Below are 54,638 nucleotides of genomic sequence, written 5' to 3'. Positions count from 1 at the left end.
CCATTCCTCGGCAACGTCTTTGACCGCCTGCCGGCCGCTGATGGTTTCACCGCGCTCGTTGGTGGCGTCGAGCTTGCCGTTGCGCGTGATGTAGGCCAGGTGCTCCTTGACGTGATCCTTGCCCTTGGCAGCACCGGTGATGCGAACCATAGCCTCCGGCGTCCGCTTGCTGACGGCGGCAGCGCGTTTGAGGAAATCGGCGATGGCGCCCGCGCCAGCTCCCGTCCCTCCACCGCCGGAGTTCGGCCGCTTGTCGCCGGGCGCCTTCTTCGGCTTCACCGGGCCACGTAACAGCTCTGTCGTGGAATCGAAGCCCTGGAAGGTAAAGGGATTGGCGTTGTTGCTCGAACGGCTCATGTCGTCCACCTGCGCGAGGAAATTTCACGGGCAAGAGCGGTCATCCGGCGTCCTCAATAGGTGATGGCTCCCATCGGTTCTGCACAGCCTCTAGGAGCGCCTGAACATGGGAAACATGGTTGTTGATGTGACTTCGCAGGGCGTCCAGCTTCTCGACAGTCACGCTGTCCTTATACCGATCATCGCGGTGCAAGGCGTGGGCGAGTTGATTGAGGTTCCGGCCGATCGCCAGCAGCTCGCTGTTGGAACGCTTCAACGTTGCCAGCTCGGAGTCCGTGGGGCGTGGCTCGTTAGAGAGCGCATTCCGTAGAACACCGATGGCCCAGGTGGTCTTGCGCCAGCCCAAACGCTGCGCGCTCCTATCGATGGCGTCCAGCTCACGCTGGTAGAGCATGAGCGTCAATTTCCGCTTCGGATCATCGACCTCATCGCCGGGGCCTTCGGGTGGCGGGGGGCGAACTGCTGGGTTAGCTGCGAGCACGGCGGTGACGGCAGCACGGAGCATTTCACTGGCGGTCATGCCGTGCTGCTTGGCTCGCTTTGTCCACGCAACTTTCACCTCCGCAGGTACCAACGCCTTGAGCCTTCCAGTCTTTGCGCCAGGCGCGATTTGAGCAGCCGCGTCGCTTGGCGCGCCTTCTCCCTGGAGCACGCGCAGGACGATCTGGCGAAGCACTTCGCCCGGCGTTTTCAGCAGGCTCGCAGCCAACGCGGCGAATGCCTCTTCGGTCGATTTCGCTACTCGGGCCTGCAACTGAGCTTCCATCTTCCAAACCAAAAACGAGGGGGAACGAATCACACCGTAGCACGTGAAACGGGCGAAGTGTACCATTAACGGGCGTACACGCCCTATCCTGCACTAGCCTCCTTCCCCCTCGTTTTTGTTTCTGGCCGGAAACGCTGTGGCTTTCGCGCGTTTGGGTTTTGCAGTGGCGGCAGGTCGGCGTGCGCGGGCTGTCCTCGTCCGAAAATCGGTCGCGCCGATTGAGGTTGCGAGGGAAAGGCCCGCTCCTTCCAGTCGCTCGTCTCCGCAGGGCGTCGCCCTGCACCCAGGAGCAAAGGCCACACCTTTGCCACCCGTCAACGCGAGCGTTCTCCACTACGTTTCGACCCGATGGGTGACTGGCGGACGGCAGGCGCGGCAGTCCTGGAAGTGTCGGGACGAAGGGCGTCCCCGAGAAGATCGACGGCCTGCGGCGCGTCGAACAAAGGGCGTGAGTTAGGCAGGCTCGAAGGCGCTGCCTTCGCAGCCTGGATCGCCACAGAGGATGGCCAGGTTGGGCTTGCCCCACACCTGAACTGCGCAAGACGGGCACCGGTATTTGACCCGATTCGAGCGGTTCACTTCCCCTGGCCCAGGAAACACCAGCAGGTCGATTTGAACCTCGTCGCCGTCATCGTCCTCCCCTCCCCCGAGGGCGAACTGCTCGACGGAGCATGGTGGGAACCGGTCCAACCAGGACAGGGTGAACTCGGCGGTCAGAAGATCCGCGCAGGCGCGATCGTATGGACCGCCTTCGATGATGTAGTGGGTCATCTGCTGCCCGACGCGCTTGCCGCCGGCTTTGCCGGTGTTGCTTGGCATAAGGCCGACCTGTTCCATTTTCTCCGCCCATTCCAGGTTGTGATAGCCGGCCCGCGAGGGCTTGCCGAAGTGGAACTGCCAAGCGTGGACCATTTCGTGCACCAAGGTCGATAGCGTTACCCGCACCGGCCTCACGCCGAAGTAGCTCGGGTTCATCGCGATTTCGTCGGTCTGCAGTCCATCCCGATTTACGAACCTGGTGCTGGAGAAGTAGCCGAACGTGCGTTTCTCGCGCTGCAGGGTGATAAGGCAGTCAGGCAGCTGGCCACGAAACAACACCGCGTTGAAGTGGTCGTAGGCTTGCTGCAGTTCGGCGTAGGCGGTTGGAGTCGGCTGCATGGATCAGAAAAAATGTATTGTGCAATACAGTCTAACACGGCTGCGGATGCCAGGCATGAAAAAGGCGGCCTCGGCCGCCTAGTGAGTTACGAGCTGCAGCGTAGCGTGCGGCTGGTCAGCCATGCGCTTCGGGCTCCTTGTTGCAGACTGGGCAGGGTGCGCCGCGCTTGGCTTCGGTGTCGTTGGCGAAGTTCCACCAGCTGCCGTCGTGGCCGCACTTCTGGCATTCCATGTGCGCGATGGTCCGGTCGCCGTCGTAGCCGAAGTCGGTCCCGTGCATCATCACGCGCGGCTTTGCGCGGGGTGGCCTCAGCGCCTGGAACATGTCAGCGGTCCGTGCCATTGCCCACCGCCTTGCTGTCGATCAGGGCCAGCAGGCGGACAACTTCTGCCAGATCGGAATCGAGCGCGCCTGTTGCGATAAGCATGTGCTTAGCGTCGGCTATGGAATCTTCAATCGTAGATTTCAGGCACTCGACTGCTGGCCGGAACTGCCCCAGGTCCACAGCCTGCGCGGGCGGGGCTGCGTAGAACGGAACCAAGTCTTCAGGGTCGGCGTGGTCGAACCCATGACGGAAGACGCGAACACCGCGACTAGGGGTCATCGGCACGCGGACGCTGCGCCAATCGGACGAATACAGGTAGAACGCCGGCACCTGCCCCACCGGCTGGCGGGAGGCATCTATTTCACGCTGCGCCTTCCGGCCTGCTGCGAAAGCGTATTGCGCAGTATCGAGAATGGCGGGATTATCGGCCACGCTCGGGTTGATTGCCTTGAACTCGGCGATCCACTCGCGGAATGCGTTGTCTACGATAGCCATCACTTCACCTCCGGCTGGCGGGCGGCGAGGGCGACAGGCTGAATCACCCATGCTTCCTCATCATCGTTGGCGAAAGCTTCTGCGTCGGCGAAAGCTTCTGCGTCGGATCGACGGGCAAAGTGCAGGGCCGCATTGCGGTCAGTAGTCCACTTCGGACCAAAGTCTCCGCACTTGCGCCAGCGTGCACCCACTCCATCACCCACTACCCACGCCAGCGCATCCTGACCGCCCGGGCAGGGCTGGGCGGCGTAGAGCGGGCCGTACCACTCGAAATCATCGCTGTGGTTTTCCAGCAAGTCGAAGTCGTCCATGTCGTCCTCGCTGTTCACGGCATGGAGGTTGCTGCACAGAACGCCATTAATGCTGCGTACTTCTACGAGGGCTCTTTTATGTCGTTGCCCGATTGCATAGCCACGGACCCAATAGGCACCCGGCCCGGTTGGCTTCGTAGCGGTCCACTCCGGCTCCTGCCAACCGAGGCTCACGTCCGCAACGCGCAGGCGGACTACCTCTGCTTCAAGGTCGCTGCGCATGGTCTGACCCACCGGCTGGCTCGGGCTGTGGCCTGCACAGGCTCGGCCCAGGTCGCAATCCGGGCAGCAGATGTTTCGGCCCTCATCGTTCTGGCGGATTCCGGTCCGGCCGCAGGCATCGCAGGCCTGCGGTACTGCTTCCACCGGTTGGCGGGTGGCCAGAGCCAAAGGCCGGACGAACGTCGCACATGGGCCATCCTCAGTGTCGCCGACGGCCGCCAGGCGCCAACCATCGCCTGCGGGCGGCAGGGGCTGCCAGTCGCGCATTTGCTTGCCGTAGACCTCACTGTCATCGAATACATCCTCAGAGAACTCGCCCTCCACGAAACGCACCTCGAAACCCTGGGCGTGCAGAAGAGGCAAGATGGATTGCCGCTCATCATCGGGCCAGGACGGCAGATCCGGATGACAGGTATTGCCATATTCGGGGTGTCGCGGCGGCAGTCGCTCGGGAGCATAGAGACCGCGCCACGGGTCGGCCCCTTGCACGGTGTTTTCGGGAATGGAGATCATGCTTCGGTCCTCGGTCCGTCAATGCGTTCATCTCGAACGGGGTAAGCGCCAGAAGCGGTCAGCGCCTGGTCTTCCGACTCGGGAGCATCAGCCACATTCCGCAGCGCCTTGTGCCGCGCCCGCCACATGAGGTTGCGTACGATTTCACCCGCGCCCTTTAGGGCCAACACACCGAAGGCCAGAGCGCACAAAAGGAGCAAGCAGCTGCCCACGAACATCAGGGCCTGGAAAGCGGCCACGAGGAGATAGATCCATGTCCCCGGTTTGATTTCTTCTGCTTGAATGAAGAAGTGGCTGGGAGCTTCGGGTTGAAACAGCACGTAGATTTTCCCGGCGAGCAACGCCACGCCGGCCATCACTGCGAGGGCTGCTGCGCCAAGCAAAAAGTCCCGGAGGAAGGAGAGAAGAGCGGAGGCTTTGGAGGTCATGATCCTTTCCTGGTTGTCGATAATCGGGGGTCAAAGCCCGGGCTTGGAATCAGAAGGTGCGCCAGCTATGGTGGCCTTGATCCGATTCCAGGTGCGGGAGTCTTCGATGGACGCATCAGCCATGCCCTCACGAGCAGCATCCGCCTGTTCCCAGGAATGGTGTCGGCTCACTTCGATGGCCGATCCGGTAGACCAGTCCACGAGCACCCACGACGGCTCCTTGTCGAGGACCATCAGCGCCAGGCGCCAGCAGGCACGATCACTGCCGTGGCCAGCCTCCCATTTCTTGATCGTTTCGGGGGTCCGGTGGACCAGGTCCGCCAGTTCGCGCTGGGTAAGGCGGTGACGAGCGCGCAGCTCGCGCCAGTCATCGGCGCTGGGCGTGTCCAGGGGCGGCAGCTTGGGAGTCATAAAGGGTAGGGATGCAATCCGGATTGGGTAGGTAAATTATACCTGTAAAAAGGGCCGGTAGGCGCTGCGAATGGCTGAAACGATCATAAATTCAGGAAGCATTCAGATGCGCAAAGTTTCTGGCCAGAAACTTTTTACACCCACAAAAAAAGCGGCCGGAGCCGCCTGAAATGCCCTGGAGGGGATTTGCTCAATCGGGCGGGGCATCGAAAGCGACCGCCGACACAAGTAGGTATGCACCCGCCAGAATGGCCAGCATGTCCGGGTCATCGGCGAGCACCTTGAACGCTTCCAGGGCGTCCAGGGCGTCCTGTGGATCGCGTGCGGCCTTGATCCGCGCACGAGCGTCGATGATCTTCTGAGCGTAGTGGTTGACGTCGATGGTCATAGGAAAAGGGGAGGGGCCGCAACAGGCCCCTCCGGTGCGGTTACTTGGATGCGCCGTCGATCACGGCAACGAGCTTGATCTTGTTCACGTCGAGCTGTTCTTCGTCACCATTCTCGAACTTCACCCATGCCAGGCCATATTGGGCAGTCTTGCCGATCAGCATGACACCCTCGCGCCGTCCTACGCGGACCTGCACGAGCGGCTTGCGGACCTTCATGGGGTCGGGTGCAGCCGGCCCCGGTTTCACGCTCTGGCGGCGCTGTCCGTCGCCATCCGGGTCATCATCCTCATCGTCGCTCGGATCTGACGTGACACCTTCGCCGCCAGCTTGTGAGGAAATGGCAGCGTCGGTGCGGGTCTCGGTGTAGACCTGCGCCAGTGTCGTGGCTTCGCCGTCGCCATCGCTCTGCGAGCCAGCAGCGGCATTTCCGGAGAAGACCTGGGCGAGGGGAGTGCCCGAAGTATCGGAACCGTCTTGACCGGCGCCGTCAGTAGCAGCCGGCGGGGCGGTGGATGCACCGGCGTCCGAAGTCGGGGCGTCACTGGTTGCATTTCCGCCCGTGGTGGCGGCGGGTTCACTTCCACGCTTCATTGCAGCGCGCAGGCCTTCAATGTCAGCCTGGACGACCTGGCGGTCACCAGTGGTGGCCAGGAACGCACGCACAGCGTCGGCGTCCTGCTTGTAGCACTGCAGGGCCTCATAGAGCGTGCTGGCATCGCGGATGCGCTCGCTGTCCAGCAGATCCTGCAGTTCCGGAGCCACGTCGGCGAGCTCGGTCAGGGCAGCGTGTTTGGAGACCCACGCCTTGCTCTTACCCAGCTTCTGCGCGATTTCCGTCTGCTTCAAGCCATCAGCCAGCAGGTCGCGAATACCGCCAACCAGTTCCGCAGTGGTCAGATCCTCGCGCTGCAGGTTGTCCACCAGCTGCGATACGGCTCCCTGCTTATCGGTCACCACGGCTTCGATGATCGTGGCCTCGATCAGCTTGTGGGCGCGATAGCGGCGGTGTCCGTGCACGATCTGATAGCGCTTCGGATCGTCCGGGTGGACCTTGACCACAATCGGCGTGGACAGCCCGCCGGCGCGGATGGAATCGGCCAGTTCCTGCAGTTTGGCGGGATCGTAGTTCTTGCGAGCATTGCGCGGATCTTCGGCAACGCGATCAAGGGGCAGGCTCAGCGGCTTACCCGCGGCCGAAGCCGCATCAGCCCCCGCCTGCATCAGGTGCGAAAATTTGTCCAAACCACTCAAATTAAGTTTGTTATTCATGGCTTGGCCTCCGTCTTGTCGATAACCTGGTTGAACACTTCTTTCATTTCCTTGCCGGCGTCACGCGCGGCGGTCTTGGGGATTTCCCACACCGGGATGCCCTGTCCAAGCGCATCCGATATCGAGCTACGGTTGCCAATCTTGGCGGTAATCATCAGGTGGGCATAACTGGTGAGCAGCTCCATCATGTTCTCTTTTTGCGATGCCGAGTGCGAATTGAAACGGTTGGGCAGCATGCCTAAGAACGTGAGACCAGGGTTGTGTCGTTGTTGCACACCGAAAATGGTCTGCAGCATTTTTTCGATGCCCTGGATTGAGTAGTTTTCCAGTTCGATCGGGCACAGCGCGAAGTTGGCAACGGTCAGTGCTGCAACCATGCGCAGGCCCAATGTCGGCGCCGTGTCGATCACGCAGTAATCGAAGGCGTTGTCCAGGTGGTTCACGGCAGTGACGAAATGCTTGATGGCCTCGGATTTTGCGCGTTCCAGTTCCACCAGGCTGTCGTCAGCAGCCAGAAGGGTGATGCCTTCCTTTGCCACGACGTCGGGCTTGGAGTTGCGGAACAATTCTGCAGCCAACGAACCACTGGCCGAGGCTTTCAGCGTGAACGATGAGTTCCCCTGATTGTCGAGGTCGATGAACAGAACCTTCTTGCCCTGATCGCGCAGATAGAACGCCAGGTGGGTCGATACGGTCGTTTTGCCAACGCCGCCCTTCTGATTTGCCACAACGATCGTTTTCATCGGGTTCTCCGGCTGTCACGTTCCCAGGTGCGTACGATTTCCGCCTTGTCGGCTGGCAGCACGGCGGTGATCTTCTCGTGCCCAGGCGGGATTTCCAGCGATTCCACGTAGGCCCGCCACACGCGGCCGACCTGATGTGAAACTGCACTGATGGTGACGGAGTAAGCGGCCGCCACGGTGGATTGTTGTTCGTTGCTGACCAGCACCCGGCGTGCCATTTCCGCCGCCTGCTCGGATATGTTCAGCCGTTTGACGGTCGCGTCGAAGTCGCGTTTTGTCAGGCTTCTTCGGGTTGCCACTCATAGTCCTCCAGGGATCAGGGTGAATCTTCAAGTTGAGCTTACGTAGAAGTCTACTTGAGTTCAAGTTTAGCAAAGGTAAACGCCGTTTGGAATTAGCGCAGTTGTCCTATTCCACGCAGACCGAAGGGGAGGGGGCGCCAGGCCGAAGGCGTGGGGGAGGGGCATAGCCCCGCCACGTGGGGGTCGAAGTCGCGACCGAAGCAAAGCGAAGGGAGGACAGGGGGCGAGCATCGCCCCGCGGCTGTCTATGCCGAAGGCACTGGATGAGCGAGGCTCGATGTGCTCGTCGACCAGGCTGGGGGGAGGTTCATAGCTGTTGCTGACCGCGTTGCGCGGTTTGGCCGTAGGTTGCGGACCCCGCGTTTTGGGAGCGGTTTCCGTCCGCATGCAGCTGTTTTCCACAGCTCCCAGACGCTTTCAAGATTTTATATATGTTTTAATAGGTTTTAGCCGGGAAAAGTCTAAAAAAGTTTTGCTGAAACAGCAACTTACGAGACTAGCCGGTCCGCATTCTACGGAAAATAGTCCGCAATAGACGGGCGAAGGTCCGCGAAATACGGCGCGAGGTCCGCGAAATACGGCGTTTCCACAGGCTTTTCCACAGGACGCCGAATCACACCGTACTTTGCGGACCTGAATGGGCTGGTCCGCAATATACGGTGCCTCATGGATTGGCTTCCACTTCAATGGTTCGGGACTGCATGACCAGGACGGGGCCATCCGATCCTTTCGTCTCACTGAGGGCATAACCGGGCAGGTCGTTGGCCTCAATCAGCTGGCGCAGATCGAACACGAACTTCTTGAAGTCGCGAGTGCTGCCGCTGCGCTGATGCACGGTGCGGAAGTTGTAGCGGGCGTCGGTTCGGCCAGCCGCCTTGCGGGCGAGACGGTAGATGAAACGGGCGAGGCCGCCGCGGATCAGCAGGTAGTCCGGGTCCACGGTCAGCACTTCGGGTGTGTCGTGTCCACACACGCCGTCATAGATCCATTCGGGGATGACCAGCTCGACCTGGCCAACCTTGCCGGTATCGGTATAGCTCACGACCTCGGCGCCGCCGAGCAGTGGGAAATAGCCGGTGCGCCGCTTTTTCGATTTCGGGTCAGGGTTGCGATGCTCGATCTTGACGAACGTGCCCTGTAGCCGGTCGAGCGTCTTGGATAGGTTCTCGTACTGCTGGCCTCCGTCGGGGAGGCGGCAGAACTTCAAGATTTCGACCGAGTGCGGCCGGAAGCGGCGGGAGGGGACAGGGCCTTTACCTGCGCGGTGACGGCGGATGGCATCCGCCAGGTGGCTAATCATCATCAGCACCACGTCGTAGTCCCAAATCGTGGCCATGCCGTGAGCGCCGCCAGCCACTTCGACAATCGCATCGGCGAGCTCGTAGCGGATGATCTCGCCGCGCCGGGTCTGGCTCTTAGAGAGGCGGAACACGGCCACGTCCATCAGGTCTACGCCGTCCTTGACGGGAATGTCGAACAACGACGGAACGAAGAAATCTGGCTGTTCGTCGCCCTCCGGCGGCACGCGAAGGGATGAAGCATTCCCGGCGGGTATGGCTACATCAGCGGCGCCGAAAAGGTCGCCGGCTGCAGGAGCCTCCGCCTTCTGTCGCTCTTTGGCCTTCTGCATGCTGTCGTGCAGACGCTGCAGGGATTCGCCCAGGGCACCACCGATGGTCTCGAAATCGTGCGGCATAACTACTCCGAGTTCACTGCGCGGCCTTCCGGCCCTGGGTGTTGGGGTCCGGGGGCTGCGGAACGGTCCCAGGCGCGGGATTGGCGTACTCCTGCATGAAATCGCGCAGCAGGATCGAGGCGTTGCGGTTGTTCTCTTTCGCCTTCTTGATGAAGTCGGCTTTCAACGCTTCTTCTACTCGGAAGTTGAAGGTCACTTTTGACATTGGATCTCCGGAATCAGGAATGGCGCCACCCTAACGCACATACAAGAAATTTGCAAAATATTTGCGGGGTATGTGCGCAAGCCCGAAACCTTGTGGTAGAGTGACACAACAGAACGGCCATACGCGACACAACAGCGGGCCGGTTCTTGTAGGAGCAGCCCGCCTGCGCTCCATACACCAATCACCACAAAATGAGGGTCGCAACATGCTGTATCGAGCACTGGAATGCTGCGTCATGGGTCGCCCCGACGAACCCACGGCGACAGCCTGGATCACCGGTCACAGTCACGAGGATGCGCGCCAGCGTCTGCGGGCCGGACTGGCCGCCACCTGGGGCGTCGAGCCTGCGGAAATCGTGTGGGGCCATTTCGCCAGCGAAATCGAGCTTGAACGCGATTCGTGTCAGTTCAGGATTGCGGGCGCACGCCGGTGGCTGGAAACGGGTCAGATCGCCCCGCCGGCCTCCTGCGCTTACATACCGGTCTACGACAGCTTCGATCAGGTGTTGATCTTCCTGCCTGCTCGCGATCGCAAGCGTCTGGCAAATGCCTGGTTCGAGGCACGGCAGCATGCAGGGGAGTGCGCCGGGTTTGTGGCCGCCGAGGCAAAGGAAGCGCGGGAGCGGGGCGACCAGGAAACCGCCAAGACGTTGCGGGACTATGCAGATCGGATGCGCCTGCAGGCCTGTGCGATCACCAATTCAGCAGCCAGTACTGGCAATGAGGTAGCTGGCGCGCTCTACCTGGGGACATGGCTTGCGGAGCAAGGCCGCGACCTGGGCAAGGCCGCGGATCAGTTCGAGCGGGCCAATAGGCTGCGCGAGAACGGCTCCCCTTCGGCGCGGGATTACGAAACCAATGGAAGGGAAATCCTGGCCGACGTGCTGCGTCGTCATCCGTATTACACCAACTGAGGGCCTATCGCCATGAACATTGAATTCGACCACATCGTGCTGACCAAGAAGCAGGCCACCACGCGCCGCGCCCTGGAAATGTTGACGGCCATCGTGCTGATGACCTGCGCGACCCTGGCTGTCTGCGGCTTTGCCGTGAGGGGCCAGGCTGAAGGCTGGCCGATGGATTTGCGGATGGGGTTTGCCTTCCTGAGCGCACTGACGGTCCTGTTCCCGTTCTGGCTGCTGCCGCTGCCCAGCTTCACCAATGAACTTGACGCCAAGGGCCGCGCCCGCCTGCAGACGCTGGCCAGGCGATGGCCGGAGCTGGCACCGGTCATTCATGCGTGGCTGGCGGACGAAACTCTGGAGCTGCGCAAGGAGGATCTGCGCGCCTGCGAGGAATACGTGGCGGAACAGAGGAAGGACCGGGCTGGTACCAGCTGGAGGCTGGCGGGGCGGGTGTCATGAGCGCCGGCCTGGGACAATTGCCGCTGTACGAACTGCAGGGCCGCTTGCGCCGGGCGCGAACCGTCAGGGCTTTCCAGAAGATCGAACGAGCGATCGATGCGCGGTTACGGCTGCTCAACGCGCAGACCCGCAACTGGCCACGTCTGGCCGATACTCTTGTAGCTGACGAATCCGGGCCCGGGCCGAAGAGGTAGTTTCTGGCCCGAAACGATCACACCACCATCCACTGAACACCACCACTATGCACAGTCAAATATTTGTACCGTCCGTTTTCTCCCTTCGCGTGCTTGCTTACGCATGCGCCTTGCTCGCCCTGGTGAGCATCCTCGCGGTGTCCCTCGACCTGCTTTCCCTCATCCTCGATTCCCTGGCGGAAATGGCCTTCCGGAGAAAGCCGCCTATCCATCCGATTGAAGCAGTCTTGAATGAGGTGAAGCGCCAAGCGGTTCCGCTGTCCATCTTCTTCGTGTCCCACCTTGTAGCGGGTCGCTTGCATTCGCTGGCGGACATGACGCTCGACCGCTGGGAGGAACGCCAGTCACCGGCCTGGAAACGCCGGCATGCGAATGCGCGGCGGCGGCGACGGCAAGCGCTTCAAGACCAGGGCATCCCGGGAAGGTGAATGATTGCCTCTTCCGAAGTAGCAAGCTCCTCAACAACGCATCCCGTCTAACGAGGATCGAAGAATGAAAAAGACTGCCTGCGACCACTACGTTTACACCAATGAGGAAGCCTCGAAGTGGTACCGGCGGGTGCTGTACTTCGGGAAGGACTTCGGACTGTTCGCCCTGGTGCTACTTGTGATGGGGCTGACGCTGGGGGTCTTGTTTTGGGGGGCGCCCCAAGCCGGTGCGGCCCTCACTTGCGTGTTCGCTGTATTGATGGCCACAGACGCAATGCTCTGGGAAATGAGCACTTTCAAAACTTCTACCTTCTACCCGGTTCGTCGGAGTCTGTCCCCATTGAGCTTGGACGATTGGAAGGTCTTGAAGGCTCTCGCCGAGCAACACGCCGATGTTCAAGCCCTGATTGCAGCGGCCTTGAATCACGGCAGGACCGTTCGCGGCCGAGATTTCGACGCTGTCTATGGGATCGTTGAACGGCGGCGCAAACACGAGCGGAAGGTGCTCGACGCCGAGAAGGAAGCCACTGACAGGCTGGCCGGACAGCAAGCCGAGGCCGCTGCGGTCGCCGAAATCCAACAGTCGCTGCAGGACGCGCACGAGCGTGCAAGGGAGAAGGCATGAGCGGCCGCGACGACGGAAAGATTTCTTTCGCGGATGTGCTGCCCTTCCTGCTGATTGGCTGCGTAGTTAGCCTGTTCCTGGGCGGGGCGGTCTGGCTGGTCCTGTTGATGAAGGATCTTCCGCCACCACAGTCCTGGAACGTCGGGTCGGTGGTGCGAACCGAGCCTCTGTCGAACCTCGAAGAACAGCTGGATTTCGGGGTGGGCATTGGCACGAACGGTCATGCCGTGGTCATTCCGTCAACGAGCACACGGATGCGAAAACAGACGCTCGTGGTGACCGATCGGTGGCAGTTCCTGGTCGATGGTCAGTGGCTGCTTGCGAAGGGCACGCAGCTGGAAGTGCGCGAGAGGACGGCGGGCCCGCAGCTGTGCGTCGAGGCCGTGCAGGACTGCCACCGGTTCCACCAGTCCGCGCAGTTGCAGGTGAACCCTGCTTCCGATAGTCCCGATGAGGTCAGCCAATGAGCCGGGGGCAGGCGGTGAGGTCGCTTCGGGCCACGGGGTGTAGGGGGGACCCCTACGGAGAACGCTTCACCCGCGCCAGCAGCGGTGAATCACCACCAGCATCTCCACACAGCGCAAACCTCCCAACCGTCGACACCACCCTCCTGTAGACCGGGCGTAGCGAAGCGGAGTCAGGCAAGCCGCGAAAGCGGCGCGCAGGGCGGAAGCCCGGAGAATCTTGGGGGTTATGAGCGGAGCGCGGAAACGGGGCGAATGCCCCGTTTTTCCGTGTTAGGCGAGCTTGCTGACCAGGACCGACACGGCGGTTACCAACGTCGCTACCGAGGTGATGATAGCCGGCAGGTTTTCGAGGACCAGTTTCAGGACTTGGATCGAGTGCTTTTTCATGGTGCGTTCTCCTTTCTGCGCGGGGTTGTCAATCGCGCACCGTTGTCGTCGCACCGGCATTAGGGGAGAGGACGCAAGGGCGAAGCCGAGGCCGCAGCCCGAAGCGCAGCGCAGGGACCGGGGGAGAGCTTCGACGTAGTGAACCCTAGTGGCCGCTCCACGCCGGTGTGACCCTCGGTGCGTGCTTGCGATGACAGCCCGTGCAGATCAAAAGGAAGCGCATCCATGTACTCGATCCGAGGCCATGGGCCTCGATGCCGGCGACTCCTGCAGGCGACGTTGGTGTGTCGGTGCTGGTCAGCTGCCTTGCGCGGAACGTGACATTCGCGCTGCGGAGCGAATGCGGCCGAAGGCCGCTTGCTGTTCGATCTTGGGTTCTTGAATCCGGCGCGGCCGGATTCTGGCCACGTCAGTGGCTGGCCGGTGGGCTGAGCATGAAAAAGCCGCCGAGAATCCCGGCGGCTGGAAGGGCGGCCGGGAAACCCGACCGCCAGCTGGTGGTGCTCAGTCCTGCGCGTCGTCCTGCTTCTTCTCGCGGATGACCAGGCGGCCGGAGACGGAGATGCCTGGAGTGATGTCCACGTTGAAGCCCTCGCCGTCCTTGTGCGGCCATGCGGCGCCGACCCGCGTCCAGAACTTGCGATCCTGGCGCTCATCGACCACAAACACGCCCAGGGGCTGCTGCTTGCTCTGATCGGCGGTGTTGTTCTTCGGGGCGTTGTTGGACTTGGCCATGATTGTGTCTCCGGTTGTGGATGAAAGCGCGGTTGCGCGGCACCAGGAAGGCGGGGGGATCAAGCAGGGCGTGCAAGGGCGCCGTAGGCGAGTGTACGGGTTGGTGCGGCCCGCAGCGTAGCGAGGACACGGCCCGGGAGCGGCCCTTGCAGGTTCTGCGCCCACCGCCAGGGTGCTGCCGATATGCAACCGATCATCCTTCACCGGAGACGTTCACACCGCCAAGGCCATGCCTCGAAGAACAGCCGACAGAGCTGCAGCCCCGGTGTTCAACTGTGTCGATGCCGAAGGTTCGCTGCTGGACTGCAGGCGCGTTCCACAGCTGGGTCAAGGACGGCATTTCAATCGATCGACCGAGGCTTATGGCCCGGTGCTGTTCCGCGAGAGGGACGGGGTGCAGGCTTCCGCCGCGGTTGGCGGGACCCGGTCAGCATTTGCCGGGCCTGCATTTCGAGGTGTGCGTTACGCCGGCGATAGATCACCGGCTGCGCCGCGTAGCGGCGTCACGGAACCGACGTGCTTGTGCAGCGTGGTTCGGCTGATGCCGAAGTGCGTGCACACGTCGGCCACCGTCGTGGCTGGGTCGCTCAACATGGCTCTGGCCAGCTGGATCTGCTTGTCAGTCATGGCGGGCTTTCGCCCGCCCTTGCGGCCTCGGGCGCGGGCGGCCTCCAGGCCGGCGTGGGTGCGCTCGATCAGCTGCCGGCGCTCGTATTCGGCGAATACGGCGGCGATCTGGAAGAACATGTTTCCGGCAGCAGTGCTGGTGTCGATTTTCTCGGTGAGGCTTTCAAAGCCGATACCGCGATCGGCGAGCTCGTGCGTCACGACGCGGATCAGCTCGGATACTGATCCGCCGAGGCGGTCGAGCCGCCAAACGACAAGAGTGTCACCTGGGCGCAGGGCGCGCAGGGCGTTGGCCAGCTCCGTTGCGCCCTTCTTGGCGCGGCGAGGACCGGCCCGGCTGACCTGTTCCTCGTAGATTTGGGCGCAGCCAGCTCGCTGCAGGGCGTCACGCTGCAGCGAGAGGTCCTGGTCCTCCTTCGACTTGCGGGCATAGCCGATGCGTAGACCGGTCGATTGCGTGGTTGGGGCGGTCGGCTTCGGCTTAGGCATGGAGGTCCGTGGGGCGAGAGGGCGCCATATCCTCCCATTCGGCGGCTGCGTTGTGGAGTGCCGTAGCGGTCACGTCGCGCGGCAGGCCGGCGCTGTGTGCCAGGCGCCGGACAACGGCGTGTAGCACGTCCGCCGGATGATCGGACTCGGCGATGGCGCGACCGAGGGCGTCAATCTTGTCGGTGGCGGTGTTCAGATTCGGCATTGGAATAGTCTCGGTTATATTTTGATGTTCGGAAATCAGTAGCGGGTGACCGTTAAACGATCATAGATAACTGTACGGGAAAACGAACAATCTGCAAGGAAAATGCTGGCTTCTACATCGCTGAACCGCTCATGTTCGGCAAACGGTCGTTTTCCGAACATCCATGTTACGATTTTGTGAGGTTACCCCGCCTGCAGGCGTGGCACGGAATTGCCTGCTCTTCTTCGGGCAGTGTTCGGGGGCCTGCCCTTCCAGGAGTCAGTATGAACATCAGTTCCAAGCGCCCGACCAGGGCGAATGCAATTCTGCGAGCGAACCGCAAGCTGATTGGCACGGCGATCGCGCTGGCGCTGGCAGCGGCAGCACCGGCATCAGCTGAGCTGCCGCAGCCGCAGGCTCCGTGTGATGGTGCGGCGAATACTTGTTACCACAACGGGCTTTATTACACGGACAACAGCTGGGTCACGCGCCGAGTTACTGAATTTGCGGATGGCTCCGGTTCTGTGGCCGACGATTTCAACTACTACGACTCGCAGACCAAGACCTGGTCGCTGACCGATGCCGGGTCGCAGATGTTCTATTGGTACGTCGATGGGTATGACGAATACGGCTACCCGATCACTCAGACGCAGTACGCCTATGCGCCTGCGGCGGTTGCGATGGAAGATTTCAAGACGCTGGATCTTGGCGGCGTGATGGCGGCCGGCTCGGGGGGCAGGATCTCGAACCTGGCCGATGGCGTCGCTCCGATGGACGCGGTGAACAAGCGCCAGCTGGATTCGGCGATGCAGAATGCCGGCGGCAATGATCCGCTGGCGGTGAAGTACACCGACAGCAACCGCAATGCCGTGAGCGTCGGCGGGCGAGTGATGAACGTCGCTGATGGTCAGGCCGGCAACGACAGCGCCAACATGAACCAGCTGTGGGGCGTGGCGAACGTCGCCCAGGACGGCGTGAACCGGGCCGTCAATGCACAGGGCCGGGCGGATTCGGCCTTCAACAACGCGGCCACCGCGCAAGCCCGAGCCGACCTCGGGGTAAGCAACGCGGCCACCGCGCAGCGGACGGCCGACCAGGTGGGCACCGATCTTGCCGCCCTCGATGCCCGCGCGGTGCAGTTCGGCACTGATGGCGTAATCCAGGGCAAGGGTGCGCGGCTGGCCAACCTTGGCGATGGCGTGGATGCCACTGATGCGGTGACCAAGCGCCAGCTCGATGCCCTGGCCGGTGAAGTCGGCGGCATTGCAGGCGATTCCCTGCAGTTCGACGGCACCACCTACAACGCCACCCGCACCGGCGTGGCCACCCGCATTTCCGGCGTGGCAGACGGCGAAGCGGCAAGCGACGCCGTGAACAAAGGCCAGCTCGATGCGGTGGCCACCGACGTGGGGCAGGTGAACGACAAGGCCCTACTGTTCGATGGGGTGACCTACAACGCCACGCGCGGCGGCGCCGCCACCCGGATTTCCGGGGTGGCCGATGGCGTAGATGCCGGCGACGCCGTGAACAAGGGCCAGCTGGACACGGTATCTGGCCAGCTGCAGGACCTGGACGGATTGGCCGTGAAGTACACCGACGCCAGTCACACCGCCGTGGTCTTCGGAAATCCCGGGGGCCAGGCGGTTCGCCTGTCGAACGTCGCCGATGGCGTGGATGCCACCGATGCGGTGAACAAGCGCCAGCTCGATGCCCTGGCGGGGGAAGTCGGTGGCATTGCCGGTGACGCTCTGCTGTTCGACGGCGAGGCCTACAACGCCATGCGCGGCGGCCAGAGCACCCGCATCACTGGCGTTGCGGCGGCCATCACCGGTGGCGACGCCGTGAATTTCGACCAGGTAAGCGCGCTGACGGCTGTGTTCGGGGGCGGCGTGAGCTGGTCCAATGGCGTACTGACCAACCCGACCTACAACATCGGCGGTGGCAATTTCAGCAACGTCGGCGATGCCCTGGCGGCGGTGGATAGCAAGCTGGCCAATCTGGAAAACCGGGTGGGTGGCGTGGAAATCAATCCGGCCCTGAACCGCCCGGTGCTGTACGACGACACCAACCAGGACGCAGTGACCCTGGAAGGCGTCAATGGCACGCGCATTTCCAACGTGCAGGCCGGCGTCGATGGCATGGACGCGGCGAACGTGGACCAGGTGCGGCAGGGCGTTGCCGAAAGCCGCTCCTACACCGACAAGCGTTCGCAGGAAACGCTGCGGGATGCGAAGGCGTACACCGACAGCCGGGTTGATGACATGTGGCGTGGCGTCGAGGACATTGCTGCGCAGGTCGATCGCCGGTTCCATCAAACCGACAAGCGGATCAACCGCCAGTCGGCAATGACCGCAGCAATGGTGCAGATGGCCACCAATGCGGCAGGCTCGCGTAGCGAGCGCGGCCGCATTGGCGCTGGCCTTGGCTGGTCGAGCGGAGAGCGCGCATTGTCGGTGGGGTATTCCAGGGCGATTGGCGAGCGCGGCTCGTTCAGCATTGGCGGCGCCCTGAGCGGCGGCGAGTCGTCCGCTGGCATCGGCTTCGGCTTCGACCTGTAGTTTCCTCGCGGTACCTCCCTACAGTTGGGGCCGGCAATGCCGGCCCCTGTCTTTATATATAGGGCGCACCGGAAACGAAAAACCCGGCCCCACGAATGGGGCCGGGCTCCGCATTGGTACAGCTTTTCGCCTAACTCGGTGAAGCATGGTGGCCTCCAAGGGGGGGAGGCCGGGGCCGATTCTACCGGCGCGCCCGGAGCGATTGCAAGCGGCCCGCACCCGCCCACAACTCGCCCACCGCTTCCCCCCATCCCCTCCGATAGTTGAGGTCTCCGGGGCTGGGGGCGGCGCACCGCGCCGGCCGTGGACGACTTATGGACGGCTGCGCCTTCTTCCAGTGACTAGCACATTTGTGCTAGTGGCGTGTGCTTCGCACCCGTGTGACCCCTTCGTTCAAGAGCAATAGATCGAAGCGAAGGGGAAGCGCCGCATGATCTACCTGCAGCAATGGGAGTACAGATTGGCCAGTAGGCTCGTTCAATTCTTTGGACTTCGCAACAACAGCGAGTTCGACACAGAGCGAGCACAGGCCATTGTCCGGGTGGTGGTCGTTTGCGCTCTGGGCCTCTACATCCTGCCGATGGCTGCATCGTCTGCAACGCCCACCGGGGCGAGATGGCTTTTCGCGCTATATGCCTTCTACATCCCGTTCTCGTTCGCCATCGTGGCATGGGTCGTTCGACGGCCGGGCGTGAATCCGTGGCGACGGGCGTTGACCATCAGCCATGACTACGCCTCGATGACCTATGGGATGATTATTGGCGGCGCGCCGTTGGTACCTGTGTTCGCGATCGTGGTGTGGGTCACCGTCGGCAACGGGTTGCGTTACGGCGGGTTCTACCTGCGCATCTGCACGGGGCTGGCGCTCATTTCCATCGCCGTTGTGACCTACTTCAACAGCTACTGGCGGAATAATCCCTACATGGTGATGACGTTGGTGGCCACCGCGCTGCTGGTGCCGATGTACATCTACGTCCTTCTGGCGCGCCTGCACCGCGCCTATGAGGCCGCGCAGGAGGCAAGCCTGGCTAAATCCCGGTTTTTGGCGCAGGCCAGTCACGATCTTCGTCAACCGATTCATGCCATCAGCTTGTTCACCGCGTGCCTGCGCGATGCAGGCCTGCAGCCGAGAGAATTGCAGATGGTGGATAACATCGACCGCTCGCTGCAAAGCGTGTCGCGCCTGTTCAAGTCGCTCCTGGACGTGTCCACGCTCGACAGCGGGAAGGTGGTTCCAAAATTTGAGCAAGTGCGAATCTGCGAGGTGATCGATGATGTCGTGCGGCAGAATTCGGAAGCCGCCCACCGCAAGGGCGTGTTGCTGCAGGCGGTCAAATGCGGGGAAACCGTGGAGGTGGACCCGGCGTTGCTCACTACCATTTTGCAGAACATCGTCAGCAATGCCCTGAAATACGCGCCCGAGGGCAACGTGCTCATTGGCTGCCGCCGGCGGAACGGAAAATTGTCCCTGGAGGTCTATGACCAAGGGCCGGGGATTGCAGAGGAACACCGCTCTCGGATCTTCGAGGAGTTCTATCGAGTGCGGGAGCGGGGCGACAAGGACATTGATGGCGTGGGCCTGGGCCTGCCGATCGTCAAGCGCCTGGCGCAGCTGATGGGCTTGGAGGTGGAACTGCGCTCAGAGGTTGGCCGGGGAACGTGTGTTGCGGTGTCTGGAATGCGGATACGGGCGGGGGCGGTCGCGCCCGCGCCGGCCCCCGCGCCGAAATCTGCCAGCGCCGCCACCGGGCTGCGGGTGCTGCTGGTGGAGGATGATGAGGACGTGTTGCTGGCCACCGCCAGCCTGTTGAGAAATTGGGGCTGTGTGGTCCATGCAGAGACCGCCATTCCCGCCAGGAAGGTGTCGTGTGATCTGCTGATTACCGATTTCGACCTGGGGAACAAAACCACCGGTACCGAGTGCATTGCCAAGGTGAGGGAGGTGAATGGCTGGAAGGTGCCCGCGGTCATCATGAGCGGGCACGATGACGCCCGTATCCGGGAGGAAATAGCAGATCCGGAGATACCCATCCTGTCCAAGCCAGTGCGGCCGGCCGAGCTACGGTCAGTGCTGTTACTGACCACACTGCCGACCAGCTCTTAGTGGGCCGGGGCGATGAGCCCGGCGCTGACGCCCTTGGTGACAGCTGCCGCCCTCGATGAGACACCGAGAGCGCGGAACAGCGCCGAGACGTGAATGCGCACCGTGAAGGGGGAAATGCCCAGGGCAATGGCGATTTCCTTGTTCGTCTGTCCCTGCGCAATGAGCTGCAGGACAGAGTGCTGCCGTTCGCTGAGGCCGGCGGCGGTGTCGTCGGCGTCAGGCGTAGGCACCTTGACGACAATTTCGCCTTGTCGGACGGCTTCGAGAGCTTTGCCAATTTCGTGAGGAGTCACGGACTTGTTGATGAAGGCGTTGACGCCGCAGGCCATCACGCCGTCGATGGTCGCGCGGTCGTCGGCCATGGAGACGACGACGATGGAGGCGCGGCCGAATTCGCGGCGCAGGGCCGCAAGCTGGTCCTTGATGCTCCGGTGGGCGAAGAACAGATCGAGCACGAACATGCTTGGCCGGACGGTCCCGGAGCGGGCGATGGCCAGAGCGCCATCCAGGGTGTCGGCGGTGGCCACCGCCACACCGGGGTGAATGTGCTCGATGAGGGTACGCAACCCGTCTCTGAATACAGGATGGTCATCCGCAATAATGATCGTCTCGTTTCCCAATTCTCCGGTTCCTTCAGGGATTTACTTCGCGGCGTGGGAATAGCAGGCCGCTATTGGCAATGTCACTAGTACGGCCGTACTAGGGTGCGGCGGGCGCAGCAAAAAAAGGGGGCTCGCGCCCCCTCGGTCATATCAGACCAATTTCGGCGAAGGAGACTGTTTCGGTGCGGCCGACGACGAAGTGATCGAGCAGCACCACATCGATGAGCCGCAGCGCCGCCTTGAGATCGACAGTTACGCGCTCGTCGGCATGGCTCGGGGTCGGGACACCCGAAGGGTGGTTGTGAGCAACGATGATGCCGGCAGCATTGAGCAGCAGCGCCTGGCGGGCAATTTCGCGGGGGTAGACAGCCGCCGTGTTGATTGTGCCTTGGAAGAGCTCGCGCGCTTCGATCAGGCGGTTCTGGCTGTTCAGAAATAGGCCCATAAAGACCTCATTCGGCCGCCCGCGCAGCTTCATGGCCAGATAGCCTCGAACAATCTTCGGATCGGTGAAGCTCGGCCCGTTGGCATACTGCAGGTCAGCCACGAAGCTGGCTGCCGACAGAATTTCCTCGTGCGTTGCCTGGGCGTAGCCGCCGGCGGAGTCTGCGACGAACAACGGCCGGAAGGTCGAATGGATCATCTGGAAAAGTCTCGGTAGCGGGCGAAATTGCCCGTCCCGGTCGCTTCACGCCGCAGCGCAGCTGTCAGGGGTCATCGACGGCGCCGAAGGCGTCCGCAAGCCGCGCCTGCAGCGCGGTGCAGCCCTTGACAGCGAGAACGACGTGATAGCGTGAAAGGGACAGCAAAAACGCCCCTCTGTCCGGAAGCCATGAACCCGGCAAGCGCAGCGCGCAGGCCCGTGAGGGCCGGAGGCTTTGGGCCGCTAGGCCCGCCCATTTTGTGCATTCAGGCGGCCATCACATCGGAATAACGACGTGGGGCGTAATCGCCAACGTGCGGACAGGCACGTTCGCAACATCAGGCGTTTCCTGTGATCCGCGACGGTTGTTTTTCATTATGAAAAGGAGACTGTCATGTTGAAGTCAGGATTAATTGTGGTTGCAACGATGGCGCTCAGTATCTCGGCTGCGGTTGCCGGGGTCGGCGAACAGCGACCGGCTGCTTCCGGGACTGCGACGTGGGCGGCCAATGAAGTCCACGCGCTCTACGACCCCGCCAAGCAGCATGTGCTGGTGGACGTCAATGACCAGTTCAGCATCAAGAGCCGGGCGGACGGCGACACCCGCCGTGTGCAGCTGGCGGTGCTCGACGGCGCACGGGCAAAGATCGGCACCTGTGCCGATGCGAGCAAGCTCCAGGACGGAGAGCGCCGCACGACGTGGCTGGACGTTCAGTACGGCAAGCCGGACGCGGCCGGCAACACTGCCTTCACCATCCGGCGCACGCTGGATTTCAACAAGCATGAGCGCGTCTACCGTTTCACGGCAGGGGACGGTGCACGTGCGGCGTTGGAACCGGGCGTGACGGTCAGCCTCAATAACGGCGTGCTGGTCTACGAGCAGACTTCCGGCCCGATTGGTACGTCAGGCAACACGAAGGCAATGCGCATGAGCTACAAGCTCACGGACGGGTTCGGGGATGTTACGGCGGGGGTGGAACTCGATCGCCAGGCGTGGGCGATTTCAACCACCCGCCCGAATGCGGCCGCCACGCCGGTCTACAGCGTCAACAACAGCGCCGTGCTGCCGCACGTGGCTGGCACGGAAGGCACGGTGCGCGATCATGCGGTGATCGCCAATCCGGTGCGTGGGCCGGGTATTGGTGCGGCGGCCGATCCGACGCTATTGAAAGCGTCGGGAGCGGTTTCTAAGTCTGTCCAGGGCCTGCAGGTTCAGGACGAGGCGGCGCAGCTGCTGTGCATTTCGATCTCGTGCTCATTCGACTTCCAATGCACGTCGATGGGCGCAGGCTGCATCTGCCACGATCTCGACGGCCCGGGCCCGCTGATTGGCGTGTGCCAGGTGTAATTGCGATCGGCACTGAGTGAGAACGTTGCTTCGGGCCGGGGGCGGAACAGGGAGGTTTCATGTCTTTGCGTTTGTTACCAGGCGATGCCGCCCCCGGCTTGAAGCTCGCGCGGGTATTCAACAGGGCGGATTTCGGGCCGGTCGTTTTTGACCGGCCCAGCATTTTGGTGCTGTGGAATGCGGGCTGCGCCGGCTGCCTGCCGGCGATCGGCAAGCTCGCGGAATTTGCCGGGCCGCGTGGGGTGCCGGTGTACGGTGTCGCGGTCCTGGTGCGCGATGTGGAAGCGACGGCTGCTGCCGCAGCTCAGGGAAGCGATGCGGCCGTGCTGGCGCTCGAGGAACGGCCCGATGACACGTCGGGCCTGTCGCGCGGCGCGGTTACGCGCGAGTGGCTTGAAGCCAGTGGCCGCGATGGCGTTCCCTCGACCTATGTCATCGACGGTGACGGCGTGCTTGCGTGGATCGGCGATCCCGAGGACGCAAAGGCCGTGGTTGCGTCCGTCCTCGATGGCACCTGGAATGTGCAGGCGGCGCGTGCGGCATGGCTGGACGCCATCGGCGATGACGGTTTGCGCAGGCGGCTGCTGCGCGAAGCCACGGACGCGATGGTGGCCGGAAGGCTCGATGACGCGGCCGGGTACATTGCCGAGCTGGAGGGCATAGCGCCGGAAGTCTCGGGCGACGAACAATTTGCGTGCCTGAAATTGGACGTGCTCAGTCGGATGAATGACCGCCAGGCGGAAGCCGAGGCGCACTATTTGAACGCGGCGCGGCGATTTCGCGGAGACGCGGCGGTACAGACAAAGCTGGCATTGAACGCACTGCATGCGATGCCAGGCAATATGGCCGTCGCAAGGGTCGCGCATGAGGGCCTGGCCGAGGTCGTCAACGCGGAGGATTGGGCCGGTAGACCGCTGGAAATGCGATTCGCGGCTGCTGTGCTGTTGCTGGATGCTGCAACGCGGCTCGGCCGGGAGGCTGAGGCGGGGGCGGCGAGTGAGCAAGCCGAGCGGCTGCTGCTTTCGCCGGAGCTTTCGGAGCGCACTCGCAGATGGGGACGCTCCGAAATCGATAGGTTACGCCAGGACGTGCCCCAAAGCCGCGCGGGCGCGCAGTAGGGGCCGGAAGAGCCGCCACTGCGGCCTAGAACGGCTCCTTCTCGGAGAGAAGCGTATTGAGCTGGTCGCAAGATCCGGCGCCGTATTTCTTGATATATCCATCGCGGACCCATGTTCGGGCCTGCTCTGACATGGGATGAGCCTTGGTCGCGTCGAGGATGGCTTCGGCCTTCTTCACCTGGTCGGCCGGGGGCTTAGAGCCGCAGTTTTCCGACACCCATTTGATGATCGAGGCGTCGGAAACGGTAGCAGGATCAAGACCCTGCCAAAGGAAGCGGCCGGAGTGCGGGGCGGGGGTGTTGTCCGCCGCGAAAGCAGCAGCGGGTAGCAATGCGATTAATGAGGCCGTTAAGTATTGTCGAACGTCCATTGTCATTATTCTCCAGAAATAGCTGACCGCGAGGACATTATTCCTGATGAATTGAGGAAACAATAAGGTTTGATCGTGGGTAGATGATGGCGAAAACGTCTATCCACTACTTGATCTATACTGCGTCCGGCACGGCCATTTCCGGCCGTGCGTTCCCCGACAATGAGGCCTTGGCCATGAAGAAATTGCTTGTAGCGCTTTTCTTGGCGTGCGTGCCGTGGGCAGCCGGCGCCGATCCAGGCATGAGCTGTACCCGCTCTTGCGAAAGCATGTGCATGGGGTGGGCCACCGGCGAGCAATATTGGCAGTGCTACGGATCCTGCGTTCATCAGTGCTTCCAGAACTGCAAGAAATGCCATCCGGACATGGTGACGACCCTGCAGAACCGGGAGCGGGACGGGAATCCGGTGCTGGTGGCCACCCGTATGTTGCCGATCAAGAACAAGGGGGCCGCTGAAAGGCACGTGGATGCGCAGCGGGTGGCCGACGATGTGGGCACCTTCCTGGAGCCGGCCCCCGCGAAGGAGAAAGGCGGATCGTAAGTGAACGGCCTATTGGCGCATCTGCCCAGTGACGGAGCTGCCTCGTAGATACATCATTCAATGACTCTACCCGGGAGACTGCTATGCGCGTTTTCGATTTCGACATGCCCTGTGACATTGAAGAAGGGGCGGTTCTATTCATGAAGGCTGGGATGTGGCCAAGCGGCAATTTCACACCGAGATTGTTGTGCACAGCCATCTTGGGATCGATGCAGGAGACGCAATCAGCAATGCCACCGGACCCTGAGCAATGGGGCGCGGCGGCGGCCGCGGCGCTTGTCGATCGCGAAATGGCTGCCGGGCATCTTCTCTGTCTTGTTGAACGTGGCGATGACTCGGTTTTGACATGGGCCAACGCTGCGGAGCAAGAAACCGCCGGAGAGCGCCTGGACCGACGGTGGGAACGTGAGCGCAACGCAACGCGACATTAGATGCGTTGCGTTGCGATAGGGGGGCGGCCTGTCAGGCCGCCTCCTGCATTTGGGCGGTCGGGAAGGCCAGCAGGTAGTCGCTGGCCTCGGCCGCCTTGCTGGCAGCGGTGATGAACGCCTTGCGGTCATCTTTGAGGATCTTGATCCAGCTGGCCAGGTACTTGGCGTGATCGGCGCGAGGCTCGGCCGAGACGCCCAGGCGGGCGCACAGGAACGCTGCGCCCAGCTCGGCAACCAGTTCTTCGGCTGCGTAGGCGGCATCGCCGAAGCGCTTGCCAAGCTCGCGCTGCAGGCGCGGGGCACTCCAGTGCGTCAGCTCATGGAGTGCGACACCGTAATACGCCTCGGTGGCGCTGCTGGTGGATGTGCCGGTGAAGAGGTGCTGCGGGGGCAGCACGATTTCGTCGGTGCTGGGCCGGTAGAAGGCGCTTGCGCCTTCGTGGCGGATCTTCGCGCCACTGGCGGCGATGAGGGCATCGGCGCGGTCGATCGGGGACACCTGGTTGTCCTGCGGCGTGCGGCCCTTCTCGGGCTGGTAGCCATCCACCTGCGCGACGTTGAACACCCAGCTGAGGCGGGCGCAGGGGATGCGGCGGCCATTTTCGTCGTCGCCGGCATCTTCGTCCTTGCGATCAAGCATCTTGAACCAGATGACCGGGGTGCCTTTCTCGCCCTTGCGGACGGTTGCGCCCTTCTCGGACCACTGCTTGAAGGTCGCCCAGGCATTTTCCGAGTAGCTGGCCTCTTGGGCGGCGACCCACAGCATGACCACGTTGGTGCCGCGGTACTCGTGTCCGGACACGGCGTTGACCGGCATGGTCAGCGACGGACCGACCCAGGGGCGCTCGCAAGGCCCGCAGTTTTCGAGGGCAGCGAGAATGGTGTCGGTGATGATCTGATAGGTGTCGCGCTTCGTTTGCATGGGTGGCTCCTTTCTGGACCGCCAGTGCGGCGGGAGCCTCCAGCGGCGGAGGGCCATAAGCGGCGCATGCACCCAAAGGGCTGAAACGGAGTGGAAGAGGGCTTGCCCTTGCCTGCGGCGCGGCCTGTAGCAGCCTGCTCCCCACTGCCGCACGGTCCAGCAAGAGCCGGGTTCCATGCGCGCGTCACCGGATCAAGCCGGGCTACCAGCTGCCCTCAATTCGGGCCTGCGCTCCTGGGGAGGGGACAACCGAGCGGATTTGCACAAAGACGGCCGGAACAGATCCGGAAATTTGCACAAAGATGGCTGTGGGCCGCCAAAGGCGGCTCGGAAATGGGTGACCTGGTGGTGGTCGGGCGCATTCGTCAGGGCGAGGCCCCGGTCAGGTGGGATGCGCTGCAGGACGGCCGGTGATGGGCTGTCGAGGATGGCGGCCGCATGCGGCCGCGCTGGGTGTTCCTGCTCCTGCAGGTGGTTGCCCACCCTCAGAAGAGGGTGAGCTGTGCGGCCTTGGCGGGTGATGGAAGGATCGGGGCCGGGGCAGGGGTGGCCACCGGCTCAGGCGAGGCGGGGCGGACTTCGATGGCCCGGCACGCATCCTCGGCTCCACGGCGGGCAAGCCGCATGTTCCAGCCGCCCAGGACGTGCGCGGGCGTGTACCAATGTTCGCGCTCTTCGAGCGTGAGCGAATTGCCGACGATGACCACGGCGGGAATGTGCATCAACGAGAACTGGACGTAGGCCATGTGGACGGCTCGGGGGTCAACGTCGATGGCTGTCACGTGCAGGTGCTGCTGGTAGTTGACGCCGGCGTCCTGCATTTCTTGGGCCAGGGCGATGACCATCGCGCCCGCGCCGCAGGCTGGCTCCTGCGCCATGGCGAAGCCGTTGCGCTCCACGATTTCGCGCAAGTGCGCACCGTCGCCGATCTGCATCCGGGCCATGAGGCGGCAGACCTCGTAGGGGGTGAAGAACTGGCCGCGTGCGGTGTTGTGCAGCTCCAGCTGCCCGAACACTGCCCCCAGCACGTCGCCGGGGGCGGCTTCCATGGCCAAGGTGACCTCGGCGAGGATCTTCGGGAACGTCTCGATCACGTCGCGCTCGTAGTGGCGGACGATTTCGAGATAGCGGGCCTCGCGGGCGTCGCGCTGGCGCAGGTCAACGGCGTTGGCGAACAAAATCGCCATCGCCTCCATACAGTCGGAAAACAGCCGGTACATGTCGTGCCGGTAGCGGGCGCTTTCGAGCAGCTTGACGATGTTGCGGATGTGGTGGGCGTTCGGGCTCATTGTCTGTGCCCTCCGTCGGTACCGCTTTTCAGCACCGCTGACCGGATGCGATCGACTGCCTCGCGAAGTGAGGTCTCAGTAGCCCAACCGATGCAGTCGCCCCAGCAAGCCTGCACGTCGGTTGCAGGGTAGACGCGGTAGTACCTTCCCTCCTGTTCGCTGCATGCCTCGATAATGAATCTGACGCCATCGGCGCGGGTTACTGCGATCAGGTCACCGATGTTGGGGAGGTGCGAAGCGCGCAGTTCGCTGATGTTCTCGATGTGGCGGACGTTGGGGTTCATTGCCAGCGCCCTCCCTCGGTTTCGATGAAATCCGGGGGCAGCTGGAAGGCGGCAAGCGCCTTGCCCAATGCCTCCTGCACGTCGTTCCAATCGACGTGGCTGGGATCGTCCATGTAGGCGCCGATGAGGATGCGGCAGGCTTCGGCGGCGTGTGCGGGGTCTGGCTTGACGGCGAACGGGTTCCGCCGCCCGTGGGTCGGGTGGTGCATGGCGTGCTCCTATGTCTTGGGTTTCAGGCCGCGCAGCGGCCCATCGGCCGCCCTACGGGGCGGCCTGCGCGATTTTTCGCAGCCCGTAGCCGTCCGTCTGGCGGCGGGTGGCCTCGGCCACCTGCGGCAGCAGGAAGGCCATCACGTCACGGGGCTTCTTGGCGGTGTCTGCGGCGAAGCCGCTGCGCAAGCCCACCTCCTTCAACATCGAGCCGGGGACGGCCTGCAGGACGCTGTAGGCGGCGCTCAGGCTCCCACTGCGGGTGGCGGCGGTCAGCTGCTCGGCGAGGGCATTCACGTTGTGCTGTGTGGTCATGGCTGCGGCTCCGGGGCTTGGGCTGAAAGGGTGGCCGGTTGCCCGGCCACCCTCGGCTGTCAGGCGGCGACCTGTGCCGCCTCGGCTGCGGCCTTGGCCGGGGCCTTCGCCTTCGGCGCTGCCTTGGCGGGCTTGGCCTTCGGTTCCGCCTTGGCCTTCGGCTCGGCCTGCTTCTTCGCCTTCGGCTTCGGGGAACGGATGCCCTTCGGCACCCAGCCGGTACCGGCCAGCCGCTTTTCGGCTTCGGCGGCAAGGGTTCCCTTCTTCATCGCCAGCAGCGCAGTGCTGTCGGCCTCGCCCTTGATCTGCTTGGCCTCGGTCAGCGCCTCGACGACAAGGGGCTTGGAAACACGACCCAGGTAATTGTCGGCGGTCGGCTCGAAATGCTCGGCCATGTCGAAATCCAGCGTTTCCAGCAGCTTGGCGGTCAGGCCCTTATGTTCCTCGTTGACGCTGACAGTCAGGGCGACACCCAGCGCAATGATCTTGTCCAGCTGCGCGGGCTTCATTTCTGCCAGCGTGTCCCACAGCTTGCCGTCAGCGGTTGGCAAGTCCTTGATCGCGGCCTTGCACGCTGCGAGGAAGGCGTCGGCGCTGGCCTTGCCCGCGTCGTCGGTGATCGGGTGATAGGTGCGGGTGCCGTAGCCGTAACCGCCGTTGGAAATGCTCAGGTCGGTGGGAACCTCGCGGCTGCTGCCGCGCAGTTCCTTCACCGTCCAGCAAGCCAGCAGGATTTTCGCGGCGTCCGGACGTTCGGCAATGACGTTCTGCACAGCCAGATTGCGGTGACCCAGCAGGGAGCGGCGCAGGGCGTCGGACACGTTCTCGCCCTTCGGACGGCCTGCGCTTTCGGTTTCCCGGCCCCCGGTGATTTCGCCAGCATCGCCCAGGGCGGCGGCGGCGTTCTTGCGGTCGGCGGCACGAACCTTGCCGCGCTCGATGCGCAGGCCCGACTGCTGCAAGCACAGGATCACGCCAGCCGATGCCATCGCCTCCGGCGCGTACTGCTTGTGAGCGCTTTCCAGCTGTTCGATTTCGGCGGTGATGGCCTCCGTGCGGTCGTCAATGTCCTGATCCCGCTCCCATTCGTCATCGGTCAGGTCGCGGTCCTCAGTCTCGGCCGCGCTGTGCAGCTGCTCCTGTTCGGTTTCCAGCTGCTCGGCTTCTTCCCGCAGCGCCGCGATCTGGCTGGTCGTTTCTTCCGGCAGGTCAACGGCAACCATCGGCAGAGAGCCGAAAGCGTAGGACGCGGAGTAATCCCAGGTCGGCCAGATTTCGACCCAGCCCCAGCCCTCGGCCAGCAGGTTTTCCTTGGTGGCTTCCAGCTTGTCGGCCACCAGCTTGTCCAGCAGTTCCGGGTTGGTCAGGATCGCGGCCTGCCCATCGGTGCTGAACAGGTCGCGGCGCACTTCACCGCCAGCAGCTTCATAGGCGGCAACGCCACCGATGAACGCCACGCGGTGATCGCGGTCGGCCTCGACTTCGCGGGTCAGGACGGCGCGGCGCAGGTCAGCGGGCTTGTTGTTCCAGCTCATGCTGCCGTAGGTTTCCCACACGTGCACCTGCACTTCGTGATTGTCGGTCGCGCAGAGCGCAAGCATCTGGTCGGTGCTGATTTCGTCGGCGCGGTAAAGTTCCAGCAGTTCGGGCGCTGCTGCCACCAGCTTCAACCGGCGCTGCACCACCAGCGGGGTGACGCCGAAGGTGTCGGCCACGCGGTCGATGGTGAAACCTTCATCCACCAGCTGCTTGAACGCATTGAGTTCGTCCACCGGGTTCATGGCCTCGCGCTGGACGTTCTCCGAGAGGCTGGCGGCGGTGGCTTCCTCGGCGGAAATGATCTTGACCGGGACCGGGAAGTCAGCCGCGATCTTGCCCTGTTCGGCCAGCAGCGTGAGCGCAGCGAAGCGACGGCCACCGGCGTCCACCTGATAGGTGCCGTTCTCGGTCGGACTGACAACGATGTTCTGCAGCAGGCCCTGTGCCGCGATGGACGCGGCAAGCGCGGTCACATCGCCGGGGTTCTGGCGCACATTCTTCGGGGACACGACCAGCTGGGACAGCGGCAGGGTGGTGGTGGTGGACATGGGTAATCTCCTTTGCGGTTGAGTTAGGTACTGCGGGTGTTGCGGGGGGGTGCTGCCGTCAGTAGTCGGACGGCAGCAGGATGGTGGTGACGCTGCGGTCAGCTTCGGTGATGACCCACACGTTCTGATTTCCGACCGGGTAGCTCGACAGGATGCGGCTCCCGTTCTCGATGGCCTCGCGGTTCGATTGCGCGTCGTCGGGGCAGACATTGCCGAAATCGCCACGCGCATGACGGCGGATCAGTGTGATGAAATCGACCTCGCCAATCGCCAGCACTTCCAAGGCAGCAGGGGGTTGCACACACGCCCCCCAGCTCGAAAAGAACACATGCTTTGCTAGATGCTCCTTGAGCCGGCCTTTGCTTTTGCTCGTGATTTACCGGTGCTGTCATGTCGGTCTCCTTGCTGCTGGTTGAGTGGTTGAACATGCTTCGCTGAGTGTCCTTTTCGCCGTGATGCCCAAGCTCAGGCCGGACCACGAAGGGCGGCAGGCAAGGGCGACACCGGAAGCCGCAGCGCGGCCGCAGGCCGTGACCGGGTGAGGATGGCGGCGATAGCGCACCCTTGCCTGGCGACCGGGCCGGACTAGCGTTTTGGGCAGGCGAAAGGGGCTCCAGCGCAGCTGCCCTGTTCAACCCGGCAGCAAGATGCGGACATGCACCGGGGCAAAGAGCGCAAAGCGCACCGCTCCTGGGCAAGCGGAGCGCGCAGCGCCGCCAGGCGCGAAGGCGAAAGGCTCCCGCAGGGAGCGAAGGATGGACGCCCGAAGGGCCGAGACCCACCAGGGGCTCGGTTCACGACAGCCCGGGCCGAAGGCTTCGCCCAACCGGCATTTCAAGCAGTACGGATGTACTAAGCCCATCCGCCCTAATTGCCTCCGAACAAGTCAACCCGCTATTCAGCGTACAACAAGACTACAATTCGTGAAGTGTCGCGGCGTGAAAATCCGACACAACGAAAGGTGCTAAAGTATCCGCACTCCATAACCTCGTCGGGCCTAAGTATGAACAGGAGATTTATCGGGAACGTGTCTGTGTCTCTGCTGGTGCTGGCTGCCCTGTCTCAACCGGCGACGGCCAAGCTGCAGGATTCAACCACCTCTATTCCCGCGAATATTCTGGAACTGATCGGAACCTGCGCTCCGGACGTGCATCCGAACACGATGTGGAAGATCCTCGGACACGAATCCGGTTTCACACCCTTCATCATCGGCGTGAACGAGAAGGGCAAGGAACGTCAGGTTTTTCGGCTGAAAACGCAGCAGGAAGCGGCGCAGAAAGCACGCGAACTGATCGCGCAAGGCAAGAGCATCGACATGGGCCTGGGCCAGATTTGGTCGGGCAATCTGAAAGGTTTGAAGCTTACGCCGGAAGAAGTTTTCGAGCCGTGCACCAACGTGGCGGCGGCGGCAGGTCTGCTGATGGAAGCCTACGAGCGGGCCTTGAAGCAGGGTTTCACTGATCGGCAGGCGATGGACCAGGCGCTGTCGGTCTACAACACGGGCAAATTCGATAACGGCATCGCCAACGGCTACGTGAGCAAGGTCCGTGGCAAGCGTTACAAGGTGCCGGCGATGGACGATGAGGCGGGGGAGGCGGCTGCGCCGCCTGCGGTGCTGCAGGCGAAGCCGGAAGCGCCGCCCCCCGCCTGGGACGTATTTGCGAACGCGCGGTATCGCGGGCCTCGCCCGCAGGAAACCGCGAACTCACCGGGCGCGGAGCAGCAGACAGCGGCTGCGGAACCCGCCTCGGTGATGCTTTTCAGCGAACCTCGCTGACCCACGACCACCCGGAGAACCGGACGTATGACAATGCAGGAAACCCCGCGCGCAAGCGCGACCACATGGCCCCAGGCGACAACCGCGGCGAAGCTCGCGGATGCGCTTGGCGGCCTGAAACAGCAACTGGGAGCCGCCAATAGCCTGGTGGTGGACGACGTGCCGCGTGCGACGGCACGAGCCAGACTGCGGCGAGCACATGTGCGCGTCGCGCAACTGGAATTTGAGACAAGGGCGATCTACGCCATTGCTCTCGGCCAGCGTAAGAACATCCAGGATTTGAGTGCGACCGACGTGATCGAGGCCGGCGAAGCGGCCGGTCTGTTCCTTGTCTCGGACGCGCCAGCACCGAAGCTGGAACGCCTGGTGGAGCCGTTCGAGACGGTGTGCCCGCGCTGCAATGGCCTGCTGCGCACCATGACCGCCGGCGGCTGCAAGATGGCAGTGATGGATTCGAGTTACGGCGATGACGGTGACGGGGTACCCGGTACGCCGTTGGAATTCGTGGGCTGCGCCAGCGTCGTAATGGCGACGGTGGGTACTTGCCGGTATTGCGAGGCGGCGTATTGGGCGCTTGACGTGTTCCTGCACACCGCCGGCACCCAGCAGGCGGTCGAGGACATTCTGGCCGAAGATCCGAATTGGGAAGCGGTTTTCACTGCCGGTCAGAAATGGACCGCGCATGTGGTCACGACGGATTCGGGCCGAGGCTATGAGCATTTCATCGGGCCGATGCTGGTGCCGGAAGGCATGGAGACGCACGGCAGCAACGGCGTTTCAGCGTGCGGCGGCGGCGCGTTCTGGCAGCACGCGCTGGCGGTGTTCGAGTCCTACAGGCCGAGGATTGAGGCTGTGCAGCGCGAGCTGGTGCAGGCCGTGTCCGGGGCGGAGGGCGTGCCGGCATGAGCAAGCTGATGATCGTGGAGTCGCCGCACAAGGCGAAGGAAATCGGCAAGTTCCTGGGCAGCGATTACGTGGTGATGGCCAGCTATGGCCATATCCGCGATTTACCGGCGACGGGCGAGGAGCCGGGCGAGCTGGTGGTGGGTGTGGCCGAGGATTTTTCGGCACGCTACGAAATCGGCGAGCGGGCACGCGGTGCGGTCGCGAAGCTGCGTGATGCGGCGAGCAAGGCCGAGCGTGTCGTGCTGGCCACCGATCCCGACCGGGAAGGCGAGGCGATCGCGTGGCACCTGCAACAGGTTCTCCGGCTGAAAAACCCCGAGCGCGTGACCTACCAGGAAATCACGGCAAAGGCGGTGAAGGCTGCGCTGGCGCAGCCGCGCGGAATCAACCTGGAGCTGGTGCACGCGCAGGAAGGGCGTCGGGTGCTGGACCGGCTCGTGGGTTACGCCGTCAGCCCGATCCTGAGCAAGCAGTCGGGCCAGAAGCTGTCGGCGGGCCGGGTGCAAACCCCGGCCCTGCGGCTGGTTGTCGAGGTCGAGGAACAGATCCGCGCGTTCCAGCAGCGCCTGCACTATGGCGCTGAGCTGGCATTTGCCGGCGGCTGGAAAGCCACCTGGTCGATCAAGCCGCATCTGGCCGAGGGCGAGGAATACTGGACCGACATGGCAACGGCCACGGCGGTGGCCGGGATTCGCCGCCTCTCGGTTCTGGCCTTTACCGACGGCAAGGCGAGTGAAGCACCGCCGGCGCCGTTCACGACCTCCACGCTGCAGCAGGAGGGCGGCAAGCGGTTCGGCCTGTCGGTGAAGGAAGTCATGGATGCCGCGCAGGCCCTGTTCGACAGCGGCCTGATTACCTACCACCGCACGGACTCGCCGAACTTCCTGGAAGAGGGTTTTGCCCTCATCAGCGCCTATGCGCAGCAGAAAGGTCTGCCGCTGGCGCCGGAACGTCGGCAGTGGAAGGCGAAGGCCAGCGCGCAGGAAGGCCATGAGGCCATCCGGCCAGTCGATTTCGTGGTCGAAAGCGCCGGATCGAGCGAGAACGAGCGCAAGCTGTATGAGCTGATCCGCATGCGTGCGCTGGCCAGCCAGCTGGCCGATGCGACCTACGCGACCCGCAAGGTGCAGCTGCGCGCCCTGGACGGCCAGCCGGTGAACGGCAAGGTGCCGGAATTCGAGGCCAAAGGCCGGGTGCTGGTCGATCGCGGCTGGCGGGTGATTTACGCAGGCGATGCGAAGGACGAAGGCGAGGGCGAAAGCGACGCCGAGGCCGAGCTGTCCAATCCGATTCCGGTGCTGGCCGTCGGCGCCGAAGTGGTGGCCGAGACGGGCCGGAGGTTGGACAGGAAAACCGAGCCCCCGAAGCGGTACACCGAGGCGGGGCTGGTGAAGAAGCTGGAAGCCCTCGGGATCGGCCGCCCGTCCACCTATGCGTCGATCATCGGCAATATCCAGACGCGCAGCTACGTTGTGCCGGGTGGTCCGAAGGGCAAGCACCTGGTGCCGACGAAAACCGGTGAGGCCTTGGTGAACGCGGTGCGCGGCAAGTGCCGCTTCGCGGACTACGATTTCACGGCCGCGATCGAGGACGAACTCGACCAGGTGGCAACCGGGAATCGGCCTGCGTCTGCTGTTGTCGGCACGGCCTGGCGGCAGCTGGAGGGCGAGCTGCCGAAGCTGCAGATGGGATCGACGGGCGAGCCCGAGCACAAGTGCCCGGACTGCGGCAGGGCCATGCGCCGGATCAAGGGCGCGAGCGGGTTCTTTTGGGGGTGCACGGGCTATTCGGCGGACCCGCCGTGCAAGACGACCCTGCCGGACGCCCGTGGCAAGCCGGGCAAGCGGGTTGAGGCCAGTGCCGAGCACAAGTGCGACGACCCGGCCTGCGGAAAGCCGCTGATCCACCGCGTGAAGAAGGCGACGAAGGCGAACAAGGGGTTCGATTTTTGGGGCTGCAGCGGGTTCCCGACCTGCAAGCGCAGCTACAAGACGGGACCGGATGGCAAACCCATAATGAACGGCAAGTAAAGCGGACGGATATTCACACTATGACGTGTCGAAACGGAGTATTCTGTAGCAACGGGAATGCGGGGCGTGATGTGCCGGGGGATGTTTCCTGCCAAGGTTGTTCACGATGACTACACTGCAGCACCCAACCAACAGGAGCCATAACCTCGATGCTGCACATTGACGAACAAGCGCTGACACTGCTGCTGCAGACGGGCGGAATTACACAGATCGAATTGCGCCCGGCAGGCCGCGGCTACGGTGTGTTCGTGTGCATGGATCGCAAAGAAGATGGGCCGAGCACCGCAATGCTGATTACTGCGCGGATGAAGCATCAGAAGCGCAAGCAGCCACGCACGTGGCCCACCACGGATGCCTGCGTGCAGTTCCTGAAAAGCAAGGCCCAGGAGCTGCCAACCATCAAGATCGACGTCAATCAAGGGGGAGACGACACGAAAACCACCTCGCAACACCCGCAGTAATCGCCGGCTGATCGGCGCTTTTCAATCAATCTCAACTGTCTGGAGAGTTACAACATGCAAGCGACCTCGCTTGGTGAACGCACCCGCTCGACCAATCGCACCTTCGTGGCGGCCATCATGGTGGCCGCTGCGCTGGCCATGCTGCCGGATCTGGCCTTCGCGCAGGCTGCGCCGTGGGAACAGACCGCGCAGAACACCTACAACCTCATCATGTCCATCGTCCGCTGGGTCGCCATCATCGGCGTGGTGGCCTGCGGCGCGGCTGCGATCTTCGGCAAGCTCAGCTGGGACTGGGCCGGTAAGATCATCATCGGCCTGGTGCTGATTTTCGGCGGGACGCAGCTGGTCGATTACTTCCGCTCGGGCATGGGCGGCTGAGCCATGGCCAAGGATACGGCCCAGGTCGATCCCTTGTTCGTAGGTGCCACCCGACCGGCGACGGTCGGGGGCATTACCTATGAGGCGATCGTCTTCATCGCGATGGCGGTGGGCATGGGATACGTCATTACGTCGAATTTCCTGTGGCTGCTCGCCTACGCGCCTCTCCACGGCATCGCCTACGGCATCTGCAAGAAGGACCCCAGGGCCTTCCGTCTCTTGTTCCTGATGATTTCGAGCAAGGGCCGCTGCCTGAACCGCGCGATTTGGGGATGCGCCTCCTATTCACCGCTTGAATTCAGGAAGAGAAAAGGATGAATCGCACGCAAGCGGCAACCAATCGGGAAGTGCCGGTTTCGCGCACGATCCCCTACAGCTCCCACATTGCTGAGCATGTGGTGAGCACCGTGGGCGGCGACCTGGTGACCGTGTTGAAGGTCAGCGGGATCGCACATGAAAGCGCGGACGTGGAGGACATTAACGGCTGGCACAGGCGGTTCAATGGCCTCCTGAAAACGATCCAGTCGCCGAATGTGACGCTCTACACGCACACCGTGCGGCAGGAGCGTGGCGAGTATCCCAAAGGGGACTACGAGCCCGGTTCGTTCGCCGCTGAGGTCGATGAGGTCTACCGCGCCCGCGTGATGAAGGACCGGATGATGGTCAACGACCTGTATCTGACGGTCGTTTTTTCGCCGGACAACCACGCGGTCAAGAAGCTGATCGCGCGCATTTTCAACCGCCTGGACCCGGCAGAGGCCCGGGAGAAGATCAAGGACTCTCTGGAAGCCTTGGAGGACGTGGCGCGCCAGGTGATGGCCGGCCTGAGCGATTGGGGTCCGGTGCGCCTTGGCTGGTACGAGCATGAAGGGGTCATGTTCTCGGAAATCCTGGAACTGTTCGGCTTCCTGCTCAACGGTGAGTGGCAGCGCTGGCCTGTTCCGCGCCTGCGTCCGGGCGAGGACAAGACCATTGGCCAGATCCTGGCCACGGCGCGGCCGTTTTTCGGCGCCGAGGCCTTCGAGCTGCGTGGCGCTACGCAGTCAAGGGTGGGCGCCATTGTGGCGTTGAAGGACTACCCGGCCCTTACGTCGCCCGGCTTCATCAACAAGCTGCTGTCGTTGCCTTTCGAGTTCGTGCTGACGCAATCGTTCCGCTTCATTACGAAGCAGGCTGGGATCGGGGTGCTGAAAATACAGCAGAACAAGATGGTCCAGTCCGGCGAGGTTGCAGTGTCGCAGGTGGCGGAGCTTGACGATGCGCTGGATGGTCTGTCCGCAGGTCGGTTCGCCATGGGCGAGCACCACCTGTCGCTGACCGTTTTCGGCGCCAACCTGAAGGAGGTGAACGACAACATCGCCGAAGCGCGGGCGAACCTGTCCGACTCCGGCGCCGTCGCGGTGCGTGAGGATTGGGGGTTGGAGGCGGCGTTTTGGGCGCAGCTGCCAGCCAACTTCCGTTGGCGCCCGCGGCCGGCCACGATCAGCTCGGAGAACTTCGCTGGCTTCGCCGCGATGCACAACTACGCGACCGGCCTGGCGCGCGGCAATCAGTGGGGGCCGGCGGTGACGCTGCTGAAAACCGCCAGCGGCACGCCGTACTACTTCAACTTCCACATTCCGCCGAAGAAGCGCAAGCGCGGCAAGGACGCTCTGCGGGCTGTCGAGGTCAAGGCGGATGATCGCGTGGCGGGCAATACGCTCATCATCGGCCCGACCGGTTCGGGTAAAACCGCGCTGCAGACCTTCCTGCTGGCACAGCTGGAGAAGTTCAAACCGACGATCTTCTATTACGACAAGGACCGGGGCATGGAGATTTTCATCCGTGCGCTCGGCGGGACGTATTTGACGATCGAGAACGGTAAGCGGACCGGGTTCAACCCGTTCAAGCTCGATCCGACGCCCGGCAATGTCACCTTCCTGCAGAACCTGGTGCGCAAGCTGGTCCCCGGCATCCGGCTGACGCCAGTGCAGGAACGTGACATTGACAATGGGATCAATGGCGTGCTCGGCCTGCCGCTGGAACAGCGGCGGCTTTCCACGCTCCTGCAGTTCCTGGACCCGACCGACCCGGAAGGCCCGGCGGCCCATTTGCAGCGGTGGGCCAATGACGGCGCGCTGGCATGGGTGTTCGACAATGAGGTCGATGAAATCGACCCGAGCCGCAATCGCGTCAACGGCTTCGACATTACCGATCTGCTGGACAATAACCAGGTGCGCGAGCCGGTGCTGATGTACCTGTTGCACCGGCAGGAAGAAATCATCGACGGCCGCCGTGTCGTCTTGGGCTTCGATGAGGGCTGGAAGGTTCTCTATGACGAGTGGCTGGCCAAGTACCTGGAGAACAAGGAACTGACGATCCGTAAGCAGAACGGATTCGTCATCTTCGGTACGCAGAACCCCAGCCACGTCATCAAGGCGAAGATTGCCCCGACGATGATCCAGCAGTCGGTGACGCAGATTTATCTGCCGAACGATAAGGCGACGGTGGAGGATTACATCGACGGCTTCCGGCTGTCGCAGCGCGAGTACGAAATCATCAAGGATGAAATGCCGAACATGCCGGGCCGCTACTTCCTCGTGAAGCAGGGCAAGCAGTCGGCAATCTGCGAACTCAATCTGGCAGGTCTCGATGATGTCATGGCGGTGCTCTCGGGCACCACGGCGACGGTCGAGCTGCTGAACCATATCCGAGCCGAACTCGGCGCGGACACCAGGCCGGCAGATTGGCTGCCGGTATTCCATGAAAGGAGGAAGCAGCAATGAGCAAGATGAAAGGGTTGGCCATGGGCATTGCCCTGGCCCTGGGTTCCTCGATGGCCGTGTCGCCGGCGATGGCCAGCGGCGTGCCCACCGTGGACGTAGCGGCGATCGCGCAGATGCTTCAGCAGTTCATGGTGCTGCAGGATCAGCTGAAGAACATGAAGAGCCAGTTGGAGGAGGCTCAGAAGCAGGTCAACGCCATGACCGGCACCCGTGGCATGGAAAATGTGCTGAAGGGTGAAAACCGTAACGTGATTCCGACCAACTGGCAGGAAACCCTGGCGGTGATGAACGGGGGCGAGATTACGGGCCTGGCCAAGTCCATTCGCGACAACGCCTCGCGCGTTGACACGGCCGCGCTGGACAGGATGGCACCGGCGCTGCGGGAACTGTCCGAAGGTTGGGCCAACTCCGCCGCCAGTGAACAGGCCGCCGCTGGCACTGCCTACAACAGTGCCTCGGAGCGCTTTGCTCGGCTGCAATCCCTGATGGACGCCATTCCGCAGGCCACGGACATGAAGGCGATTGCGGATCTGCAGGCCCGTATCCAGGTCGAACAGGTGATGCTGGAAAACGAGTCCATCAAGATGCAGGCGCTGGCACAGGCGGCTGCGTCGCAGCGCCGCCTCGAGGAACGGCAGTCATCGGAAGCGGGCCTGCTGCGCTCCGTCGATGTTGATTTTGGCTCAGTGGTAGGGAGGGCTGAATGAAACAGGCCCTAATCATCGGCCTGCTCACCGCAACCGCCCTTTTGGGCGGTTGCGGTTCCGAGCCGGAACGCTCTTACGAGTGGTACGTCGAGCATCAGGCCGAAGCCAAGGCGAAGGCTGTGGCCTGTAGCGAAATGTCCGAAGCCAAGGCCGCATTAGACGGCAATTGCGCCCGCGCTCGAAAAGCCTACGGCACGCTCCGGTCTGTGCCTGTTGAGTTCGGGCCGGTCAACTAACCCACGGGAACGCTGCTATGGCAAGCAACATCAAGATTTTTTCGTGGTTCTATAGCGAGTTCGATACGGTCCTGAACTCCTACATCGCGCAGAAAGCGGCAGATATCATCGCCGCGATCAGCCCGACGGCCTGGATCATGCTCGGCATCTACTTCGTGTTGTGGGGTTTCTCGCACATCCGCGGCATGATCGATGAGCCGGTGACGGACGGGCTGTTCCGCATGCTGAAAATCTCGGTCGTGTTGGGCTTCGCACTGAATGTGGGTCTGTATCAGACGCACGTGGTGGACTTCCTCATGAAGACGCCGGATGCGATGGCCAACATTCTCGTGATGGGCAACGGCAATGCGGAAAGCGGAGGGGCATCGACGTACGCCACGCTCGACACGCTGTTGAACAAGACCATCGACATGGCGACTGACACCTACAACAAGATGAGTGTTCTTTCGCCAGGGCAAAGCGTCGGGCTGGCCATCGCCGCGATCTTGATTTTGCTTTTTGGGATGGGGTTCACCATCACTGCCGGCATCATGATCATCCTGTCCAAGGTGGCCCTGGTGCTGATGCTCGCGGTCGGTCCGCTGTTCATCCTGCTTGCCATGTTCACTGCCACCCAGCGCTTCTTTGAGCAGTGGCTGCAACAAGCGCTCAATGCCGTGTTGGCCATCGTGATGCTGCTGGCGGTCTGCTCGCTGTTCTTCGGCCTGACGGAGCAAGCCCTCGGGGGGGCGGCCAAGGTCGTGGAATCCAACCCAATCCAGGCGATTGGCATTGTGGGGGTGGCGTCGGTTGCCTGCACCTTCCTCCTTTTCCAGGTCCCGCAGCTGGCCAGCCAACTGGCAGGCGGCATTGCGCTTCCCGTGTCCCAAGCCGCGCGAAAGATGACGGGTGGCGGTGTGGTCGATGCGGCCAAGCACCATGTAGCCCGCCATGTAGCAAACGCCGCCTTGGCCAAGGCGACTGGCGGCGCATCCGCTGCGGCCAAGGCAGTGGGTGGCATGTTCCGCGCGAGCAACACGATCCGGCGCGTGTAGCAGCATTTCCGCAGTATTTCCAACTACCTAACAGGTGAATTCATGCGTTTCATTTGCGTTTTGCTGGCTGCTCTGAGCCTCGCCGGATGCGCTTCCTACCGCAACCGTCCGGTCCAGCCCGACAGCAATTACTGGCCCATCAACAAGCAGATCCCGCAGTCCGGAGAACAGGCGAATGGCTAAGGCGACCGAAGAAATGACCGAGAAGATGCAGAGCTACGCCGATCTGGCGAAGTTCTACGAGGCGGACGTGGTAACCAGCGCACGCCGGAGTGCCAAGATTGCGTGGATCGGCTGCGTGCTGCTGGCGGTGGTGGCGGTGGCGCAGGGACTGGCAATCTTCGGCCTGACCCCGCTCCACAAGATCGAGCCGTATGTCGTCCGTGTGGATGAGGCCACCGGCGCCGTCGATGCGGTGGCGAAGCTCAATGCGACTTCCCGAACCGAGACGGAAGCGGTCAACAAGTACATGGTCGGCAAGTACGTGCGTGCCCGCGAGGAATTCAGCACGCAGCTCGCGCCGGTCAACTACAAGACCGTCGCACTCATGTCGGCGTCGCCGGTGGCGAACGTGTACCACGAGTGGTTCAAGCCGGAAAATCCGAAGTCGCCGTTGAAGGTCTATGCCGGCGGCGGGACCGTCAACATCCGCATCCTGAACGTGTCGTTCCTGGCGCCGAACATTGCCAGCGTCCGCTACGAAAAGACGATCCGGGCGAATGACGCGGTGACGCGCTCGATGTGGCTGGCCACTGTGACGTTCCGCTACTCGAACGCGGAGATGAGCGAGGATGACCGCCTGGTCAATCCGATCGGCTTCGAGGTCACCGATTACCGCAACGATCCGGAAGTGGGGGGCTGAGCATGAAGCGTGCATTTGTTGCAGCAGCGCTGGCCATGGCCGTCGCCGGCTCGGTGAAGGCCGAGGTGCTGCCGGTCGGCGGCGCGGCCGATCAGCGGGTCAAGACGGTGAACTACGACGGCAACAACGTGGTGCGCATCGTCGGCCATTACGGGTTTGTCACCCACATCCAGCTGGGCGAGGGCGAGACGGTCGGGAGCGTCGCCATGGGCGATTCACTGGCGTGGGAAGTGGCCCCGACCGGCAACCACCTGTTTGTCAAGCCGCGTGAGCCGAACGCGACCACCAACATGAGCGTGGTGACGAAGCCGAACAACCGTGTCTACCAGTTCGTGCTGACGGCGCATCAGAGCCAGAACGGGGCGCGCCCGCGTCCCAATGACATGTTCTTCGCGGTGAATTTCCGCTACCCCGAGGATGAGCGCCGCGCCAGGGCGGCCGCAGCGGACAAGGCCAAGGCGGAAACGCGCCTGGCCATGACCCGCATCGTCGGCAAGAACTTCAATTACTGGGCCTGTGGCTCAAAGGCGGTTGCGCCGGATCAGGCCATGGACGATGGCCGCTTCACTTACCTGCGTTTCTCGGCCAACCGCGACATGCCGGTGGTGTTCGAGGAGCTGTCCAAGGGCAAGGAGGCCCTGGTGAACACCCACGTGGAGGGTGACTGGCTCGTGGTCCAGCGGGTGCTGCCGCGGATGATCCTGCGCCGTGGCGACCAGGTGGCGTGTGTGGAGAACCGCTCGTTCGATCCGAACGGCATCAGCACGCCGACCAGCACCGTCAGCGATGACGTGCGCCGCGCGATCCGCGATCCGCGCCCGTAAGCCCCAGCCCAATTACAGGACAAGTCATGAGCGAGAACGAAACCAATCAGGAAGTGCCGAGCCAGCTGGGTGGCGAACGCGGCGTGCCGTCCGTCAACAAGCGCAAGAAGAATAGCAAGGCGGGGAAGATTGCCGGAATTGCCGCGCTGGCGGCATTGCTGGTCCTCATGGGCTGGATGCAAATCCGTCCCAAGGCGGAGCCCGAGGACCGTAAGGAAGAGCAGTCCACCCAGACCCGCCGAGGTCTTCCCGAGCTGCAGATGCCGGTGAGCGAACCGCCACCGCCGCCGCCGGCGGCACCCCAGCCGGTAGCGCCCGCTGCTGCACCAGCACCGGTGGGCAATCCGAGCATGGGTTACCAGCAGCAACAGCAGCGCCAGCCGACCGAGGCCGAGCTGCTGCTGGAACGCCGGAAGCGCGCCCCGATTTTCGCGTTCGGTAATGCCGGCGGCGAAGCTGCGGGCGCTGGCAATGGGAACAGTAATGCCGCTGTGCTGGACGCGGGCGGGTCGGGTGGATCGTTGGACGGCGAGGATGGCCCGGACCGCGATTCGCTGGCAGTGAACCTGCAGGGCGGCAAGTTCGACTCGGCGCGCGCCAGCATGCTGACGAACCGCAATTTCCTGCTGACCGCCGGCACGATGCTGGATTGCACCCTGGTGACGGCGCTGGAAAGCACTCTGCCAGGCAAGACCAAGTGCCAGCTGTCGCGCAACGTCTACAGCGACAACGGCAAGGTGTTGCTGCTCGAACGCGGTTCGATCGTGGAAGGCGAATACCGTTCGGGACAGATGCGCCAGGGCATGAACCGGATCTTCGTGCTTTGGACCCGCGTGCGCACCCCGCGCGGCGTGCAGGTGCCGCTGGATTCGCCCGGTGCGGATGAACTGGGTCGCTCGGGCCTCAGTGGCTGGGTCGAGACGCATTTCTGGAAGCGGTACGGCAGTGCGCTGATGCTCAGTCTCGTGGACGACACCGCCGAATACCTGGTGCAGAAGCAGCGTTCGCAGGGCGGCGACAGCATCACGTTCTCCGGCGCTGGCGATGCGACCTCGCAGGCGGCTGCGATCGCTCTGCAGAACTCGATCAACATCCCGCCGACGCTGAACAAGAACCAGGGCGATATTGTCAATATCTACGTCGCCCGCGACCTGGATTTCAGGAGCGTGTATGACCTCCGCAGCAACTAATCACAGGCCGGACGACGCTCTGCGGCAGTACATGCTGCCGCTGAGCGGCTTGCTGGCAGGTGATGTGACCGAAGTCTGCGTGAACCGTCCGGGCGAAGCCTGGACGGAATCCAGCGCCGGCTGGGTGCGTCACGACGTGCCCGAGCTGACGTTCCCCCGGCTGAAGCAGCTGGGGGCGCTGATCGCAAACTTCAACAATGTCCCGTTCCGCCAGGAAATTCCGTACCTCTCCGGAGTCCTGCCGGATCGTGAGCGCGTGCAGGTGGTGATGGCCCCGGCCACCACCGAGGGAACTCTTTCCTTCACGATCCGCAAGCCCAGCCTGGTCGAGAAGACGCTGGACGAGCTCGACGCCGAAGGCTCGTTCGCCGGCGCCCGGATGGCCAGGGAAGGCCTGACGGAAGCTGATGAGCGGCTTGTGCGGCTGCGCAATGAGGGCCGCATTCGGGATTTTCTCGAGCTGGCGGTGCTGTCGAAGAAGAACATCCTGTTCGCCGGCGCGACCGGCTCTGGCAAGACCACGGTGATGCGGGCCCTGGTGACCTGCATTCCCCACAGCGAGCGCGTGATTACCATCGAGGACGCCCACGAGCTGTTCATGCAGGGGCACCCGAACAAGGTTCACCTGTTCTACAAGGCTGCGCGCCCGGGCGAAGCCGGTCCGCAATGTACGGCGCAGGACGCCCTGAAATCGTGCATGCGCATGAAGCCCGATCGCATCCTGCTGGCCGAGCTGCGCGGCGCTGAGGCGTGGGACTACATGGACAGCCTCAACACCGGCCATCCCGGTTCGCTGTCCTCGATCCACGCCAACAGCGCGCTCGATGCCATGACGCGCCTGGTGTCGCTCCTGAAATCGAGCCCGTCCGGCCGCGACCTGCCGCCGGACTACCTGCAGCAGATGTGTTTCGAGACGATCGACGTCGTGCTGTTCTACAAGAAGCGCAAGCTGCAGGAGGTCTATTTCGACCCTCATCGCCGGCTGGCCTCGTCGCGTGTCCACAGCACCCTGTCGGAGGCAGCATGAGCAAGCAGCCGCCCATGTGGGCGAAAGTCGTCATCGGTGTGGTGTTGTTCGGCGTCATGGTTGCCTGTTGGGCCAGGCTCGGCGCGGAAATCTTCGTGGCGCTGGCCAAGGTCAACGTCGAGCCGGGTTTCCTGACCCTGTACCAATACTGGCAGCACTACGGCGACCATCAACGGCTCATGCAGCACATGTATGTGGCCATGGGCGGCGCTGCATTGCCGTTCGGCCTCCTTGGCTGGCTGATTTTCAGCAAGCGCGATGACCGGGCGCTCTATGGCGCGGCTCGGTTCGCGAAACTGAGCGAAATCAAGAAGGCCGGGCTGCTCGGCGAGAAGGGAATCCTGGTCGGCAAGCTCGGCAAGGATTACCTGATGTATAACGGCGACAGCCACGCCCGCGTGGCCGCGCCAACACGCGGCGGCAAGGGTGTGGGCATTGTGATCCCGAACCTGCTGAATTGGGGCGAGTCCGCCGTCGTTCTCGATATCAAGCAGGAGAATTGGGATCTCACGTCGGGGTTCCGCACCGCCTGCGGCCAGGCCTGCTACCTGTTCAATCCCGGCGCCCGCGACGGCCGTTCGCATGGCTGGAATCCGCTGCATTACGTGGCCGACGAGCCGGGCGCGCGCGTCAACGATATTCAGAAAATCGCCGGCATGATCTGGCCGGACCCGGCTGACGGTGGCGATCCGATCTGGACGGCCTCGTGCCGGTCGTTGTTCCTGGGCACGGTGCTTTACCTGATGGAGACGCCCGACGAGCAGGTGACGCTCGGTGCGGCGCTGCGGTTTGGCATGCGGGCCACGGCGAAGTCGCTCAAAGCGAAGCTGGCGGCGCGGCAGGAGTCGGAAAACCCGCTCTCGGCCGAGTGCATCATGGCTCTGTCCGATTACCTGGACACCAGTGACAACACCCGCACATCGATCCGCAAGAGCTTCACCAGCCGGCTGGAACTTTGGCAGAACCCGATGATCGACGCGGCAACATCGCGGAACGATTTCGATCTGCGGGATCTGCGCCGGAAGCCGATGACCATCTACATCGGCATTACCCCGGATGATCTGGACCGCCTGGCGCCGATCATCAACCTGCTGTTCCAGCAGATCATCGACTTGAACACGCGCCAGCTGCCGCACCAGGTGGGGCCGGATGAGCTGCCGCTGAAATACAAGTGCCTGCTGCTGATGGACGAGTTCATGGCGCTGGGCCGGATTCCGATCCTGCAGAAGGGCATTTCGTACATCGCCGGTTACGGCCTCCGCATCCTCGCGATCTTCCAGAGCCCCGGCCAGGTGCGCGATCCGCGCGCCGGCTACGGCCCGGACGGCGCCGATACGATCTTCGACAACATGGACGTGAACGTGGTGTTCACACCGGCGAACATCCGCATCGCCGAGGAAATTTCCAAGGAGCTGGGCACCGAGACGGTCAAGAAGAAGTCCAAGGGCAAGTCGGGCATCGCCTTCAAGTCCAAGAGCCATTCCGAGAACGAGGCCGAGCACAGCCGCGCCCTGCTGCTGCCGCAGGAGGTCAAGGAAATCGGCCAGTGGCAGGAAATCGTGTTCGTACGCGGCACGAAGGCGATCCAGTGCGAGAAGGCCCGGTACTTCCTGGACCCGGTCTTCACTGACCGGCTGCGCTCGGTGTCGAAGATCCTGCAGGAGGGCTGCGAGGAAGGCGAGCCGCCGGCGCGCGAGCTGCTGGAGCACGCCGCGCAGAGCGGCAGCCTGGCCGCCGATGTGCCGGTGCTGACGCCCGCCAAACTCGACCTGCAGGACGCCGCGAAACTGGCGCTTGCCCAACTGGATGACGCGCCTTCGCGCCCGGTCACGGTGGAGGACATGGAAAACCTGCACAATCTCGGGGCGGACGATTTCGACATGAATTTCTCGGACGTGGAGATTCCGAGTGGACCGCTCACGGACGAGCAGATCGAGGCCATTGCGGCCGATTTTTACCGCGCAGCATAACCGCATAACGGAGCAATCATGGTGGATGATAAGGGTATTACCGCACAGGGTGAGGAACTGAACGGCGCACAGCTGGCAGCAGCTGCGCGTCTGCGAAATGACCTCAATCGGGATGGCACGCCGGACCATTTGGCCGGTACCGCGGCCGACTCTCGTTGGGAGTCACTTCGCGTGGGCCGGGAAGAAGCGCGTGAACAGCTGACGGCGGATTTCGTCAAGGCGCGCGATGGCCTGCAGGAGGTCGGTAAGCGACTGCACAGCGATATGCACCGAGACCCGCAATTCTCGGGGTCTCCGATGGAAGTTGCGTTGCGTGAGAGCCTCGATGGCGACGCGCCTGCCCGCAATCCGGCGGGTATGGAGCGTGCGATCAATACTGTCGCGATGGAGCTGGATGAGCGGGCCGAAAAGGGCGACAAGGCCGCCCAAATGTGGCGCGATGGTGGGCTACGCGAGGATCTGCAGCGCGCCCACGCGCATTTCGAGGACGCCGGCGAGGCGCTGTCCAGGAATACGTCGCAGATGCACCGTTTCGATGTGGCCAGCCGCACCCTGCGCTCGGCGGGCGCGGATCTTCACGAAGCGATGCAGCAGGATCGCCAGTGGCAAGGAACGGAGGCAGAAGCCGAGTTGCGGGCCGCGCTGCAGGTGCCACTGCGACACCCTGAGCGGGTCAATGAAGCAGTTGTGACTATTTCGGCCATGCTCGATCGTCAGGCGGCCGATGGCCTGCCGGCGGCGCAGCACTGGAAGGAATCGGATCTGCGAGACCGCGTGGTCGACGCAACAGCGGAATTTGAAGTTGCGAGCGCGAAGTTGGCCAGCCAAGTCCAGGACAGCGCGATCGACGCGGCCGCGCCAGCCTGGGAAGCACAGTACGACGCTACCAAGGTAGATCGTTCCATTGAAGCCGCTCAGGCCGAGCAAGCGGCCACCGTGGCTGTCGCCCAGCAGGATGCTGGCCGCTGGACGGTTCAGCAGTACGACGCGGAACGCGGCGTGTACCGCGACACGCTGACCACCGACGACGTTCTCACTGCCTATGCCGAGGTTCAGAAAAGCGACCACCATCGCGTGCTGGACAACGACCTGAAAGACTTTGCAGCCGATTACGTCGATGTGGATCGTGGCGACGGGAATTTCCGCCGTCAGCTCGAATTCCATGGCCGCTCTGAGTTTGAACAGCAGCTGGTTGCCGCAGGCGTGCAAGTTGAGGTGCGCGAAGCGCAGACCCTGCGCGAAGTGCTGGAACGCCGTGCGCAGCTCGACGCGACGGTTCTTCAACGCTCCGATGAGATTTCGGAGGCCGTGGACCGTGCCCGAGACCCGAAGGTGCCCGAGCAGGAGGTGGTTGAAGCCTACGCCCAAGCATCGCGCGGTTATGCGGAAGCGACGCGGGCTCGCGCGGAGTTCGATGCCGCTCCGAGCCCCGATCCATCGGTTGTTGCTGATTACCGACAAGTGCAGCAGCTGGAGACGGAGATGGCGAAGGCCGACAGCCAGGCGAGCTTTGCGCGCGAACATGGCGATAACGAATCGGCCGTGGAGTTTGCCAGCAAGTCAGATAGCGCGTCCTTGCAGCTGGATGAACTGCTGGAAAAGAGGGGCGCATCGGAGGCTTACCGTTACCCCGAGACGACCCGCAACGAAATCGAAGTCCCGTTGTCGAAGGAGCAGGTGGACCGCCTGACTGGTCAGGGCAAGAAGAGCCCCGAGAAGGACCAGGAAGCGGACACCGGCAAGACGAGCCGTGTTGTCACGCCTCCCCCGCTTCCGAGCGTGGGTGAAGGCCACAACCAGCTGCGCGATCAGTCGGCATTTGCCGACGCTGCAGCCAAGGACAAGCTTGTCCCGGAGGATGTTGCCACTCGATACAGGCAGGATGGCCAGAAGTACCTGGACGCGAACGACCCGAAGAAGGTCGCATTCGTGGACAAGGGCAATCGCCTGCAGACCACTCGCACCTTTGACGACAAGGCGGTGGAGGACATGGTGGCCACCGCCGACGCCCGCGGCTGGACCGAGCTGAAGGTGTCCGGCGACGAAGGTTTCCGCCGCAAGGCGTGGGTCGAGGCGACGGCGCGCGGCATCGACGTCAAGGGCTACGAGCCGACCGAGAAGGACAAGCTGCGCGCTGATCAGCTGGCCAAGCAGACCGGCCGGGCCAATGCCATCGAGAAGAACGAGGTGGTGGAGGCATATCGCGCGGCCCGCGACGGCTCGGCCCAGGACAAGAAGCAAGCCGCCAAGAAGCATCCGGAGCTGGTCAACGCCCTGGCTATGGATCAGGCGGGGAAGTCGTTCGCGAAGCAGCGTTTCAAGCCGGAATATCAGGAAGCGGTGGTCAGCAGGATTCGCGATACGATCGAGCGGGATCTTGCCCAGGGCAAGAAGATCCCCGAGGTCCGGCTGCGGCAGGAACGCGAGCGTAGCCAGGATCATGGGGCGGAGCGGTAATTTTCAATCTGAGGTGACGATGATGAACAAGACGCTGATGGTGGCGGTGATGGTTGGCGCGCTCGGGGCCGGTTCGATGGGAACCGCGAAGGCGCAGGATGTGCTGACCGGGGACAAGAAGCTGGCTTGCGAGGCGATCCTGTGCCTGGCCGCGGTGGGCTCCAAGCCCACCGAGTGCACAGCAGCATTGCGCCGGTATTTCTCGATTTCGGCGAGCAAGCCGAGCCGGTTGAGGGCCAAGCGCAAGGATTTCCTCAACATGTGCCCGAGCGGTGAACCGAACCTGGTGAACTCTCTCGTCAACGGCCGGTGCAACCCGACGTACCAGGACTGCGCTGCTGCAGGCGGTGGCGGTAGCGCCGGCGGCGGTGGATCGACCAAGCCCGGGCAGGCGGAGGTGCAGCAGCAGCTGCGCTAATGACGCCTGAGCCGGGCCCGGAGATCCGCGCCCGGTAATTCTCACAGCAACAGCAGGACCGGACGCTGCCATCACAGGACGTGGTGGCAGCGATCCCTGAAACGCGCTCTGAGCGCACCACTCTGCGTTGAAAGGAATCAACGTGAAAGTACGTTTTTCAACTTCTGCGCGCGCTCTGTTCGCGGGCGCCAGCGCTCTCTCACTCGCTGCATTGATCGCAGCCCCCGCATTTGCCTATCTCGAAGGCTCGCCGCAGGCTCCGTGCGATGGCCAGGGCAATTGCTACCACAACGGCATGGTCTACACCGACGGGAGCTTTGTCGGTGTTGTGATGACCGAGCACCAGGATGGCTCGGGTGAAAGCGTCCCCAATTTCGACTATTTCAACCCGGTAACCGGTGATTGGCAGCTTCTGAGCCCCGGTGAAGAAACCGGGTACTACTACGTCGTTGGCACCGATGAATACGGCTACCCCATTACGCAGTGGCAACGGGGTTTCTCGTCCGGGAACTACATCCTGGACAGCGGGAAAACTCTGAGCATGCAGCTGTTGTCCACCGGATCGGGGGGCAGGATCACCAACCTGGCCGATGGCGTGGCTCCGATGGACGCGGTGAATAAGCGGCAGCTCGATGCTGCGGTGGCCAACGCCGGTGGCAATGATCCACTGGCGGTGAAGTACACCGACAGCAACCGCAACACGGTGAGCGTGGGCGGCCGCGTGGCGAACATTTCCGATGGTGTCGCCGGCAATGATGCGGTGAACGTGAACCAGCTCAACGGCGTTCGCGGCGTCGCCCAGGACGGCGTGAACCGGGCCGTCAGTGCACAGGGCCGGGCGGATTCGGCCTTCAACAACGCGGCCACCGCGCAGCGGACGGCCGACCAGGTGGGCACCGATCTTGCCGCCCTCGATGCCCGCGCGGTGCAGTTCGGCACTGATGGCGTGATCCAGGGCAAGGGTGCGCGGCTGGCCAACCTCGGCGATGGCGTGGACGCCACCGATGCCGTGACTAAGCGCCAGCTCGATGCCTTGGCTGGCCAAGTCGGCGGCGTTGTGACGGACGCGCTGCAGTTCGACGGCACCACCTACAACGCCACTCGAGGCGGAGTGGCCACCCGCATTTCCGGCGTGGCGGACGGCGAAGCTGCCGGCGACGCCGTGAACCGTGGCCAGCTTGATGCGGTGGAAGGTCAGGCCAAGACCGCGCAGCGGACGGCCGACCAGGTGGGCGTGGATCTGGCCGCGCTCGATGCGCGTGCGGTGCAGTTCACTGGCCCGGACGGCGCGATCGCCGCCAAGGGCGCTCGCGTGGTGGATCTGGCCGATGGTGTGGATGCCACTGATGCGGTCAACAAGCGGCAGCTCGATGCTGTTGCCGGCGACGTGGCCAACGTCGGCCGGGATGCCCTGCTGTTCGATGGCCAGGCATACAACGCCCGCCGCAGCGGCGCCTCCACCCGGATTACCGGTGTGGCCGACGGCGTGGAAGATTCCGACGCAGTAAATACCGGTCAGCTCAACACGGTCCGCAATAACCTGCAGGCGCTCGACCAGGTTGCTGTCAAATACACCGACAACTCCAGGACAGCCATTTCCCTGGGCGATGGCGCTCGTGCTGTCCGCATGTCCAACGTCGCTGCAGGTGTGACCGCGACGGATGCGGTCAACAAGGGCCAGCTGGACGCGGTAGCGGCCGACCTCGGGGCGGTCGCCAGCGATGCCCTGATGTACGACGGGCAGGCCTACAACGCGACGCGGGGCGGCCACGCCACCCGGATTACGGGTGTAGCGGCCGGCACCAACCGGACGGATGCGACCAATTTCGGCCAGCTCGATGCCGTGGCGTCAATTTTCGGCGCCGGCGGCCGGTGGGCGAACGGCTCTTACATGGCCCCGACGTTTGTCATTGGTGGCCAGACATTCACGACAGTGGGTGACGCATTTGCGGCCGTCGATGGCCGGCTCGCCGGCATCGAGGACCGAGTGACCGACGTGGAGGAACGCCCGACCAGCACGCGAGGAGTGACCTACGACGATGAAAGCCGCGACGCGGTGACCCTGGAGGGCAAGCGCGGTACGCGCGTCTCGAACGTGGCCGACGGTAAGGCCGACACCGATGCGGCGAATGTCCGCCAGGTGAAGAAGGCCGAAAGCAACAGCAAGGCGTACACCGATACGAAGACGACTGAGACGCTGCAGACGGCCAAGCATTACACCGACACGCGGGTCAATGATGTGTCGCGCGGCCTGGATGAGCTGGGCAATCGCATGGAGCGCGGATTCCGCGAGACGAACAAGCGGATCTCGCGCCAGTCGGCGATGACCTCGGCAATGGTGCAGATGGGCATTAACGCGGCAGGCGGGCGCAGTGAGCGTGGTCGGCTGGCGTTCGGCATGGGGTTCGCCGATGGCGAGGCTGCATTTTCTGCAGGCTATGGCAAGAGCTTCGGCCGTGGATCATTCAGCGTGGGCGGTGCTTTCAGCGGCGGCGAGGCTTCGGTTGGCGTCGGCTTCGGCTTTGACATGTAGGACTGCGGGGGCATTTCCCTCCCCTCTCCTTCTCGCAGGTGGCAAAATGACACCAGTCTTGCAATTCCGGCTCGGATCAGGTAGCATTTTGCCACCTACAACAGAAAGGATCACGACAATGGGTGCACGATCACAGCTCGCCTCGATCAAGGTATCCTCCCGCCTGCTGGAGGAAGCCCGCATGGAGGCCGCAATCATGAACCGCTCGATCGGCGGCCAACTCGAACACTGGGCCACGATTGGCCGGAGCCTGGAAGGTGCCTTGGGCCTCGATCGCGTGCGGGCTGCATTGGCAGGCCACTTTGATCCTGGCCAACTCACGCCCGATGAGCGGCGGTATTACTACGAGCAGCTCGATGACGCGCTGATGGCGCCGAGCGAGGATGAAATCAAGAGAATGGCGGCTCTCGGGGCTGAGCCGGGTGCGGTCGGTTACGACGCCAGCGGCCAGCTGGTGAAGGTCGGGGCCGATGGTAAGCACGTGGCGGTTCCAGAGTGACTGACGATTACAAGCCTACGCTTCACGTCATTGCCGGCCCTAACGGCGCCGGCAAGACGACGCTGTACCGAAACCGCCTGGAAAAGCGCTATCCCGACGCCGAATTCGTCAACGCCGACGAACTGGCCTTGAAGGAATTCGGGCACCCTGCCCGCACGGCGGCCGAGTCCGCCCGTGGGCAGGAATTGGCCGAGAACCGGCGACGCGAGTTGATGGCCGAGCGCAAGAGCCTGGTCACGGAATCCACGTTCTCCCACCCGTCCAAGGTAGACCTGGTGCGAGAGGCGAAAGCTGCTGGATATGAGGTCGTGCTGTACCACGTCAACGTGCGCAGCCCGAACGTGTCCGTCATGCGCGTCGCTCATCGTGTGGACAAGGGCGGCCACCCTGTACCCGAGGACAAGATCAGGCAACGCTACGATCGCAACCAGCCCTTGATCCGCGAAGCGGCAAAGCTGGCTGACCGTGCCTACATTTTCGACAACTCGCAGCTGGGCAAGCCGCACGAGCTGGCTGTCATCCTGGAGAAAGGCGTCGCGATCCGCGCGACCGAGAATGTGCCAGCGTGGGCCAGGGTTCTCTACAAGGACGAACTGCGAAATTTTTCCCAGAGCCGCCTGCACCGGGCGGCTAGCAGCTTCGCCGACTCCCGCCGGATTGCCGAGCGCGAGTTGGGCGACGGCGCCAAGACGTTCATCCCCCGCCCTGGTGGGGACTATCGGGGCAAGGTGATTGGCGAAACCGATCTGCACGTGGTGCAGCAGGTTGGCCGTCAATCCGCCGTTGCTCATTTCCGGGACCAGCTCGGCCGCGCTCCGCGTATGGGCGAGGTTGTCGAGGTCCGATACGGCAAAGACAACAAGGTTTCGGTGCGTTCGCAGCAGGAGTTGGCCGAGGCGAAAGCCAAGGCCGATACCTTCCGGACGGAGAGCGCCAAGGAAGGCGTCAGGAAGTATCCCGACCTTGCGCCCTCCTATGCCTACATTAGGGCCGTAGAAGCGCGCGTAGGGGCTTCCCAGCCCGCTTCCGCACCCAAGGTAGCCGCCAAGGTCCGTGAAGAGCTGGCGGGCCGTATAGAGCGTGGTGAGCCATTACCCGAAATCAAACGACGCGAGCAGAGCCGGGATCAGGATCGAGGCCGGTAGCTCAGCGTTCAGGTAGCATTATGCTACCTCGCTTGCAATTCGCTGGGAAAGCAGGTAGCATTATGCCACCTACCTAGAGAACCCCAGCCATGAAAGGAATCGTCATCGCAGCGGCCCTCGCCTTCTCGTTCTCCGCAACTGCACACGACCTGGACGTGACTGCAACGCAGTCTGTGCCGGCCTCCCACGTCGCCGACCTGGAGAGTGCAGCAGGGGAAGGAAAGACGACATTCGTCAAGCGCATCGCCGAGGTGGCCAGGGGCTACACCCGCGAACATGGTCACGAAGTCTGCGGCTGGATCGCCTATGGCGGCCGCTCCGCATTTTCGGTTCGCCTTGTCACGCTCGGCAGCCAGGTCGCTTGTGGTGCCTCCAAGAGCACCGTGGTTGCCGGTTACAGCGCCGGCAGCGAAATGATCCACACCCACCCCGAAAAGCGCGTCATCCGACTGACTGCCCTGGATAAGAAGCTCCGCGGCCGCACGCAGGTTGGTGCCAGCACCGAGAGCCCCGATAACTGCCGCTTCTCCGGGACGGATTACGCCAATCCCGGTTACCTGGTTGCATGTGGCAAGATCCTGCATCAGAACGGACGCGGTACCGAGAAGCAAATCGACTAACGACAGGAGACGGTCATGCTGGACATTCTGCTCATCATCGCTGCACTCGTTGTCGCTGTGCTGTGCTTGGGCGGCCTTGTGAATTTCAACCAGTACGTCGGCCGTCGTTTCGGGTATCGCTTCTTCACCTGGAAGCGCCTGGGGCTGGGGGGCATTGCAATGGCTGCGATCTATGTCGGCGTCGGGGGCGCGCTCGGCACCAGCCTCGGCCCGATCGCCATTACCGGTGGCGTAGCCATCATCCTCGCCCTGGCATGGTTCAACATCCACCGCACCAATCTCGCCCTGGGCCTGCTCGGCAGCTTGATCGAAACGGCCCTGTACGTCGTTGCAGCCCTGCTCGGGATTGTGGTCGCCCTCCCTGCCCTGCTGATTGTCGTTGCGGCCGCCTTCGGCGGGGTCGAGCCCACCAAGCACCACAAACGCATCTACTACGACAACTACTAGACCTGATCCCAGCAGCTCCTGCAGGTGTAGGGGCGCGCCCCTACGGACAACCCGCAGCACCGCAGCACCCACTGCCAAACCGGCTTTTCGGAGAAAGGAAATGAAAAAACTCAAATCCCTCGTTAGCTATCTCAACAATGACCGCGGCGTACGTCTACTGGTGCTCGGCCTGGTGTTGGTGGTCGGATGGCGAATGGCATATCCACGGATCGTGGATATGCTCAGCCCGCAACAGCTCGATTGGTGCCTGCGTAATGAATGGTTCTTGTGGTTGACCGTCTGCGGGCCAATGGTCATCGGCTTACTGCTGATGTTCTCCGCTCCGTTCTTTGCGGAAGGGCCGAAAGAAGGAAATGCACGCGGCGGTCAGGTGACGCCCAACTGACCGTACATTGCGGACTCGATGATGATGTAACCGCCCCCTCGGGGCGGTTTTTTT

Annotated in this window: 62 protein-coding genes (1 of these 62 running past the window's edge); 35 read left to right on the top strand and 27 right to left on the bottom strand. The window is 63.0% G+C overall.

Annotated features, from left to right (window positions below):
• The 14 genes from KHC19_RS20930 to KHC19_RS20865 all read right to left on the bottom strand — a co-directional run.
• Positions 1–357: the start of a relaxase/mobilization nuclease domain-containing protein gene (locus KHC19_RS20930; RefSeq protein WP_213355319.1), read on the bottom strand. The gene continues 726 nt to the left of window position 1, outside the view; 357 of the gene's 1,083 nt are visible here — the first part of the coding sequence; the start codon lies at positions 355–357; its stop codon lies off the left edge, out of view.
• A gap of 40 nt (positions 358–397) precedes the next feature.
• A complete protein-coding gene (locus KHC19_RS20925) occupies positions 398–1,123 on the bottom strand; it encodes a hypothetical protein (protein WP_213355318.1) in 726 nt (241 codons plus the stop codon).
• Between the two features lie 453 nt (positions 1,124–1,576).
• Positions 1,577–2,281, bottom strand: coding sequence for a SprT-like domain-containing protein (locus KHC19_RS20920; protein WP_213355317.1), 705 nt, complete (start codon positions 2,279–2,281; stop codon positions 1,577–1,579).
• Positions 2,282–2,396: 115 nt separating this feature from the next.
• The gene (locus KHC19_RS20915) at positions 2,397–2,606 is read right to left on the bottom strand and encodes a hypothetical protein (protein WP_213355316.1); all 210 of its coding nucleotides are present in this window, start codon (positions 2,604–2,606) and stop codon (positions 2,397–2,399) included.
• A gap of 1 nt (position 2,607) precedes the next feature.
• Positions 2,608–3,102, bottom strand: a complete 495-nt coding sequence (locus KHC19_RS20910; protein ID WP_213355314.1) for a hypothetical protein — start codon at positions 3,100–3,102, stop codon at positions 2,608–2,610.
• Positions 3,102–4,148: a hypothetical protein gene (locus tag KHC19_RS20905; protein ID WP_213355312.1), complete on the bottom strand. Its 1,047-nt coding sequence runs from the start codon at positions 4,146–4,148 to the stop codon at positions 3,102–3,104. Before KHC19_RS20905 ends, KHC19_RS20910 begins: the two co-directional genes overlap by 1 nt.
• A complete protein-coding gene (locus tag KHC19_RS20900) occupies positions 4,145–4,576 on the bottom strand; it encodes a hypothetical protein (RefSeq protein ID WP_213355311.1) in 432 nt (143 codons plus the stop codon). The genes KHC19_RS20905 and KHC19_RS20900 overlap by 4 nt, the downstream gene beginning before the upstream one ends.
• 30 nt (positions 4,577–4,606) lie before the next feature.
• Positions 4,607–4,987: a helix-turn-helix domain-containing protein gene (locus KHC19_RS20895; protein ID WP_213355310.1), complete on the bottom strand. Its 381-nt coding sequence runs from the start codon at positions 4,985–4,987 to the stop codon at positions 4,607–4,609.
• Between the two features lie 190 nt (positions 4,988–5,177).
• The gene (locus KHC19_RS20890) at positions 5,178–5,375 is read right to left on the bottom strand and encodes a hypothetical protein (protein WP_213355309.1); all 198 of its coding nucleotides are present in this window, start codon (positions 5,373–5,375) and stop codon (positions 5,178–5,180) included.
• 40 nt (positions 5,376–5,415) lie between these two features.
• A complete protein-coding gene (locus tag KHC19_RS20885) occupies positions 5,416–6,645 on the bottom strand; it encodes a ParB/RepB/Spo0J family partition protein (protein WP_213355308.1) in 1,230 nt (409 codons plus the stop codon).
• A complete protein-coding gene (locus KHC19_RS20880) occupies positions 6,642–7,388 on the bottom strand; it encodes a ParA family protein (protein ID WP_213355307.1) in 747 nt (248 codons plus the stop codon). Before KHC19_RS20880 ends, KHC19_RS20885 begins: the two co-directional genes overlap by 4 nt.
• Positions 7,385–7,687, bottom strand: a complete 303-nt coding sequence (locus tag KHC19_RS20875) for a TrfB-related DNA-binding protein (RefSeq protein ID WP_213355306.1) — start codon at positions 7,685–7,687, stop codon at positions 7,385–7,387. The genes KHC19_RS20880 and KHC19_RS20875 overlap by 4 nt, the downstream gene beginning before the upstream one ends.
• Positions 7,688–8,354: 667 nt before the next feature.
• On the bottom strand, positions 8,355–9,386 hold the full coding sequence (locus KHC19_RS20870; RefSeq protein ID WP_246549294.1) for a replication initiator protein A: 1,032 nt from the start codon (positions 9,384–9,386) through the stop codon (positions 8,355–8,357).
• Positions 9,387–9,399: 13 nt separating this feature from the next.
• Positions 9,400–9,591, bottom strand: a complete 192-nt coding sequence (locus KHC19_RS20865) for a hypothetical protein (protein WP_213355304.1) — start codon at positions 9,589–9,591, stop codon at positions 9,400–9,402.
• A gap of 235 nt (positions 9,592–9,826) precedes the next feature.
• Between KHC19_RS20865 and KHC19_RS20860 the strand changes: the two genes are divergently transcribed.
• From KHC19_RS20860 to KHC19_RS20835, 6 genes are all read left to right on the top strand, one after another.
• Positions 9,827–10,504: a hypothetical protein gene (locus tag KHC19_RS20860; RefSeq protein WP_213355302.1), complete on the top strand. Its 678-nt coding sequence runs from the start codon at positions 9,827–9,829 to the stop codon at positions 10,502–10,504.
• Between the two features lie 12 nt (positions 10,505–10,516).
• Positions 10,517–10,954 carry a hypothetical protein gene (locus KHC19_RS20855; RefSeq protein ID WP_213355300.1) on the top strand — a complete coding sequence of 146 codons (438 nt, stop codon included), beginning with the start codon at positions 10,517–10,519 and terminating at the stop codon, positions 10,952–10,954.
• Positions 10,951–11,148: a hypothetical protein gene (locus KHC19_RS20850; protein ID WP_213355298.1), complete on the top strand. Its 198-nt coding sequence runs from the start codon at positions 10,951–10,953 to the stop codon at positions 11,146–11,148. Before KHC19_RS20855 ends, KHC19_RS20850 begins: the two co-directional genes overlap by 4 nt.
• A 110-nt stretch (positions 11,149–11,258) precedes the next feature.
• Positions 11,259–11,576 carry a hypothetical protein gene (locus KHC19_RS20845; RefSeq protein ID WP_213355297.1) on the top strand — a complete coding sequence of 106 codons (318 nt, stop codon included), beginning with the start codon at positions 11,259–11,261 and terminating at the stop codon, positions 11,574–11,576.
• 64 nt (positions 11,577–11,640) lie between these two features.
• Complete coding sequence (locus tag KHC19_RS20840; protein WP_213355296.1) at positions 11,641–12,201, top strand: hypothetical protein; 561 nt, start codon at positions 11,641–11,643, stop codon at positions 12,199–12,201.
• Entirely contained in the window at positions 12,198–12,668 is a 471-nt protein-coding gene (locus KHC19_RS20835) for a hypothetical protein (RefSeq protein ID WP_213355295.1), read from the top strand. Before KHC19_RS20840 ends, KHC19_RS20835 begins: the two co-directional genes overlap by 4 nt.
• A gap of 891 nt (positions 12,669–13,559) precedes the next feature.
• On the opposite strand, the gene KHC19_RS20830 is transcribed toward KHC19_RS20835, so the two are convergent.
• The 3 genes from KHC19_RS20830 to KHC19_RS20820 form a co-directional block, all read right to left on the bottom strand.
• On the bottom strand, positions 13,560–13,790 hold the full coding sequence (locus KHC19_RS20830; protein ID WP_213355321.1) for a hypothetical protein: 231 nt from the start codon (positions 13,788–13,790) through the stop codon (positions 13,560–13,562).
• A gap of 462 nt (positions 13,791–14,252) precedes the next feature.
• Positions 14,253–14,906: a recombinase family protein gene (locus KHC19_RS20825; RefSeq protein ID WP_213355294.1), complete on the bottom strand. Its 654-nt coding sequence runs from the start codon at positions 14,904–14,906 to the stop codon at positions 14,253–14,255.
• Positions 14,899–15,111 carry a hypothetical protein gene (locus KHC19_RS20820; RefSeq protein ID WP_213355293.1) on the bottom strand — a complete coding sequence of 71 codons (213 nt, stop codon included), beginning with the start codon at positions 15,109–15,111 and terminating at the stop codon, positions 14,899–14,901. Before KHC19_RS20820 ends, KHC19_RS20825 begins: the two co-directional genes overlap by 8 nt.
• 263 nt (positions 15,112–15,374) lie before the next feature.
• Between KHC19_RS20820 and KHC19_RS20815 the strand changes: the two genes are divergently transcribed.
• Together KHC19_RS20815 and KHC19_RS20810 are read left to right on the top strand one after the other, a co-directional pair.
• Positions 15,375–17,648: a YadA-like family protein gene (locus tag KHC19_RS20815; protein WP_213355292.1), complete on the top strand. Its 2,274-nt coding sequence runs from the start codon at positions 15,375–15,377 to the stop codon at positions 17,646–17,648.
• A gap of 430 nt (positions 17,649–18,078) precedes the next feature.
• Entirely contained in the window at positions 18,079–19,752 is a 1,674-nt protein-coding gene (locus tag KHC19_RS20810) for an ATP-binding response regulator (RefSeq protein ID WP_213355291.1), read from the top strand.
• Here KHC19_RS20810 and KHC19_RS20805 read toward each other — a convergent pair.
• Positions 19,749–20,372: a LuxR C-terminal-related transcriptional regulator gene (locus KHC19_RS20805; protein ID WP_213355290.1), complete on the bottom strand. Its 624-nt coding sequence runs from the start codon at positions 20,370–20,372 to the stop codon at positions 19,749–19,751. The genes KHC19_RS20810 and KHC19_RS20805 overlap by 4 nt on opposite strands.
• 127 nt (positions 20,373–20,499) lie before the next feature.
• On the bottom strand, positions 20,500–20,997 hold the full coding sequence (gene radC / locus KHC19_RS20800; RefSeq protein WP_213355289.1) for a RadC family protein: 498 nt from the start codon (positions 20,995–20,997) through the stop codon (positions 20,500–20,502).
• Positions 20,998–21,391: 394 nt separating this feature from the next.
• Here radC and KHC19_RS20795 point away from each other — a divergent pair, with 394 nt between their 5' ends.
• Complete coding sequence (locus KHC19_RS20795) at positions 21,392–22,345, top strand: hypothetical protein (RefSeq protein ID WP_213355288.1); 954 nt, start codon at positions 21,392–21,394, stop codon at positions 22,343–22,345.
• A 59-nt stretch (positions 22,346–22,404) separates the two neighbouring features.
• Entirely contained in the window at positions 22,405–23,463 is a 1,059-nt protein-coding gene (locus KHC19_RS20790; protein ID WP_213355287.1) for a peroxiredoxin family protein, read from the top strand.
• A gap of 25 nt (positions 23,464–23,488) precedes the next feature.
• On the opposite strand, the gene KHC19_RS20785 is transcribed toward KHC19_RS20790, so the two are convergent.
• A complete protein-coding gene (locus KHC19_RS20785) occupies positions 23,489–23,833 on the bottom strand; it encodes a hypothetical protein (protein ID WP_213355285.1) in 345 nt (114 codons plus the stop codon).
• A gap of 83 nt (positions 23,834–23,916) precedes the next feature.
• Here KHC19_RS20785 and KHC19_RS20780 point away from each other — a divergent pair, with 83 nt between their 5' ends.
• Together KHC19_RS20780 and KHC19_RS20775 are read left to right on the top strand one after the other, a co-directional pair.
• The gene (locus KHC19_RS20780) at positions 23,917–24,375 is read left to right on the top strand and encodes a hypothetical protein (protein ID WP_213355284.1); all 459 of its coding nucleotides are present in this window, start codon (positions 23,917–23,919) and stop codon (positions 24,373–24,375) included.
• Positions 24,376–24,458: 83 nt separating this feature from the next.
• Entirely contained in the window at positions 24,459–24,806 is a 348-nt protein-coding gene (locus KHC19_RS20775; protein ID WP_213355283.1) for a hypothetical protein, read from the top strand.
• Positions 24,807–24,837: 31 nt separating this feature from the next.
• Here KHC19_RS20775 and KHC19_RS20770 read toward each other — a convergent pair whose 3' ends face one another.
• The 7 genes from KHC19_RS20770 to KHC19_RS20740 all read right to left on the bottom strand — a co-directional run bounded on the left by KHC19_RS20770 (position 24,838) and on the right by KHC19_RS20740 (position 30,214).
• Positions 24,838–25,728: an ArdC family protein gene (locus KHC19_RS20770; protein WP_213355282.1), complete on the bottom strand. Its 891-nt coding sequence runs from the start codon at positions 25,726–25,728 to the stop codon at positions 24,838–24,840.
• Positions 25,729–26,213: 485 nt separating this feature from the next.
• A complete protein-coding gene (locus KHC19_RS20765) occupies positions 26,214–27,017 on the bottom strand; it encodes an N-6 DNA methylase (RefSeq protein ID WP_213355281.1) in 804 nt (267 codons plus the stop codon).
• Positions 27,014–27,301: a hypothetical protein gene (locus KHC19_RS20760; protein WP_213355280.1), complete on the bottom strand. Its 288-nt coding sequence runs from the start codon at positions 27,299–27,301 to the stop codon at positions 27,014–27,016. Before KHC19_RS20760 ends, KHC19_RS20765 begins: the two co-directional genes overlap by 4 nt.
• On the bottom strand, positions 27,298–27,510 hold the full coding sequence (locus KHC19_RS20755) for a hypothetical protein (protein WP_213355279.1): 213 nt from the start codon (positions 27,508–27,510) through the stop codon (positions 27,298–27,300). The genes KHC19_RS20760 and KHC19_RS20755 overlap by 4 nt, the downstream gene beginning before the upstream one ends.
• Positions 27,511–27,562: 52 nt before the next feature.
• Positions 27,563–27,826 carry a hypothetical protein gene (locus tag KHC19_RS20750; protein WP_213355277.1) on the bottom strand — a complete coding sequence of 88 codons (264 nt, stop codon included), beginning with the start codon at positions 27,824–27,826 and terminating at the stop codon, positions 27,563–27,565.
• Positions 27,827–27,885: 59 nt separating this feature from the next.
• Positions 27,886–29,913: a ParB/RepB/Spo0J family partition protein gene (locus tag KHC19_RS20745; RefSeq protein WP_213355275.1), complete on the bottom strand. Its 2,028-nt coding sequence runs from the start codon at positions 29,911–29,913 to the stop codon at positions 27,886–27,888.
• Positions 29,914–29,971: 58 nt separating this feature from the next.
• A complete protein-coding gene (locus KHC19_RS20740; RefSeq protein WP_213355273.1) occupies positions 29,972–30,214 on the bottom strand; it encodes a hypothetical protein in 243 nt (80 codons plus the stop codon).
• A 732-nt stretch (positions 30,215–30,946) separates the two neighbouring features.
• On the opposite strand from KHC19_RS20740, the gene KHC19_RS20735 reads away from it, so the two are divergent.
• From KHC19_RS20735 to KHC19_RS20625, 23 genes are all read left to right on the top strand, one after another.
• Entirely contained in the window at positions 30,947–31,690 is a 744-nt protein-coding gene (locus tag KHC19_RS20735) for a lytic transglycosylase domain-containing protein (RefSeq protein WP_213355271.1), read from the top strand.
• Between the two features lie 27 nt (positions 31,691–31,717).
• Positions 31,718–32,596, top strand: a complete 879-nt coding sequence (locus KHC19_RS20730; protein ID WP_213355270.1) for a hypothetical protein — start codon at positions 31,718–31,720, stop codon at positions 32,594–32,596.
• Positions 32,593–34,626, top strand: a complete 2,034-nt coding sequence (topA, locus tag KHC19_RS20725) for a type I DNA topoisomerase (RefSeq protein WP_213355269.1) — start codon at positions 32,593–32,595, stop codon at positions 34,624–34,626. The genes KHC19_RS20730 and topA overlap by 4 nt, the downstream gene beginning before the upstream one ends.
• A gap of 149 nt (positions 34,627–34,775) precedes the next feature.
• Positions 34,776–35,087: a hypothetical protein gene (locus KHC19_RS20720; RefSeq protein WP_213355268.1), complete on the top strand. Its 312-nt coding sequence runs from the start codon at positions 34,776–34,778 to the stop codon at positions 35,085–35,087.
• 54 nt (positions 35,088–35,141) lie between these two features.
• A complete protein-coding gene (locus tag KHC19_RS20715) occupies positions 35,142–35,465 on the top strand; it encodes a TrbC/VirB2 family protein (RefSeq protein ID WP_213355267.1) in 324 nt (107 codons plus the stop codon).
• Between the two features lie 3 nt (positions 35,466–35,468).
• Positions 35,469–35,783 (top strand): VirB3 family type IV secretion system protein, encoded by a 315-nt coding sequence (locus tag KHC19_RS20710; protein ID WP_213355266.1) that lies wholly within the window; start codon positions 35,469–35,471, stop codon positions 35,781–35,783.
• A complete protein-coding gene (locus tag KHC19_RS20705) occupies positions 35,780–38,230 on the top strand; it encodes a VirB4 family type IV secretion/conjugal transfer ATPase (RefSeq protein WP_213355264.1) in 2,451 nt (816 codons plus the stop codon). The genes KHC19_RS20710 and KHC19_RS20705 overlap by 4 nt, the downstream gene beginning before the upstream one ends.
• On the top strand, positions 38,227–38,937 hold the full coding sequence (locus KHC19_RS20700) for a TrbJ/VirB5 family protein (RefSeq protein WP_213355263.1): 711 nt from the start codon (positions 38,227–38,229) through the stop codon (positions 38,935–38,937). Before KHC19_RS20705 ends, KHC19_RS20700 begins: the two co-directional genes overlap by 4 nt.
• A complete protein-coding gene (locus tag KHC19_RS20695; protein WP_213355262.1) occupies positions 38,934–39,173 on the top strand; it encodes an EexN family lipoprotein in 240 nt (79 codons plus the stop codon). Before KHC19_RS20700 ends, KHC19_RS20695 begins: the two co-directional genes overlap by 4 nt.
• 17 nt (positions 39,174–39,190) lie before the next feature.
• Positions 39,191–40,207, top strand: a complete 1,017-nt coding sequence (locus KHC19_RS20690; RefSeq protein WP_213355261.1) for a TrbL/VirB6 family protein — start codon at positions 39,191–39,193, stop codon at positions 40,205–40,207.
• Positions 40,208–40,382: 175 nt separating this feature from the next.
• Complete coding sequence (locus KHC19_RS20685; protein ID WP_213355260.1) at positions 40,383–41,069, top strand: VirB8 family type IV secretion system protein; 687 nt, start codon at positions 40,383–40,385, stop codon at positions 41,067–41,069.
• 2 nt (positions 41,070–41,071) lie between these two features.
• Positions 41,072–41,893 carry a P-type conjugative transfer protein VirB9 gene (gene virB9, locus KHC19_RS20680; RefSeq protein ID WP_213355259.1) on the top strand — a complete coding sequence of 274 codons (822 nt, stop codon included), beginning with the start codon at positions 41,072–41,074 and terminating at the stop codon, positions 41,891–41,893.
• A gap of 26 nt (positions 41,894–41,919) precedes the next feature.
• Entirely contained in the window at positions 41,920–43,083 is a 1,164-nt protein-coding gene (virB10, locus tag KHC19_RS20675) for a type IV secretion system protein VirB10 (protein WP_213355257.1), read from the top strand.
• A complete protein-coding gene (gene virB11 / locus KHC19_RS20670; RefSeq protein WP_213355255.1) occupies positions 43,064–44,110 on the top strand; it encodes a P-type DNA transfer ATPase VirB11 in 1,047 nt (348 codons plus the stop codon). Before virB10 ends, virB11 begins: the two co-directional genes overlap by 20 nt.
• Positions 44,107–46,080 (top strand): type IV secretory system conjugative DNA transfer family protein, encoded by a 1,974-nt coding sequence (locus tag KHC19_RS20665; RefSeq protein ID WP_213355253.1) that lies wholly within the window; start codon positions 44,107–44,109, stop codon positions 46,078–46,080. Before virB11 ends, KHC19_RS20665 begins: the two co-directional genes overlap by 4 nt.
• A gap of 18 nt (positions 46,081–46,098) precedes the next feature.
• Positions 46,099–48,537: an LPD7 domain-containing protein gene (locus KHC19_RS20660; RefSeq protein ID WP_213355252.1), complete on the top strand. Its 2,439-nt coding sequence runs from the start codon at positions 46,099–46,101 to the stop codon at positions 48,535–48,537.
• A gap of 22 nt (positions 48,538–48,559) precedes the next feature.
• A complete protein-coding gene (locus tag KHC19_RS20655; protein ID WP_213355251.1) occupies positions 48,560–48,955 on the top strand; it encodes a TrbM/KikA/MpfK family conjugal transfer protein in 396 nt (131 codons plus the stop codon).
• A 142-nt stretch (positions 48,956–49,097) separates the two neighbouring features.
• Entirely contained in the window at positions 49,098–51,488 is a 2,391-nt protein-coding gene (locus KHC19_RS20650) for a hypothetical protein (RefSeq protein ID WP_213355250.1), read from the top strand.
• Complete coding sequence (locus KHC19_RS26375) at positions 51,394–51,987, top strand: TA system antitoxin ParD family protein (protein ID WP_343207770.1); 594 nt, start codon at positions 51,394–51,396, stop codon at positions 51,985–51,987. The genes KHC19_RS20650 and KHC19_RS26375 overlap by 95 nt, the downstream gene beginning before the upstream one ends.
• Positions 51,984–53,132 carry an ATPase gene (locus KHC19_RS20640; protein WP_213355247.1) on the top strand — a complete coding sequence of 383 codons (1,149 nt, stop codon included), beginning with the start codon at positions 51,984–51,986 and terminating at the stop codon, positions 53,130–53,132. The genes KHC19_RS26375 and KHC19_RS20640 overlap by 4 nt, the downstream gene beginning before the upstream one ends.
• 89 nt (positions 53,133–53,221) lie before the next feature.
• Positions 53,222–53,752 carry a hypothetical protein gene (locus KHC19_RS20635; protein ID WP_213355245.1) on the top strand — a complete coding sequence of 177 codons (531 nt, stop codon included), beginning with the start codon at positions 53,222–53,224 and terminating at the stop codon, positions 53,750–53,752.
• A gap of 15 nt (positions 53,753–53,767) precedes the next feature.
• Positions 53,768–54,199, top strand: a complete 432-nt coding sequence (locus tag KHC19_RS20630; protein WP_213355243.1) for a hypothetical protein — start codon at positions 53,768–53,770, stop codon at positions 54,197–54,199.
• 100 nt (positions 54,200–54,299) lie between these two features.
• Complete coding sequence (locus KHC19_RS20625; protein WP_213355241.1) at positions 54,300–54,584, top strand: hypothetical protein; 285 nt, start codon at positions 54,300–54,302, stop codon at positions 54,582–54,584.
• Positions 54,585–54,638 lie beyond the last annotated feature (54 nt).

Source organism: Ancylobacter oerskovii, assembly GCF_018390555.1.
GTDB lineage: Bacteria > Pseudomonadota > Alphaproteobacteria > Rhizobiales > Xanthobacteraceae > Ancylobacter > Ancylobacter oerskovii.
This window is presented reverse-complemented; position numbering and strand designations above follow the sequence as displayed.

Excerpts from the sequence above, each read along its gene's own strand:
- KHC19_RS20925 (WP_213355318.1), bottom strand. The coding sequence starts at position 1,123 with ATGGAAGCTCAGTTGCAGGCCCGAGTAGCGAAATCGACCGAAGAGGCA.
- KHC19_RS20920 (WP_213355317.1), bottom strand. The coding sequence starts at position 2,281 with ATGCAGCCGACTCCAACCGCCTACGCCGAACTGCAGCAAGCCTACGAC.
- KHC19_RS20915 (WP_213355316.1), bottom strand. The coding sequence starts at position 2,606 with ATGTTCCAGGCGCTGAGGCCACCCCGCGCAAAGCCGCGCGTGATGATG.
- KHC19_RS20910 (WP_213355314.1), bottom strand. The coding sequence starts at position 3,102 with ATGGCTATCGTAGACAACGCATTCCGCGAGTGGATCGCCGAGTTCAAG.
- KHC19_RS20905 (WP_213355312.1), bottom strand. The coding sequence starts at position 4,148 with ATGATCTCCATTCCCGAAAACACCGTGCAAGGGGCCGACCCGTGGCGC.
- KHC19_RS20900 (WP_213355311.1), bottom strand. The coding sequence starts at position 4,576 with ATGACCTCCAAAGCCTCCGCTCTTCTCTCCTTCCTCCGGGACTTTTTG.
- KHC19_RS20895 (WP_213355310.1), bottom strand. The coding sequence starts at position 4,987 with ATGACTCCCAAGCTGCCGCCCCTGGACACGCCCAGCGCCGATGACTGG.
- KHC19_RS20890 (WP_213355309.1), bottom strand. The coding sequence starts at position 5,375 with ATGACCATCGACGTCAACCACTACGCTCAGAAGATCATCGACGCTCGT.
- KHC19_RS20885 (WP_213355308.1), bottom strand. The coding sequence starts at position 6,645 with ATGAATAACAAACTTAATTTGAGTGGTTTGGACAAATTTTCGCACCTG.
- KHC19_RS20880 (WP_213355307.1), bottom strand. The coding sequence starts at position 7,388 with ATGAAAACGATCGTTGTGGCAAATCAGAAGGGCGGCGTTGGCAAAACG.
- KHC19_RS20870 (WP_246549294.1), bottom strand. The coding sequence starts at position 9,386 with ATGCCGCACGATTTCGAGACCATCGGTGGTGCCCTGGGCGAATCCCTG.
- KHC19_RS20865 (WP_213355304.1), bottom strand. The coding sequence starts at position 9,591 with ATGTCAAAAGTGACCTTCAACTTCCGAGTAGAAGAAGCGTTGAAAGCC.
- KHC19_RS20860 (WP_213355302.1), top strand. The coding sequence starts at position 9,827 with ATGGGTCGCCCCGACGAACCCACGGCGACAGCCTGGATCACCGGTCAC.
- KHC19_RS20855 (WP_213355300.1), top strand. The coding sequence starts at position 10,517 with ATGAACATTGAATTCGACCACATCGTGCTGACCAAGAAGCAGGCCACC.
- KHC19_RS20850 (WP_213355298.1), top strand. The coding sequence starts at position 10,951 with ATGAGCGCCGGCCTGGGACAATTGCCGCTGTACGAACTGCAGGGCCGC.
- KHC19_RS20840 (WP_213355296.1), top strand. The coding sequence starts at position 11,641 with ATGAAAAAGACTGCCTGCGACCACTACGTTTACACCAATGAGGAAGCC.
- KHC19_RS20835 (WP_213355295.1), top strand. The coding sequence starts at position 12,198 with ATGAGCGGCCGCGACGACGGAAAGATTTCTTTCGCGGATGTGCTGCCC.
- KHC19_RS20830 (WP_213355321.1), bottom strand. The coding sequence starts at position 13,790 with ATGGCCAAGTCCAACAACGCCCCGAAGAACAACACCGCCGATCAGAGC.
- KHC19_RS20825 (WP_213355294.1), bottom strand. The coding sequence starts at position 14,906 with ATGCCTAAGCCGAAGCCGACCGCCCCAACCACGCAATCGACCGGTCTA.
- KHC19_RS20820 (WP_213355293.1), bottom strand. The coding sequence starts at position 15,111 with ATGCCGAATCTGAACACCGCCACCGACAAGATTGACGCCCTCGGTCGC.
- KHC19_RS20815 (WP_213355292.1), top strand. The coding sequence starts at position 15,375 with ATGAACATCAGTTCCAAGCGCCCGACCAGGGCGAATGCAATTCTGCGA.
- KHC19_RS20810 (WP_213355291.1), top strand. The coding sequence starts at position 18,079 with ATGATCTACCTGCAGCAATGGGAGTACAGATTGGCCAGTAGGCTCGTT.
- radC (WP_213355289.1), bottom strand. The coding sequence starts at position 20,997 with ATGATCCATTCGACCTTCCGGCCGTTGTTCGTCGCAGACTCCGCCGGC.
- KHC19_RS20795 (WP_213355288.1), top strand. The coding sequence starts at position 21,392 with ATGTTGAAGTCAGGATTAATTGTGGTTGCAACGATGGCGCTCAGTATC.
- KHC19_RS20790 (WP_213355287.1), top strand. The coding sequence starts at position 22,405 with ATGTCTTTGCGTTTGTTACCAGGCGATGCCGCCCCCGGCTTGAAGCTC.
- KHC19_RS20785 (WP_213355285.1), bottom strand. The coding sequence starts at position 23,833 with ATGGACGTTCGACAATACTTAACGGCCTCATTAATCGCATTGCTACCC.
- KHC19_RS20780 (WP_213355284.1), top strand. The coding sequence starts at position 23,917 with ATGATGGCGAAAACGTCTATCCACTACTTGATCTATACTGCGTCCGGC.
- KHC19_RS20775 (WP_213355283.1), top strand. The coding sequence starts at position 24,459 with ATGCGCGTTTTCGATTTCGACATGCCCTGTGACATTGAAGAAGGGGCG.
- KHC19_RS20770 (WP_213355282.1), bottom strand. The coding sequence starts at position 25,728 with ATGCAAACGAAGCGCGACACCTATCAGATCATCACCGACACCATTCTC.
- KHC19_RS20765 (WP_213355281.1), bottom strand. The coding sequence starts at position 27,017 with ATGAGCCCGAACGCCCACCACATCCGCAACATCGTCAAGCTGCTCGAA.
- KHC19_RS20760 (WP_213355280.1), bottom strand. The coding sequence starts at position 27,301 with ATGAACCCCAACGTCCGCCACATCGAGAACATCAGCGAACTGCGCGCT.
- KHC19_RS20755 (WP_213355279.1), bottom strand. The coding sequence starts at position 27,510 with ATGCACCACCCGACCCACGGGCGGCGGAACCCGTTCGCCGTCAAGCCA.
- KHC19_RS20750 (WP_213355277.1), bottom strand. The coding sequence starts at position 27,826 with ATGACCACACAGCACAACGTGAATGCCCTCGCCGAGCAGCTGACCGCC.
- KHC19_RS20745 (WP_213355275.1), bottom strand. The coding sequence starts at position 29,913 with ATGTCCACCACCACCACCCTGCCGCTGTCCCAGCTGGTCGTGTCCCCG.
- KHC19_RS20730 (WP_213355270.1), top strand. The coding sequence starts at position 31,718 with ATGACAATGCAGGAAACCCCGCGCGCAAGCGCGACCACATGGCCCCAG.
- topA (WP_213355269.1), top strand. The coding sequence starts at position 32,593 with ATGAGCAAGCTGATGATCGTGGAGTCGCCGCACAAGGCGAAGGAAATC.
- KHC19_RS20720 (WP_213355268.1), top strand. The coding sequence starts at position 34,776 with ATGCTGCACATTGACGAACAAGCGCTGACACTGCTGCTGCAGACGGGC.
- KHC19_RS20715 (WP_213355267.1), top strand. The coding sequence starts at position 35,142 with ATGCAAGCGACCTCGCTTGGTGAACGCACCCGCTCGACCAATCGCACC.
- KHC19_RS20710 (WP_213355266.1), top strand. The coding sequence starts at position 35,469 with ATGGCCAAGGATACGGCCCAGGTCGATCCCTTGTTCGTAGGTGCCACC.
- KHC19_RS20705 (WP_213355264.1), top strand. The coding sequence starts at position 35,780 with ATGAATCGCACGCAAGCGGCAACCAATCGGGAAGTGCCGGTTTCGCGC.
- KHC19_RS20700 (WP_213355263.1), top strand. The coding sequence starts at position 38,227 with ATGAGCAAGATGAAAGGGTTGGCCATGGGCATTGCCCTGGCCCTGGGT.
- KHC19_RS20695 (WP_213355262.1), top strand. The coding sequence starts at position 38,934 with ATGAAACAGGCCCTAATCATCGGCCTGCTCACCGCAACCGCCCTTTTG.
- KHC19_RS20690 (WP_213355261.1), top strand. The coding sequence starts at position 39,191 with ATGGCAAGCAACATCAAGATTTTTTCGTGGTTCTATAGCGAGTTCGAT.
- KHC19_RS20685 (WP_213355260.1), top strand. The coding sequence starts at position 40,383 with ATGGCTAAGGCGACCGAAGAAATGACCGAGAAGATGCAGAGCTACGCC.
- virB9 (WP_213355259.1), top strand. The coding sequence starts at position 41,072 with ATGAAGCGTGCATTTGTTGCAGCAGCGCTGGCCATGGCCGTCGCCGGC.
- virB10 (WP_213355257.1), top strand. The coding sequence starts at position 41,920 with ATGAGCGAGAACGAAACCAATCAGGAAGTGCCGAGCCAGCTGGGTGGC.
- virB11 (WP_213355255.1), top strand. The coding sequence starts at position 43,064 with ATGACCTCCGCAGCAACTAATCACAGGCCGGACGACGCTCTGCGGCAG.
- KHC19_RS20665 (WP_213355253.1), top strand. The coding sequence starts at position 44,107 with ATGAGCAAGCAGCCGCCCATGTGGGCGAAAGTCGTCATCGGTGTGGTG.
- KHC19_RS20660 (WP_213355252.1), top strand. The coding sequence starts at position 46,099 with ATGGTGGATGATAAGGGTATTACCGCACAGGGTGAGGAACTGAACGGC.
- KHC19_RS20655 (WP_213355251.1), top strand. The coding sequence starts at position 48,560 with ATGAACAAGACGCTGATGGTGGCGGTGATGGTTGGCGCGCTCGGGGCC.
- KHC19_RS26375 (WP_343207770.1), top strand. The coding sequence starts at position 51,394 with ATGGCAAGAGCTTCGGCCGTGGATCATTCAGCGTGGGCGGTGCTTTCA.
- KHC19_RS20635 (WP_213355245.1), top strand. The coding sequence starts at position 53,222 with ATGAAAGGAATCGTCATCGCAGCGGCCCTCGCCTTCTCGTTCTCCGCA.
- KHC19_RS20630 (WP_213355243.1), top strand. The coding sequence starts at position 53,768 with ATGCTGGACATTCTGCTCATCATCGCTGCACTCGTTGTCGCTGTGCTG.
- KHC19_RS20625 (WP_213355241.1), top strand. The coding sequence starts at position 54,300 with ATGAAAAAACTCAAATCCCTCGTTAGCTATCTCAACAATGACCGCGGC.